Source organism: Williamsia sp. 1135, assembly GCF_002095395.1.
Taxonomy (GTDB): domain Bacteria; phylum Actinomycetota; class Actinomycetes; order Mycobacteriales; family Mycobacteriaceae; genus Williamsia.
In genome coordinates, this window is the sequence record NZ_MJEI01000100.1 from 1 (window position 1) to 56,051 (window position 56,051).

Here is a 56,051-nt window from a genome sequence, read left to right on the forward strand (position 1 = left end):
CCCGCCAAGCTCAGCTCGGCGTGTTGAATCAAGGACCGGATCCACCGTTATTCAGACAGTCCCCCCATCACCGGGAGAAGTGCCTAGAGTGCCGGGAGGTGGACAAATCCCGGTTCCGCCGAGTGGCTATGTTCCGGCAGCACCGCCGGATCGTGTCGACTTGGGTAATCCCGCACATCCTCCGGTGGTTGCCGGGGTGCCAGGATGAGACCGCCTGATGAGAATGCAGCCACAGCCGAAAGCGGTTGGGTAGCGCCGACCTGGGTGATTGTTATCGGCGGCAGCTTTCTCTGCGTCGTGCTCGCGCAGCTGAACCGGGCGTTCCTGACCGGGTCGGGCAGATCGAATTGGGTTGTGTCGCTTCTCTTTCTTTCAGCCATTGCAGGGTCGGCGCTGGCAGCGATGACCGTGGTCCAAACGAGAACTACTCGCCGTTCTCTGGTGATCGTGGTGTCTCTGTGTGCCGCCTTCGCTGCGCTTTACCTCGTCTCGGTGTGGATCTATGCCTGAAGGGCGGACTGGCGCGAACCCCGACCGCTGGTACGGCCCGGAAAGCGTGTACGCCGCAGCCGCGATGTTCGTCGCGAGCGTGTCGAGTGTCCTTATCGTGCCGGGATTGGTGATCCTGGCCGGATTTCTCGCCCTGATCAGCGGATTGGTGATGGTGCCGTTAGGAGGGCGGCAACGGCGGATTGCCACGGGATTGCTGGCCGGATTGTTGATCATCCCGCTGACCGTTCTGATGTGGTACCCGGCCGAAGTCATACGCGGCTTTGTGACCTGAACGAGCGCGTCGGCACCGCCGCTGTCTACCGGTCCGCCGAGAACCTGACCGCCGCCCGAATCTGCGCCGCAACAGATCGTCCAGCCCCCAGCGGCCACCGGTGCATCACATATTCAGCGGCCTGGTCGACACTGAGCTGGCGGCTCGAATTGCCGGTGCGGAGCCAGAACTCGGTGGTTGCGTTCTTCGTCGCCGGCTTCAGATAGACCGGCCGCGGCGACGGCGGACAGGTGACCCGGCAAACCTGCCGGTCTCCGTCATCAGTAGGCATTGCCTCGATCGCAACACCGACGATGGCCGCGGTGCTCTGACCCAGCGTCGTGGTCAACAGGTCGCGGAGCCAGAGCTCGAAGCGGTCGGCGTCGGGGTGCCGCAGAGTGTTGAAGTCGGGATCCAAACCCAGCGGCGTGCCGTCGTCGTCGACACCGATGAGCAGGTTGCCGCCGTCGCCGTTGAGGAACGCCGAGACGGTCTTGACGATGACCTGCTCCATCTTGGCGTCGCGCTCGCCTGTGTGGAGGTTGACCCGTGCCGTCGACTTGAACTCCACCTGGGATGACTCGCCCGCAGCCATCAGCGAGGCGACGGTTGCATGTTCCGACTTCTGGAAATGTGCGGCGATGGCGGCGTACGCGGCGACGCTGAGCACCGAGCTGGCGAGCGCGAGCACCACGGTCAGGACGCTCCACACCTTCAGATCCGGATCGATGGCACCGGCGATGAACAAGCCGACCGCGGAGCCGAGGATCGACAGGAACATCCCGGTGGTGGCGTTCAACCTGGCGCGATGTCGCACCAGCCAGCGGGCAACCGAGCTGAATCCCCACGCCAGCACCAGCACGATCACCAACGCGACAGCGGTTGCCCACACAGGGGTGGCGATGTGGAGCGTGGTGTCGATCGGAGCGTTGGACTGTTGCACGGTGGACAGTATCCCTGAGTCGCACCGGAGTGCTGCGAAGACACTCGTACCCCTTGCGATCTTCGTCCGCGCCTGTCACTCTGGGGAACATGACAACAGGAAAGGCGGATTCCGCCACCACCGCGTGAGCGCCGCATTCAGGTCCCCGATTCTCGGGGCCGATGAGTTCTTCGAGTTCGATTCTGATCATCACCGCACCATCGCTGCCGTCCACGCGGAGTGGCTCGCTGCTGCGCTGGCCACCGGACCGAGTGACCGAACCACTGCGGAAGCTGCTGTCTCACAGCTGTATCGACTGGCCGGACACCCAGAACCCGAGTTCGTATGGGTGCCATCACCGCCCGCGGCGTCGGCGCTGATCTCGACCAACGGGCTCTCCGCTGGCGGCCCCTTCTTCACCGGCGATCGTCAATCGGCCCACGCCGGCATCGCGGCGGTCATCAACGCGTCGAAGCGTCGCATGGAAGCTCGTATCAACCCGCCACAGCCAGAACGGCGACGACCAGGGTGGTGGCCACCGCCACCTCTGGAAGAAGAGTCCGGACCGAGAGCGCACGCACGTCAAGAGATCCGGAGTCCGCTGAAGACAACGGTGACTGACGGAATCGCCGTAGGAATCCGCAGGATCACGCCGGCGACCGCCGGCTACGTCACCTGGTACGGACAGCACGAAGCGCCGTGGCTCGCGCACTACGACGGATGTCGCCGGCTCGGCCTCGTCGGATATTCACCCGCGGACGTGAATATCCTTGAGATACACTGCGCGATAGCTGATTCCACGGGTTGGTGGTGGCCGTTCGACACGGTCTGCGTGATGGCCGAACGGCCCATCGCGCTGCACACCGAACCGACTCCAGACGCCCGTTATGGCCAACGCCGACTGCATCACCCGGAGAACCCGGCGATCGAATTCCCGGATGGCCAGAGCGTATACGCCGTGCACGGCACGATCATTCCCGAGTGGGTGATCACCGCCCCGACCGTCGAACGCATCAACCGCGAACGCAACGTCGAGATCCGACGCAGCGCCATCGAGCGCATCGGCTGGGAGGCCTATATTGCCGAGTCCGAACTGAAGCTGATCGATCAGACCGATGATCCAGGCAACGACGCGGGGACCTTGGCGCTGTATGCGACCCCGCCGACTGTACGGCCGCACGGGCGAATTCTGCTCGTCCTTAATGGTTCTCGAGAACGCGACGGCACCCGCCGTCGCTACGGACTCCCGGTGCCCGATGGCACATCCTCAGCCCTCGACGCCGCCGGCTGGACCTACGGCATCACAGGAACCGACTATGCGCGACTCGTGCGACGCACGTGAACCGCATATCCCTCATACCAACACAACCCAAGGTGACCACCATGAACTCCACCATGACCCTGTCCGACCTCACTGCTTACACGGGCCTCGACGTTTTCGACTACTTGGACAAAGAGGTGTCGATCCCGGTGGTCGACGGCCTACAAGCCCAAGGCGATCTCCTCGTCGTCCCCGCAGACCTGCTTCCGATGGTCATGGCATTCACGGATGCACGCCCTGAGCAGGTGCCGCGATCGGGAATTGAGTTGCTGCGCAGCGCAGCCGGAGGCAATCCGCACAGCCTTGTCGCCGAAGAGGGGCACTGCACGTGGACGTCGCATCTCTTCGACCCCCGACGTCTCGCGCTCGGCATCGTCGAGACCGAAGTGATTGCGTACCTGATCCACCCTGAGCACGGCGCCACCGGTTTGGCACCCGGGCGCTACGTGATCGGCCGGCAGCGGGAATTCGACATGAGCATCCCGCAGACGAGGTATCGCGCGATCGCCAACCTCTCCACAACGGGTGCGCGCTACGTCGCAGACTGATCCTCGTCCTGCCCGTACTCCTTGATGATGTCTTCGAGAATGTCTTGGATGCGCTCGGCGTGGGTTGTGGCGGGGGTGACGGTGTCGGGCCAGTCCTCGACTTCGTCCAGCATCCAGTCGACCCACGAGATGATGTGGGTGAAGTGCCCGACCATGTACTTCGCGGACATCGCCAGCACGTGCTGACGCCCGGGGAAGGAGCCGGCGCCGGGGGTCTTGATCAGCCGGGCGTTGGCGACGAACACCTGGCGTTTCATCTCGGCTTGGGCGCGCACGGTGCGCAGGGTGTTGCGGAGGTCGTCGATGGACCCGAGGTCGGCCACGCAGACCCGCAGTAGCCCTTCGAACTCCATGGTCGAGGCCTTGGTCTCGGTAGCCATCCACTCGGTGAGTGCGGCGCGACCCTCGGGCGTGATCGAGTAGATGGTCCTGCTGCGCTGGGTTCCGGTGGGTTCGGTACGGGCCGTCACCAGACCGCGTTCCACCAGCTTCTTGGGAGCGTTGTACCGCTGGCGGTCGGCCCGCGGGACGATCTCGGACATTCCGCGGCCGATCTGCTCGGCCACCTCGTACGCCGACCAGTCCCGCGGCGCCAGAATGCCCAGGATGGCGTACGACATCGTGTTGAGGTCGCCTTGTGGCACAGCAACCTCACTTCCTAAAACTGCGACAACATGAATGCGGCCGACAGTTTAACAACGAGGATGGTGGGTGCCCGACAGGGCGTCGGGCACCCACTCACCACTGGTTGAACAGGTACTATCCGCCGCTGGTGTCTTCGGCGACCTCGTCGACGTCACTCGCGGTGTCTGGGGCCGGAACGTTGTAGACGAACGGGACGAGTGCGTTGGCTACTTTCGCGGCCGCGGCATTTCCGTCGATGGTGGGTGCGAGGTTGGCCCACACCACCATCGTCACGTCGTTGGCCGGGTCGTAACCCATGAACGAGTTGTAGCCGGGCATCTCGCCGATGTGCCCGTACATCGGACCCATCTGGGCGATCCCGTATCCGTAGCCTGCGCCGCCCGGCTTGTCCGGATCAGTCGGCTGCACGCTGTCGATCCGCAGCTTCTGCGTCGCCTCGTTCAGCAGTTCGCCGTCACCCATGGCCTTGACCCAGGTGGCGAGGTCGTTCGCGGTCGCGATGCCCTGGCCGGCCGACCACGTCCACGACGGGTTGTCGTTGGTGGTCACGCGCGGCTTCACGGTGCCGGCCTCGATGGCCGCTATCCGCTCCGGGGACAGTGCCGGCTCGTTGAGTGTCTCGATGTTGCCGCTGTAGGAGTAGCCGCTGGCGTAGGGCGCGGGGATGGACGTGTCGGTGTTGGCGGGGAACGAGCTGCCCGACATGTTCAGCTTGCTGAAAAACCGATCCTGGAAGATCTGGGCGATCGGTTTGCCGTCGAGCTGTTCGGCGATGAGCCCCAGCAACACGGTGTTGGTGTTGGAGTAGTGGTAACCGCCCCCCGGTGGGAAATACGGCGGATTGGCGAACGCGAGCCCCAGCAACTGCTCGGGGGTCCAGACCTTCTGGGGATCGTTGTCGAGGGCCTCGTTGAGGGTGACGGTCTCGGTGTAGTTGTACAGCCCGCTACGCATGTTCAACAGCTGGCCGACGGTGATGTTCTCGCCGTTGGGGACGTCGGGCCGGTACTTGCTGACCGGGTCGTCGACGGAGATCTTGCCTTCCTCGACGAGCTGCATGATGGCGGTGCCGGTCCAGGTCTTGGTATTCGAGCCGATGCGCACCTTCGTGTCGAGGTTGGGTGCGTCTTTCGAGTCACTGGATACGGTGCCGAACGACTTGACGTACTCGCCTTGCGGGGTGCGGATCAGGACCATCATCCCGATCTCACGGTATTCGGTGGCCATGTCGTCGACGAGCTTGTCCATGGCGGCGGTGTCGAAGGGCACGAGCGCGCCGGATGACGAGCCGCCCGAACTCGGTGGTGTGCTGGAGGCCGACGACGAACTGTCCGACGAATCGTCGGAGCACGCGGTGGCGACCAGCGCCGCTGACAGCAGCACGGCCAGTGCCGTCGGTCCGACGCGTCGTGGTCGACGCCGCCGCTCTGCTCGCGGCAGTGCTTCTACTGGTGACATGATCTCGCTCCTCGTGGTGGTGGCGCTGACGGTGCTGCGAGTGTCTGCACAGCTGTCTTCGGTTCTATTGCGGTGCTCGGGTGAAGGTTCCGAGCCCGTCTTTGTCGAGGTACTCGATGGTCAGGGAACTGGCGGGCCCGGCCCCGGTGAACTCGACACCTGTTGGACCTGCGGAGTTTTCGCCGATCGGCTCGAACCAATACGTGTCGCCCTGGTAGTGGGTGAGCGGGTAACTCTGTTGTAGATCCCGGCCGATCTTGATGACCAGGTTGTCGCCCTCGGCGACCACCTCCGCCGGTCCATAGAACGGGCTGGTGTACATCCCGGTGTAGTCGGTGGCCGCTCGGGCGGGTGCGGCATCAGCCGGTGGGTTGGCGTAGTCGACGTCGGAGCGTCCCGATGCGATGATCATCGAGAACTGTTCGGCGATGAACGGCGCCCAATCCACGGTCAGCTCGCCGTTGTTCACGTAGTCGAGGAACTGTGCGGTGATCGTCTCCGCCACCCCGACCGGCGCCGTGTTGGCGAGCACGACGATCCCGAGTTGTTCGCTGGGCAACATTTTGACGTCGGTGCTGGCACCGAGCGCGAACGCGCCCGCGTGGCCGATCTGCACCCGGCCGTGCGCGTCGGTGTCGACGTTGAATCCGATGCCGTAGAAGCTGTCTCGCGCACCGGGGGTGGTGGATGGGTGGGAGAACGAATGGGCTTGGTGGGTGAACTGCAGTTCCTTGGCGTCGACGATCTGCTGCCCGTTGAACATGCCATCGGCCAGTTCCATCTGGACCCACTTGGCCATGTCGTCGACCGACGACATCGCGCCGCCGGCAGGAGCCTGCTCTGCGGGGGTGCTGACCAAATCCGCCGCCCAGGTCTTGGCGTCAGGGTCGAGCTGTTGATGGTTGAACGCGCGGTTGGGGGAGTTGAGCCACTCGTCGTACCGGGAGGTGGTGTTGTCCATCCCGAGCGGTTCGTAGATCGCCTGTTTCGACAGGTCCGCCCAGGACATTCCCGAGGCGTTGGCCGCGGCATTGCCGGCAATCGAGAAGCCGTAGTTGGTGTAGTCGTAGTGGTCGCGGAAGCGGTACAGCGGAACCTGATTGAGCCTGCTGATCGTCTCGGGATACGTATAGCCGAGATCCTCGAGCAGATCGCCGGCGTGGTCGGGCAGGCCGGAGCGATGTGACATCAGATCGGTGTAGGTCGCGTTGGCGGTGACGTACGGGTCGGAGACGGCGAATCCCGGCTCGAACGTCTTCACCGGGTCGTCCCAGTTGATCTTTCCGTCGCCGACGACGGTCGCCACCACGCTCGAGGCCACCGGCTTCGACACCGACGCGAGCTGGAACATGGTGCTGGTGTCGACCTTGCCGGGCTCGTCGACCTTCTTGACGCCGAATCCCTTGGCGTAGAGAACTTCACCCTCGTAGACCACCGCGACCGCAACGCCGGGGGCGCCGGTGTCGGCCATGATCTTCTCGACCTGGCCGTCGAGCTGGTCGACCGCAGCGTCCACTCCGGCTCGGTCGATCTGCGGGGCCGGTACCTGGGGAGGAACCTCGGCGAGTGAGGTCGAGGAGTCGCTGGACGGGGTGCTGCACGCCGACAGAACGAGGGTGAGCGCAGTTCCGAAAGCCAGTGCGGCGTGGGCATATAGCCGTGTTCGTCGGTGGGGAGTGGATGTGTGTGCAGTGACCATGGTGCTCCATCAGGCGGTTCCCGCGGTCTGTCGCGGGGTAGGACAGCGGCGGCCTGCGCTCGGCCGGGCTGTTACTTTGACCATAACCCTTTGTATTGCAAAATGCAGTATGCAATTTGCAGCTACTTTGGTAACTTAGTCTGGCTACGATGTCCGCTTTGGTGACCACCGCCGCGGCGCTGCGTCGACCGACAACGAGAAATTGGTGCGTCATGCCAGGACGAGATCGACCACAGCGTGCAATCAGGGCGGCGCTCGCGATCGCGACGGTGTCGGGCTTGCTGCTCACCGCCGCTTGCTCGGGCGACTCGTCGGACACGTCTGAACCGACGGGCACCCAGGGGCAGGCGATACCGGCCGATGCGGCCACGATCATGGACACCGACCCGTACACGGCGGCACGGTGGTCGTACCTGGTGGTCGACCCGGAGACCGACGAGGTCATCTACAGCAACCAGGCCGACACGTTCATGTTCTTGGCGTCGCAGACCAAACACTTCACTGTCGGAACGGTGTTCAACGATCTCGGCGTCGACCGGAAGATCACCACCCCCGTCTACGCGACGACGGCGCCGGTGAACGGGACCCTGACCGGCGACCTGGTGCTCGTCGGATCCGGCGACCTGGCGCTCGGCGGTCGCAACGCCGATCAGGGCAAGTTCGACTTCGCCACCGACGGCATCGATCACGTCTACGCCGACGCCCTCCCCGGCGCGGTGCTGGCGCCGGGTAACCCGCTGGCCGGTCTAGACGCCATGGCCGAACAGGTTGCGGCAGCGGGAGTTACCCGCGTCGATGGTGACGTGCTCGTCGACCCGCGGCTGTGGGAAACCTACGACACCGTCGAAGGTCTGGTGCCGTCGATCTTCGTCAACGACAACCTCGTCGACATCCAGGCCCAACCCGGCGAGCCCGGACAGCCGGCCACGATCCAGATGCTGCCGGGCAACGGCCTGTTCACCATCGACAATCAGGTGACCACCGGCGCCTCCGACAGCGACTCGACTCTCAAGGTTGCTGCCGACGACGCCAACCCCACGCTGCTGCACGTGACCGGGTCGGTCCCGGCGGGCAAGACCTCGCTGACCGTCTACCGCATCACCGACGCCTCGAGCTGGGCACGCCAGCTGTTCGTCGAAGCGTTGCAGCGCAAGGGCATCACGGTCAGCTCCACGTCGACGTCGAACAACGAAGCTGCGCTGCCGGCCAAGGACAGCTACCAGGAGGGCCAGCGGCTGGCGTCCCTCGAGTCGGCGCCGCTCGGTGAATCGGGCGGCATGATCCTGGCGACCAGCTACAACACCGGTGCCAACACCTTCGTGTGCCTGCTGGCGGTGGAGGCCGGTTCTGATCAGTGCGCAGACGGACTGCCGGCGATCCGTGACCTGTCGGCGAAGGCGGGCGTTCCGGCATCGGACTTCGTGATCATGGACGGGCAGGGCGGCGACCCGTCGTCGGCGACTCCCGCTGCCGTGATCACCTGGCTGGAGTGGGTCAGCGAGCAGCCATGGGCCGACACGTTCTGGAGCGGCCAGCCCATCCTCGGTGAACGTGGATCGCTGTCGGGTGTCGGTGTCGACAGCCCGGCCAAGGGCAAGGTGATCGGTAAGACGTCAACCTCCGCCGACGTCGAGCCAGGGACCGAACGGCTCGTCGTCACGACGCAGGGTCTGTCCGGCTACCTCGATGTCGGTGACGGAAAGCGACTGCTGTTCGTCGTCGCCACCAGCAACGCGGTCTTCCCTGACCTGCCGCGCGGGGTGTTCCAGGTCGGCGACGACGTCGGCATGGTCGCCGCGGCGTTCCAGCAGGCGCAGCAGAAGTAACCGTCTCTGCAAACCCACCCGTTCCGGTCAAACCCACGGGTCTGCGGGTCGTGGGTTTGACCAGAACGGGTGGGTTTGTGGTCGATGGTGCGCGCCGGACGGCTGACTCAGTGCGCGGCTTCGGTCTTCTTCTTGCGCTTCGGGATCACGTGCATGATCGCCACGATGATGGCACCCAGGATCAAGCCGACGACCGCTGAGGCGGTGGTGCCGAGAATCCAGGAGAGCACTCCGCCGAACCAGCCGTGGACGAGTTCCTTGCCCCAGTGTTCGAGGTGGTGGAGTTGATCGGCGGGCCAGTGGAAGCCGGCCTCACCGAGGTTGACGAGCAGGATGTGCCCGCCCACCCAGAGCATGGCCGCGATGCCGACGATGGTGAGCACATTCATCAGTTTGGGCATCGCCGAGACGAGACCGCGGCCGACTTTCTGGCTGAGCGTCGACTTCCTCTTCGCCAGCGCCAGGCCGATATCGTCCATCTTCACGATCAGAGCCACGACGCCGTACACCAACGCGGTGATGAGGAACGCGACGGCGATGAGCACCAGCAGGCGGGTGACGAAGGGTTCTTCCTCGACCGAGGACAGCGAGATGATCATGATCTCGGCCGAGAGGATCAGGTCGGTGCGGATGGCCCCGCTGACCATGGTCTTCTCGAACGCCGGTCCGCGCTCGGTGGGTTCTTCGGCAGCAGCGTGGCCACCGCCGAGCGCTTCGTAGACCTTCTCGGCGCCCTCGTAGCAGAGGAACGCGCCACCGACGATCAGCAGGTACGGCAGAGCTCCCGGCAGGAACTGGCTCAGCAACATGGCCACCGGCAGGATGATCAGCAGCTTGTTGCGAATCGATCCGACCGCGATCTTCCAGATGATCGGCAGTTCCCGGTCGGGGGAGAAACCGTGGACGTAGCGAGGGGTGACCGCGGCGTCGTCGACGACCACACCCGTCGCCTTCACGCTCGCCTTGCCCGCAGCGGCGGCGACGTCGTCGAGGGTTGCCGCAGCAGCCCGCGTGATCGCGGCGACGTCATCAAGCAGTGCTACGAGACCACCAGCCATTGCAGACGCTCCTCAGATCGACGGGTTTGTGTTCAGAACAGTATGTCGTGGTTGTCCGGATGGCGAGGCTTGGCGTCCCGGGCCAGGTACGGCCAAATGCTCCACTTCCAGGGATGCGCTCCGGTTCCAGGGTTCTGGAAGTGGAGCATCTCTCTGGAAGTGGAGCAGATTTGGCCTCCCGCGTCAGATTGTCGTCACGACTCGTCGGGCGTCGCCGATTCTGTTGTCGGCACCGTCGTTGTCACCACTGTTGTGGTGGACGTCGGAGCATCCTCGACGGGCTCGTCGGCGCGTGTCGTCGACGTCGCGGGGACCTTGACCTTGGTGGTGCTGGTCGTGGTCGAGGTGACCGGCGCGCTGCGTTTGTTGATCTCTGCAGGAGCCGATGCCGTTGTCGGAGCGTCGTTGTCGGTCGTGGGCTGCTCGTCCGAGCCGGTCAGGCCGCCGACCAGATCGCCGACCTGGCGGATATCGCCGGGCAGGGTCACCGTGGACGCGTAGTTCCGCAACGTGTGCGCGATGTCGAAAGGCTTGTCCAGCGTGAGGGTTCCGAGGCCGAACGGGTTGTCGACGTGGATCAAGCTGACCTTGGGCAGCAGACCGCGGTCGGCATCGTCGACGATTCGCTCGATTTCTGGCAGCCCCAGGTAGTTCGGCCGCTCCTGTCCGTTGACGGTGACGGCGGGGAACAGCACCATCCGGTGGCCCAGCCACTCGATGGTCACCGGATTGCGTAGCCCGTAATCGCTGGTCAGGTATGCAGCGGTGACGGTCTTGGTGACCTGCTCCATCACCGGGTCGCCGTTCTCGTCGACCACCGGCACGCCGTCCTCGCCGATGACCTGCCGTTCCTCGGCCACCGTCGTCACGTCCTGGGTGAACCGAACGAAGTCCTTGGCGAACTTCAGGCGACCCTCTTCAGAGGTGAGGTTCTCCATCAGCGAGTCCATGAACGGAGTCGATTCGGAGCTGCCGGTGAGCTGCTTGAGAAGAGCGTCGTTGCCGAGGACCAGTGAGGTGACGTCGGTCAGTGCGTACTGCGTCTGCCGACTCTCACCGACGACGGGTGCCCGCAGGTCCTGGTAGGTGTCGAACGTGCCGAGGACATTGCTGCACGACCCGAGCCCCTCCGCGGTCGCCTGCGCGACGAGGCCGAAGCAGCTGACCTCCTTGAGTGCAGGCAGTTGCACGCCTTCGATGGTGTCGATCAGCTCGCCGGCATCCTCACCGGCCAAGCCCAGCAGGCCGGACTTTTCCAGGTTGGTGAAGTCGAGTTCTTTACCGAACCAGGTGAGCTTGACCTGATCGGTGTCCATGTTCAGCGCGTTGGCCATTCCGAGGTAGGAGTACGACGTCGAGCTCCGTCCGTCGCTCGCGCCGGCAGTGGCGATGCTCAGGTCGTTTCCGGTCTCGGCCTTGGCGTTTCCGCCCGTCATGGCGAGCGCGAAATGGATGCCGGAGCCCGCGATGGTTGCACTGCCTTCCGGCTCGGCTGCGCCGGGGAGCGTGATCGGCTTGGCGTAGTCGTACTTGGTACCGGTCAGGTACTCGGCGACCTTGAGGGCTTCGGTGCGCTTCTTGAGGTTGACGTCGTAGGTGCGGTTGCGCCAGCTTCCGAAGAGGCACGTGTTACCGATGACGACGCCGCTGCTGCACTCGCGCACGGTCTGCATGTCGACCGCGAGCGAAGCATCAGCTTGGACCTGCGCGTACGTCTTGTATTTGCCCAGGCTGAGCGGGTTGACCGCGCCGCCCCAGGGGTCGATTGCGGCGGCACTCACGATCTCGATGAGGTTGCGGTCGCCGAACAGTGGGAGGGCCACTGTCATCGACTCGGCGGCGGTGCCGACCTCGATTGAACCGGGCAACACGACGGCGACGCCGGTGCCGGTGGACTGGCTGCAGTCGACGACAGCTTTCGGTGGTGCCGCCGGATCGGTGACCGGCGTCGAGCCCTCAGGGCCCACGCACTGGGTGATGTACTGCTGCAGGATCTCGTTGTCGAGGAGCTCGGTGATCTGCCCGATGTCCAAGTCTTCCAGCGGGTTGGCCGCCGCCTGGGTTCCGCTCCCGACTCCGAACAGCCCGACGCCGAGCAAGACGGTCGCGGCCATGGCGCCGGCCGCTGTCCTGGTGCGCCGCATCCCGCGGGGGTTGTTGCTGTCCTGTCGCTCATCCCGCGCGCGACGTCGCCTGCTACCGATCACTGGGTCGTACTCCTCAATCCTGTTGGGTATCGAAGAGTTGATCGCGACGGTCAAGACTTTAGTTACACAACGTACAAAACAGACATAGTGTGATGGTGGTCACTCCCCCCCGAAGTCAAAGGTCGAAGGTGCTCCAGGCGATAAGGGCTCTGCCGGATTCGCAATCGGGGATCACGTAAAGGTGGCGGGCATTGCCGCCCTCGCCGGCGTGGTCGCTGGCTGCATAGCCGGTGAGGATGGTGCCGACCTCTTCGACGCAATCGTGTTCGACCGGTTCGCAACCCGACGACGGGCCGAAAGTTGTCGGATCCAGCGTTTTGACCATATGAGTGGCGGTATAGCTGCGCCACTGCGCATTCGGCGGCAAGAACGTCAGGGTCGAACACCCGCCTTGGATGCGGATCCGGTCGTACGACGCCGAAATCTCCGTCGCCTCATCCGGTACTCCGGCCATGGACTCTTGTGCGGCATCGCGAACAGTCCTTGGCAGGTCGTGGTGCTCCCAAGTGGCGACGAAACCGAGAGCGATCGCAGCGACCACCAGAAGTCCGGCCGGGATGAGGAAGAATTTCCGTGTGTAGAACGGGCGGTCGGATGCGTCGGGCGGTGATGCTGTCATTCTGCTGTGCCCCTCGCCGCTTCGTTGCTGTCCAGTGTTGGACGCGTGAGGCATGCCGCCGGTTCCGTCAGGCCTGGGCGCTGACCAGCCAGCACGCGGCGGTGTAGCGCACATCCGGTCCGTCGGTGAAGGAGGTGAGCGCCTCCGACAGCCTGTCGAGCACGTGGGCTCGAGTCGCGTCGTCCACCGCGGGCAGCTGAACACCCACCCGGCCGAACGTCGTGATGTAACGCAGCATGTCGTCGGTGGGCAGGCTCAACTCGACGTCGATCGGTTCGATGGTGATGTCGCGCCAGCCTGCCGCGTGGAGGATCGGGGAGACGAGGTCGGGGTCGGCGAACGCGAATTGACCGGGTGTCGTCGGAACGCTGGGCGGCCGCGGCGGCAGCTCTGGCAAGAGTTCTGCAGTCGCGCTCTCGGCGGACACCATGATGTCGCCGTCTTCGGGGTTGCGCCACACGATCATTCGTAGGGTTGCGCCGCCGCTGGAGGCTTGATGTAGGTTGCGGAACGCAGTGTCCGGGTCGCCGAAGAACATCACCCCGAAACGCGAGAGGATGGTGTCGAATGGGGCGCCCGCGAACTGGTGGGTCTGCACGTCAGCGACGAGGAACTGCGCGGACGCCCCTTCGGCGGAGGCGCGCTCCCGGGCGACAGCGATCATGGGGTCGGAGATGTCGACCCCTACCGCCTGGCCGGTGATGGCTCGGCTCGCCGCCAAAGTTGTGCTCCCCGTGCCACATCCGACGTCGAGAAGGCGGCTGCCCGAGATCCCGTCGACCAGGAGGTCCTCAAAGGGCCGGTACAACCGATCGAGTAGGTCTTGGTGGTCGATCCACGACCGCCCGGACGGGCCGTTCCAGCGCGCGGCTTGCTCGGCAGCGATCTGCTCATGCTGACCCATGGCCACCTCCTGCGTCGAATCTGCTCCACTTTCGGGAATCTGCTCCGCTTCCAGTGCGCTAGAAGTGGAGCGGATTCCTGGAAGTGGAGCAGATCGTGGCTGAGCAGACCTACGACTTCGTCAGGTCCGCCGGCTCGTCCTCGACCGGCCGGTTCGCGATCTGTTGTGTCTTCTTGTACAGCCAGGCGATCACGAGAACGAAGAGGATGACACCGAGGTACTCGGACGTCTGCAGGAAGTTGTCGCCGACGACGGCCAGCGGACTGTCATCGCCTGTCGCCGCGACGATGCCGGCGAACAACACCCCGAACAAACTCTCACCGACGATCAAACCGGTGGCCAGCAGGATGCCCATCCGCTTCTTGCGTTCGACGTCGCCACCAGAGCGATCGGCCCATTTGTTGTAGAAGACACCGAGGATGGCGCCGATCGGGATGACCAGCGTCAGTGAGATCGGTAGGTACATACCCATTCCCACGGCCAGCGGAGGGAGCCGGAATCTGCTCGTCGACCGCGTCAGCACTTCGTCGACGATGATGATGCCGACGCCGATGAGAGCGCCGACACCGATGAGGTTCCAGTCGAGGTCGCCGCCGAACACGCCTTTCGCCAGCGACGAGATCAACGCCGCCTGCGGTGCGGCCAGTGCGTCGTCGGTGGCTCCGGGGGCACCGACGAACCCGAACGCCGTCTGCATCAGCTGCAGGATGGGCGGGATCACGGCCGACCCGAAGATGACACCGATGATCAACGCCACCTGCTGTTTCCACGGCGTCGCACCCACGAGTTGACCGGTCTTGAGGTCCTGCAGGTTGTCGTTGGAGATGGTCGCGACGCCGAAGATCACCGCGGACACGAACAACGTAAAGGCAATGAGCGCAGTGTTTTGCGCGTCGGTGGCGTCGCCGTACACCATCTTGATGAGCAAGGCGGCGATGAGCACCACCAGGATGCCGACACCGGAGATCGGGCTGTTGGACGAGCCGATGAGGCCGGCCATGTAACCGCAGACGGCCGCGACGACGAGTCCGATCACGAACACCAAGATGATGCTGACGGCGATGATGCCGGTGGCTGTGCCGTGAAGTGCGGTGTTGTGCACGAAGTCCCAGAGCAGCAGCCCGATCGGGACGAGTGCGACGATGATCACCAGGCCGACGTACTGGATCGGGATGTCCTGCTCGGTGATGTCGACGGATTTGCCGTCCTTGCGCGACCGCGCCGACACCATCGCGTTCTTGATGCCCTTGATGATGGGGCCGATGATCTTCAGCAGCGTCCAGATCGCGGCGACGGCGATAGCGCCGGCGCCGACGAAGCGCACGTCCGCGGAGAAGATGCTGCTGACGCCGTCGAGGAGGTCTTCTCCGGCGGGGAGGGCGCCGTTGGTCTGGATGGGCAGGATGATGCCGAACGAGATGATCAGGCCGACCAGCATGGCGATGCCGACGGTGAGGCCGACCAGGTGTCCGACGCCGATCAGAGCCAGCGACAGGCTGGCACCCCACATCGTTCCGCCCGCGCCGATCTTGATCGCCCCGGCGAGTGAGTTGCTGATGACCTTGAGTGCCGCCAGCAGCGAGTAGGCCGCGGCGACGACAGAGCCGATCAGGATGATCCGCAGGCCGCCCTTGTTCTCGTTGGCGCCGGTGGTGGTGTCGCCGACGCGCAAGACCTCGGCGGCCGCGACGCCTTCGGGGTAGGGCAGATCAGATCCCGTGACCAGCGCCCGGCGCAGGGGGATCGAGTACATGACGCCGAGGATGCCGCCGATGGCGCAGACGGCCACCGTGATCCAATACGGGAATCCGGTCCACCAGCCGACCATGATGAGGCCTGGCAGCACGAAGATGATGGCCGAGAGGGTGCCTGCCGCAGACGCAATGGTCTGGACGATGTTGTTCTCGACGATCGAGTGATTCTTGAAATACCGCAGAATGCTCATCGAGATGACCGCGGCAGGAATGGCCGTGGCGAACGTCAGACCGACTTTGAGGCCGAGATACACATTCGCGGCGGTGAACACCAGGGTGATCAGACCGCCGAGGATGACCCCGCGCAGGGTCAGCTCCCGTAGACCGGGTGCCCTCTTGTCCACCTTGACCGAACCGTCTGTGGTCATTGCGATTACCCCTCACCCCGAACGGGACCGATACGAGTGCCGTCGGGATCCGGCGGTTGTTGACTTCGATTACTTTAGGACCCACCCGTCACACCGCGCATCAATTCGACCCGCTGGCCGTGTCGACGCAGGTGAAATCGGACATTTCCGTGTGAGAAGCCAACTTACGGCGGCATCAATGCGGATTGTGGGTGCTGCTCAAGATCGCGACGACCACTCCGGCGATGACCAACACCGTGACTACCGCAGCCATGATCACCGCCAATCGACGTCGGTGCTTGGCCGCAGCGTTGATGCCGACTCCGATACCGATCAGGATCGCTGCGGAATACAGCGAGATCCCGAGGGTCAGTGCCTCCGGTGAGATGTCCAGGCCGGCGGCGAGGGGTGGAGCTGTGCTCATGGAATCAGTAGATCATTGGGGTGCCCTCCGCTGAAGGGCCGCTACTGGGTGTCGCGTGATGCAGCGCGAATCGCGTGTGGAAGCCCGGCGTAGTCGACTTCAGAAGGCTTGACCCGACGTCGCAGACTGTTGAGAGTGATTGTCTTTTGCTCGCCGAGCGCGACGTTGATGTCAGTGGTCGGGGCGACGAGAAAGAGCCACTGGGCCAAGTCGAGCGGATTGGCATGTCGACGTTCGGTGGTGTTGAAGACGCAGAAGACATAAACGTCTGCTTCCCGGCGGCGCGCCTCCGAATACGAGTTGGTCTCCGCGAACCACGCGGTGGCTGGGCTGACCCCGAACGAGATTGCGGACGGCGATTTTTGTTGCCAGGACTGTAGATATCCCGCCGACTTCACCTCGATTCGTAGCCCGTCCGGCGTGACAAGGTCGAAGGCGTCCCATTCGCGCCGGACATCGTCCACGCAGCCCAACGCCAGACCGACGATGAACTCCGCCAACACCCCACGGGTGGCATTGCTGAGCAGGTCCGAGGTCGACCATTCCCAGAAATCCTGGATCGTGCCGGGGGAGGGTCGTCCTCGCTGGATGAACGGGCTGTCGGGCTGTCTTCTACGAGGTGGCTCGTAGGTACCGCTGAAAGAGTCGTCGGTGGCGCTCACCGGACCGAGCTTAAGTTCCCTGGCCGAGGATTTGCACGGATTGTCGGTACGGTGCAAATCACGGGCCTTCTATGCGCTTCAGACTACCCAGGGCAGTTGTCTCCGCCGGAATCGAAAGGGGTCCAGTCGATGGCAAAACAGGTGATGCGCGGATGCAGGGGTGGAGTTCATTCACTCGCCGATGAAGTGGTCGCTGTATCTGGGAAGGTCACGTTCTACGACGGAAGGGTTGTTCGGTCCGAGTGTGCAAGGCTCATCGAGCAGAACGGCGCGACGTTCACCGCCGACTTCTCTTCGTACGTCACCCTGCTGGTACAAGGTGACCTGTCCAACCAGCGGGTCACCGATCCGGACAACGAGTTCAGCAAGAAGCTACGCGACGCGTACGAACGGCGGCTTCAGGGCGAGCACGTCCACGTAGTCAGCGACCGCGGCTTCGAAGACTTGGTCAATGGATTCTCGGCTGACTGTTTGTCGTTGTCGAAGTCTGAGCTGGGGGGAGTCTTCTCGCCACCCGAACGCGGTGACGACATACTCGGCCGCCGCCTCAAACCTCGAAAGCCTTCGACGCATGATCCGGTGGCACTGACCGCTGACCTCGCGGCTCTCGACAGAGGGACTGCCGCGCACATTGACACGTTGCGGCTCCTCGCGACCTTTTTGCTTGACTATGACGTCCAGACTCACGATCCGATGCCTGGCGCGCCGCTGTTCGATGCCGGCTGGATTTGGTGCCGCGACATCTACATCGCGGAAGTGAAGAGTCTCGGCGCGGGCGTGGCCGCGGAGACGCAGCAGATCCGGCTGGGTCTGGGACAACTTCTCGATTATTCGTACCAATTAGATAAGGCCGTCCAGCCGGTACTAGTACTCGAGCGGCCTCCCTCCGACTCGCGCTGGCAACATGTTTGCGAGTCCGTCGGAGTAATCCTTACGTATCCGCCCTTGTTCTCGGGGATATGAAGCCTTGGCCCGTGGAGCATGAGGGCTGTTCAAGATATGAGCACCTGATTTGGCACTATTTCGTGCCCGTCTCATGGCACGATCGACGTGTGAAGCGCGTGGCCGTTGCAATAATTATGGTCGGGATGTTTGCGGTGGGATGCTCGGGCGGAGACGCTAATGACTCGCCTCAGCCCTCCGCGTCCACGACCACAATCACGGTGACACCGCAGGCGTCCTCGGCTTCTGCTGCTCCCACGAACGTGCCGCCATCGTTGACACCTACGACCGTTGCTGAGAAAGAGATCTCGTGGTGTGGGATCACGGCCGAGTACGAGCCGGGCACCACGTTCTATACGGACGGCTCGAATGGGTGGACGCAATATTGCGAGGACGAGTTCTACGCCGCAAACCCGCCTCAGATATCGGTTGAACCTCCGGTGCAGTGTGAAGATGGGGCTGTCGTCAACGAAGGAGGCGGGAATTACTCCACCTGCCAGAACGGCAGCTGGACCTACGTCGCTCCGACTTTCGACCCGGACTCCGGCGACGGTTATGGTCCCAATCAACCGCTACCGCCGCTATGCGTGCGATTCCCAGACCAATACACCTGTTGAACTGGGCGATTGGCGTTCGACCCAGGTGTAGGTCTGCCGTGAGTACGACCTTTGCGTAGGGTCGTTGCCATGTTTTGGACATCGAACGATCTGGCAGGGGCCTTTCGCGCCGTGGCCGGACACGTGGCCATGACCATCGCGTACTTCGGCTTGACCTTTCTATTCGACCCGAACGAAAGCGTCGGGCACCGGCTGTGGAGCACCACAGTCTGGATCGTCCTCATGCTCGGACTGCTGGAACTGATGCCGCGCGTGTGGCGACGGTCGCGGGGCCACCGACTCGAGCGCTGACCCGGGACTTCGGGTGCTGTCCTTCGTTTGAGCGACCAGCAGTCGCGAGGTTTCTGGATATCGTGTGACGTTATGCAGCCATCACAGGACCCCTGGCAGCCCTATCAGGGCCCGGACCCTTACGGCGCGACACCGCCGCCGCCGGCGAACTGGCAGCAGGGCTACGGATATCCGCCGCAGTATCCGGTGCAATACCCGGTGGCCCGTCCGACCAACGGGCTGGCGATCGGTGCACTCGTCGCGAGTTTGGTGTTCGCGCCGCTGGGGATCGTGCTCGGGCATGTCGCGCTGAGCCAGATCAAGAAGAACGGTGACGAGGGTCGCGGGTTGGCCATCGCCGGACTGATCATCGGCTATGTGCTGACGGTCCTCGGCATCATCACCTGGATCATCATCATCGCGTTCATCAATGCGGTCAACGACTACGAGTACGACGACGAGTACGACTACTACTCGTCGCTCGGGTCGACCTCGGTGTCGGTACCGGCCGCCTCCGTCTCCAATTTCTGACACCCCTGGGAAATTTTAGTCAGAGTTGCTAAACTGGTCTGCATGCCCAGTGCGAAAGCCCCGCGGCCCAACGCCACGTTCATTCAGACTGCCCGGCGCGCGCAGTTGATCGAGTGCGCGATCGAGGTCATTGCCGAGGTGGGCGTCGAGAAGGCGAGTTTTGTCGCTATTGCTGAGCGTGCCGGGATCAGCAGGGGTGTGATCTCCTACCATTTCGACTCCCGCGCAGCTCTTTTGGACAGCATCGTCGCCGAGGTGTACCAATTGGGCGCCACGGCCATGGCCGACAGTGTGGTCGACGCACCGTCTCCGCGGGAAGCGCTGGCGGCGTTCATCACCGGGAGCGTGCAGTTCTACGCGGCCTGCCCACGCCAGATGGCAGCACTGTCAGCGATTTTCGCGTCGGGACACGTTTCTGAGGCGCCTGCACGCGATAGCCGGGTCGAGCACGCGGCCGAGATGCTGGAAGTCGACGCCATCTTGGCTGATGGTCAGGCCCGCGGCGACTTCCGTGACTTCGACACCCGCATCATGACGATGACCATTCGAGCCGCACTCGACTCGGCGTTGCAGCGTATCCGCGCCGGAGACGACCCCCAGCAATTGAGCTCGGAATTGGCGATCACCTTCGACATCGCAACCCGGGCGGGAGGCCCAGAATGATCACTCGCAGAACGCTCACCCCACTCACACTGCTGGTGGCGGTGCTGGCGTTGATCGTGGCGGGGTGCAGCACCTCGCAGGTCGACGACACCGACGCCCCGCTCGAGGTGGACACCACGTCTGGAACACTTCAGGGACGGAACTCCGAGACAACCCGCGAGTTCAAGGGCGTCCGCTACGCGCAACCGCCGACGGGCGACCGCAGATGGACTTTGCCGCAACCTGTTTCAACTCCAGACGAGCAGGTGGACGCAACGAAGGCCGGGTCTCGGTGCGCCCAGCAGGCCGTCCAACCCGGCGCTGCATCGTCGACCGAGGAAGACTGCCTGTTCCTCAATGTCACCACACCACGCGTGCAATCCGATGAGCCACTGCCGGTGCTGGTCTGGTGGCATGGCGGCGGCTTCACCCACGACGCGGGCTCGGACTACGACGCTGCCAGAATCGCTGCCGAGGGGAACGTCATCGTCGTGACGGTGAATTATCGGCTCGGCATGTTCGGTTACCTCGGTCTGCCGGGCCTGGAGGGATCGGGAAACTTCGGCTTCGCCGACCAAATCGCTTCCCTGCGTTGGGTCAACGACAACGCCGCAGCGTTCGGCGGCGACCCCGACAACGTGACTGTCTTCGGTCAGTCCGCCGGCGGAATGTCCACGTGCGCTGTGCTCAGCTCACCTGCGGCAGCTGGGCTCGTCGACAAAGCCGCGATCATGTCGGGAGCGTGTGGGCTGCGATGGCCGAACGGCGTCCTGTTTCCGGGTGTCCCGGAGCAGACCCCGTACACTCCGCTGGCTGACAGCGAGAAGAACGGCACCGACGTCGCGGCCGGATTGGGTTGCGTCGGTGCAGATCAGATCGATTGTCTGCGGCGGCTTCCCGCTGATCGGCTGGTGCCACTGGGGGAGAACTTCTCGAATGTGCTTGCCTATGGGACCGATCTGTTGCCCACAGACCCGGAGAAGGCAGCCCACGACGGTGAAACGACGGCGATTCCGGTGATGATCGGGTCGACCCGTGATGAGCAGCGATCATTCGTCGGTGCGGCGATGCTGGTCGATCCTGCGTCGGTCACCGCCGAGTCGTACCCGATGTTGCTTTCCGATGCGTTCGGTCCTGCCGCGCCGCGAATCGCCGAACGATATCCATTGCAGGACTACCCCTCTGCAGGCATCGCCTGGTCCACGGTGACCACCGATGCCGCCTGGTCCTGTCCTACCGCCCGTACCGCGCGAGAGTTGGCGAAAACCGCGCCGGTGTACACCTACGAGTTCGCCGATCCGACCGCCCCGAACGTCAACGGGATCACTCTGTCCGACCTTCCGCAGGAGGCCGCGCACGCCACCGACCTGCCGTACCTGTTCAATCTGAATGGCCAGGACCTGCTCCGCACACCTGCGCAGCACCAGTTGGCGAGCACGATGATCAACTACCTCGCCGGCTTCGCCCGGACCGGCACGCCGTCGAGTGATGGTTCGCCGGCGTGGCAGCAGATCACCGACACCGACACACCGGTGATGCGATTCGAAGAGAGCGGGGCACGCGTCACCGGCGCAGGCAGCGAGCACCACTGTGATCTGTGGGACGCGCTCCCGATGCCGGCGTAGGCGGAGCCGTTCGACAACCGTCCGTGACGGCCATGGTGGCTATCGTGGATGACATGAACCCACCAGCGAACGACCCCGGACAGCCTGGTCAGGGTTCGCGGCGCCCGGAGTCCGGGCCGATGAGCGGGCTGACGCTCTCTGCGATGGTCGCGAGCATCATCTTCGGGCCGCTGGGGATCGTTCTCGGACACTTAGCTCTGCGGCAGATCAAGAAGACCGATGGTGAAGGGCGTGGCGTGGCACTGGCCGCGACGGTGATCGGTTACATCATGACCGCCGCCGGCATTCTCAGTATCGTGGTCGCACTGACGTTCTGGAACTCGCTGGACGACTATGACACCCCGACGTCGACTGGGACGAATCCACCGTCGGAGTCCTTTGTCGGTGCCCCGCGCTAGTCTCCGTTCTGAGTTGCCCATGGGGAGTGGGCGGCCAACTTCATAGGGGGAAACATGTCAGCAGGGGTGGACGTCCGGGTGGATGCGCTGGGGAGCGCGTTGCGATCGGACTTGGGGGATCATGCACTGTGGTTCAGGCCGCGTCGCTATCCGAATTCGTTGGCGCTGAGCATCATCGATGCGATTTTCTCGACCGGCGCGCGGTACGCGACTGTCGAGAACATCCTCGACAGGTACATTGCCTACCGGGACGGGCAAGGTGGTGACGCCACCGGCGATGGCGCACCTGAACTGCTTGCCACGTTCGCGGAGGTGGGGAGTTCGGGGGCGTGGGCGCACGACATCGGCAATCGCCGACCCACGTCGACCACGCCCGGTGCGCCACTGAAGGCGGAAGCTGTCATAGACGCCGCGACCAGACTGCTCGCGGCGGGTATCGCGACATCGGAAGACCTTCGGACTGCAGCAGATTCGGACGCGCTCCATGTGGTGTGGTCCGTGTGGCGGGAAGTGCCCGGTCAGCGGTCGGGCTTCACGTGGGCCTATCTCCAGCTGTTGGTCGGCATTTCGGCGTTGCAGGTGGACGGCGTCGTCGCGGCGTACCTCGCACGAGTGCTTGATGTTTCAGTGGACGACGTCGACGCGGGTCTGGTGTCGGAGTTGATCGCGGAAGTAGCGCGCAGTAACGAGTGGGACGAGCGTGACATTCCGATGGCGATCTGGCGAGCCGAGCAACGGGCGAGGAGTAGCGGTAGTCGCTGAACCAGGAGTTCATCTCCACCCGAGATGGTGACTGGCCGGGCCTTCGCTGGACGTTCCTCGAGGTGCCCGGCCGGTGTCTCGGCTGTGCCGGTGCCAGTCGTACGAAGATATGAACCTTCAAATCTAATGGGCATCAACATCATTCCTGGTCCACAATGTCGAGGTGCTCAAGGCGTCCAAGAAACCCGATTCGGCGAGAAGACTGTTCGTCACCATGATCGCCGTCGGCGGTGTGGCCGTCACAGCGGCGTGTGGGGGCGCGGCCGCTGAGAACCCCGCAGTGTCGGGTTCCGGCGAGGTACCGGCAGCCCCGGCGGCTCCGGTCCCGCAGGAGATCGTGCTCACGTTCGTCGGCGACAACATCCTCGGCACCGACACCAACTTCGGGGCGGCGACGAGTCTGCCCACGCTGTGGGCCGAGAGTGGCAGCGATCCCAACTACTTCTTCCAGAACACCAAGAGTCTGTTCGCCTCCGACGATCTGACGGTCGCGAACCTCGAGGTCGCCTTCACGACGGCGTCGGACAAGATCGACAAGGGGCCGGGGGAGGTCTATCACTTCAAAGGTGATCCGGCCTTGGTGGGCACGCTCACCGCCGGTGACATCGAAGCGGTGACGGTGAGCAACAACCACACCGGCGACTTCGGGCGGCAAGGTTTCGACGACACCATCGCGACGTTGGAGGGCGCCGAAATCGACTACTTCGGTGAGGGTTTCAAGTACCTCACGGAGCTGAAGGGGCTGACGGTCGGCTTCGTCGGCTACCAGGCCTGGACGGACTCGGACGAGCTGCGTGCCGAGATCGCAAGTGACTTTGCCGACCTCCGCGCGCAGGGCGCTGACGCGATCGTCCCCTACTTTCATTGGGGCATCGAATCGACATCCGAACCCTACGACGTGCAAACCGCGCTGGCGCACTTTGCCATCGACTCCGGTGCAGCCATGGTGATCGGCAGCCATCCGCACGTGATCCAGTCCATGGAGGTCTACAACGGAAAGTTGATCGCGTACTCTCTGGCGAACTTCGCGTTCGGTGGGAACAGCAACCCGACAGACAAGCGCACCTTCATCTTGCAGACGCGACTGCACACTCTCGGTGACGCTGTGAACAGCGTCGACTTCCGAGCCATACCCACCCGGATATCGCGCACGGAAAGCTTCAACGACTACGTCCCCACGCCGTACCCGTCGCCCGAAAAGGAAGAGGTTCTGGGCTACCTGAACAGCCTGTCGCCGACCTCCGGTGGTCGCATCTCGGCGGAGTTCGGCCCGGTTGCCGGAGCGTGATCGGTCGATAACACGTTACATCGCAGGATGTTTGATTGTTTGTACTAACGATGACCCCAATACTGGGGTACCGACGGTTTCAGTTGGTGACTGTCCGACTTCGCCGATAGAGTCTTCGTCACTTGGCAGTTGGCAAAACCGCCACGAAAGAAGATCGGACTCGCATGTACACCATGACCCCGGACCCTGTTGTCGATGTTGCACCCTCCCCGGCGCTCAGCGCCCGCGAAATCGAGGTTCTCCGAACTTGGTTCACCTGCGACTCGAAGAACGAAGCCGCCCGGTTGCTGTTCATCACCGCTGCGACGGTCAACACGCACATCGCGCGAATTCGCGACAAGTACGACGCTGTCGGTTGCCCCGGCGCCACGAAATCGGCGCTGCTTGCCCGCGCACTGCAAGACGGGCTCATCACCGTGGAGGAGCTGTAGTCCTTCAGCGGACGGATTCACTCACCTGACTGCAGGTGAAGCAGATTCAGCGAATCAGTGACGTGAGCGGTCGATCTCTCCGCGACCGCCGGTGATGTCGGCGTCGTCCGCGTACCTCGGTGCCCGTGGAACCTGATGAGCATCGGTCACGATGCCACCGATACCCAGCGATGCCTGAAATCCATCTGCGAGAGTAATTCGAAGTCATGGTCGTGGTGAACGACAACCAGGCCGTGTTGGCGAGCCAGGACCGCAGTCAGGAGGTCGATCACGCCTACCGCGCGGTGTCGTTCCTGGCCGGCAAGAACTCCCTGTACGTCGAAGGCGGATTTCCAGTGCTCGTCGTCTGCGGCGAGATACTCGTAGGAGAGACGACGGTTGTCCCGAACCCGTTCGTATTCGTCGGGTGTCCTGGCTGAGTACAACGCCTCGGCGTCAAGACCCGCCCACGTCGCCGCCTGGCCGCTCTCGATCAACGGGGCCACTTGTGATGCGACCTGTGGACTGCGCATGCGCGCGGCCGCGCTGGTGTCGATCATGTACCTGGCGACTACCGCCATACCTGATCCCGGATGCCCTTGTCTGCCATTGGTTCCATCCCGCCATCTGACAGCCATTCGATCTCCCGCGCACGCGCAGACGTTGCGGCCGCATGACGCAATGCGGCGCGGACCGTATCGGAGACGCCGGTGGTCCCCAACTCGAGTTGGGCAGCCGCCAGCAGGTCGTCATCGAGCTCGATCAGGCGTTTGGTCATGGGACTCCATGCGTATATGGGACGAGTCAATGCAGTATATATCGGGTTCGCCGGACCTCGATGAGCATGAGTATTGGACGGATCCGGCTTCGGCTGGGTTCCAAGACGTTCGAACCGCCATGCTTCAGACTGATGCCCATGACGAAGCAAGAACCGCAGGCTCGAACGTCCTTTTTCGGCTGGCAACTGGCCGGCGACACGGACGTGATCGCCCCGCATGAGCGGCTGAGCTGGCCGAAGACCGTAGGTATCGGATTGCAGCACGTGGTGGCCATGTTCGGTGCCACCTTCCTGGTGCCCGTGCTCACGGGGTTCCCGCCGGCGACGACGCTGCTGTTCTCCGGCATCGGCACCATCCTGTTCCTGCTGATCACCCGCAATCAGCTCCCCAGCTACCTCGGGTCGAGCTTTGCGATCATCGCACCGGTGCTGGCCGCGACCGCATCGAACGGCCAGGGGTCGGCGCTGGGCGGCATCGTCCTGGTCGGTGCGCTGCTGATCCTGATCGGTGTGGTGGTCCACTTCGCCGGGACCGGCTGGATTCACGCGCTCATGCCCCCGATCGTCACCGGCACGATTGTGGCGCTGATCGGTCTGAATCTGGCACCGACCGCGAAGACGAACTATGAGCAGGACGCCCTCACCGCGACGGTGGTGCTGGTGCTGCTGATCGCGTCGCTGGTCTTGTTCAAGGGACTGATCGGCCGGCTCGCCATCTTCGTCAGTGTCGTGCTCGGGTACTTCTTCGCGCTGGTGCGCGACAAGGTCGACACCGACCCCATCGGTGCTGCCGACTGGATCGGCTTCCCCGAGTTCCAGTCACCGACCTTTCATCTGTCGGTGCTGCCGATGTTCCTGCCCGTGGTGCTCGTGCTGGTGGTCGAGAACATCGGACATGTCAAGTCCATCAACACCATGACCGGACTGAACTACGACAAGAAGATCGGCCGCGCGCTCGCCGCCGACGGTCTGGCCACCGTGCTGGCCGGTAGCGGCGGCGGTTCTGCCACAACCACATACGCCGAGAACATCGGCGTCATGGCCGCCACGAAGGTCTACTCCACAGCCGCATACTGGGTCGCCGGTGTGGCGGCGATCCTGCTGGGTCTCTCACCCAAGGTCGGTGCCGTGATCGCGTCGGTGCCGCCGGGTGTGCTCGGCGGTGTGACGACCGCCCTCTACGGCTTGGTCGGCATCCTGGGTGTGCACATCTGGGTGACCAACAAGGTCGACTTCTCCAAGCCGGTCAACCAGTTCACCGCCGCGATCGCGCTGGTGATCGGCATCGCCGACTTCTCCTGGACAGTCGGCGATCTGAGCTTCGGCGGTATTGCTCTCGGCGCCATCGCAGCGTTGCTGATCTACCACGTCATGCGAGTGGTCGGTGGCTGGCGGGGGACGGTGGTCGTCGACAAAGCAGATGTGGACTCACCGCACTGACTTGGTGACCTGACTGATGTTGAACTGCCAACGCTCCACGATGTGGAAGCCCAGCCTGGCCGGCACCCGGTAGGCGTACGTCTTCCCGAAAGGGATGCCCGGGGCGATTTCTGGCCCGACGTCGCGGGCGCCGAGTGCGGGGTCCCGCTCCGCGATCGTCCAGATGATCGAACACGCGTTGATCTTGTCGCGGATCAGATGCGGAGCGATGTTGTCGTCCCATAGCCGTCCCTGATCGCGGCCGGTCCTGCCGAGGCCGACATCGACCAGTTGGTCGTAAGCATCCGGACGTGCCGACAGCAGCGGTCGAATAGGTCCTGGCTCCCAGGAGACGTTGTCGTCGAGGAGCAGGCAGTCACCGGGAGAGGACTGTGCGGCAATGGTGTCGGCGACCTGGCTGTAGTCCATCTTGAACTTCGCGTAGTCGCCGCGTTGGGTGATCCAGTTGGGAATGGCAGCGAGGGCGAAGACCAGCAGCAGCGCGGCAATCGGCGCCGGCTTCCGGGCGACCGTCACGACGCTGACGCCCACCAACAGTGCCGCCGCGGGAGCGGTGAACGAGAGGTACCGGTCGACGTAGATCGGTTGAGAGACGATCGAGTACACCAGCAGACCGACGGTGGGGACGAGCATCCACACCACCGAGATCACGGCGGTCTCGGCCTGCCCTTCGAACGACACCACCTCCCGTCGCCGCAGATACAGGAACGCCGCGACCGCGACGACGACGTACGCGAGAACCCCGAACAGAACCGAAAAGTCGAAGTATTGCGTGAGCAGCACGTTCCCGAACGTCCGGCGGTCGAGAGGGTCGATCCAACTGAGTTGCCCTGACTGGGCTCGCATGAACACCAGATACGGGGCGAGCACGACGATCGCGGCGGTGGTGGAGATTGCCCATGATCGCAGGACGAGTCGAGGGGCACCGAGCATGACCAGAGCGCACAGGTGCACGCCGATCAGCATCAGCAGGTGGATGTTGATCAAGACGGCGAACACCACGACGACCGCGTACAGCGCCCACAGCCACCGGGAGGCTCGTCGCGCGGCCACCACGAGGATGACGGTCACCCAGACCGACGCGAGGGTCGCCAATGCGTAGGGTCGAGCTTCGATCCCCGCCGACGTGATCCGCGGCAACACCGCAAAGACCACTCCCGCGCTGAGCGCCACGGAACGCGTGGACAACAGTCGCCCCAGCGTCACCACGCCTGCGGCCGCGACTCCGACCGCGAGGCTGCTGGGTATCCGCGCCGACAGTTCCGTGTCCGGGAAGATGTCGAACCACCCGTGCATGAGCAGGTAGTAGAACGTGTGCGCGGAGTCGGTGGAGGACACGAGGTCGAACAGTTCGGGCAACGGCCTGGTCGACGCCGAGACGGTCGCCGCCTCGTCGTACCAGAAAGACGGATTCGCGGATCCGACGATGCTGACGACAACTGCCAACACGGCGATGAAGATCGCGTCGATCACCGGCGGGCGACGGAGCAGAAAGCCCCGTGCGGTCGGCGACGCGGTGTCGGTCGTCAGGGCGCTTCTCCATCCGGAAGTCGTGGCGAGTGCTCGCCATCGTCTCACGGGCGCCCGTGTATCGATCAGCTTGTGCTGCTGTGGCCCCGAACGGTCATGACGGGGCCATGGCGGTGCGGACGGCAGCCCTGACATCAGGGTCGGAGTTCCCCCAATCCGCGAGCGGCGCCGGCGCGCACCTTGCAAGCGGAATCGCCGATCGCTGTGATGAAATAGGGGCATCGACAGGGCTCCGCCGAGGGCGGACATGACCCCGAGTGCGCCGGCCCGCACGAGTGGATCACGCTCCCGGGCGAGTACCCGGACGGCTTCTGCGTCCGTGATGGGCCATTTCGACAGGTGGCGACCACGCCAGGGAAGTCCCGTTGCGCCGTTTGACCTGCCCAGTGCTGTGGCGAAAGTGCCGATGCGCCACTGTATCGCCGCCGGCGATGATCAAGATCAATGCGGTGTCTGGGTATGCGTCGAGGGCGTCGAGAGGGCGTCGAGAAAGGGGTATGGGCTCAGAACGTGTAGTCGCGCTCGGCGTTCACTACGTAAAATCGCTCCCGCTCGTGCTACGCGGCGCTGCCGATGATCGATCCGAGCGTTTCCCGCAGTCACCTGCCATGTGTTCGTTGGAAGGGGTGCTCCCGAAAGCGATGCAGTCTCGAGCGCATCGGCAGCGGTGATCGCGGTGCGCCGGTCGCCGGATGCCGGATGCCCAGACTGGGTTGCGTCCGCGGTTGTCCCTTCCGGAGAGCGTTGCCGACCCTGGCGACGCTGAAGACGTATCGGTTGAACAGGACCTCGATAAAGGTTTCCTTCATTCGCCACGAGCTGCTTCGCCCTTCATTTCCGAGGAGTTCACGATACCGTTACCTGAATGATCGGCCCACCCGTTTGGAGCGCCGAAAAGGTGACCGTCTACTACAATTGACGCTGATCCTTGGGCCCAAACCTGTTGTCCAACTGTGGGTCACGAGTGCTTCGGGCGGCGGGGGAGCCGGAACCGCACGGCAAACTGATCTACATGATCTATTGCTTCTACTTTCGTCAACATCACCAATTCTCGGAAGCGAAGGGTTGCGCTTCACCTTGGCTCTGATAATCTCCCTTGCGATCCCTGACGAACCTGACAATCGCAACGAAACCAACACAGCATCACACCGAACGATGTTTTAACGCACGAGACCAAATTACCCGGGGGGGACGCTTTGGGCGTGAACAATTCGATCTATTTCAGGCTGTGACGATCGCCAATGATCTGTTTTGCACAAATCCCGCCGCAGTGTGGCCACATCACACAGCGGCGGGTCAGACCCGCGGCCATCGCGGGATAGTCTGCGCACCAGCTCACGATCGAGCGGATTTATCGCCGGCAATCGCTGCCACAATCGGCGCCACTTCATGAGAGCCCAGTGCTTCCGCAGTGCGCGCCAATCAGCTTGCCGATGTCACCAGTAAGCCATCGGTACATCGCAGGGCCTGGGGGACAATGCTTTTCCAGGTAACTCGGAATGACAACACAACGTCAGAAGGAGTTGCAGAAAATTGAGAAGGAACAGAATCGCCATCACGGCGGCGACCTGCGCAACGGCGCTCGGCCTCGCATTCGGTGGCGCACAGTTGGTCAGCGCGGAACCCTCGTCGCCGAGCGGAATTGAGTCCGCGAAGTACACCGGAGAAGAGATTTATCGCGGCGTGTTCTTCGGGCAGGGGCCGGTGGCAGTTGAACTCGCGAAGAAGTCGAGTTTCTCTCATCTCGCCGCCTCGCTGGACAAGAGCAACACCCCAGTGGTGGACGCCGGAGCCACGACCGTGATCGACCAGATCAAAGCAGCTCAGCCGAATTTCTTCAATGAGTTTGGCAGTGCGCTGAATTCGGGTAGTCCACGTCAGGTTCAGGCCGCACTCGAGGACGGGTCGACGGCACTCGAGGAGGTCGACGGAGCGTCTGTCGATCGCACCGATCGGGCTCAGGACTGCGGTGTGACCGTTGCTGTTGCGGGCGCGGTCGTCCACGTCGGCGCCCTGGTGACGGCAGCGGCAGGTGCGGTCACGGTGACGGTCGCTGTTGGTGCCAACGTCGTATACGCCCAGAACTGGTTCTGGGGTGGCGACAGTGCAGGCACGGACACCCTGAGCCAGGAGCAGGCCACCGCCGAATTGACCGACGCGCTGGCCTAGGCGACCGGAACAGCACATGACCCAGTCAGAACTACAGTCCGGCGATGATGTCGTGAAGTCCCACGACGTGCTGCCTGACCCCGCGACGCCGAGTGTTGACGTTCCGATTGTGAAGGTAGTCCTCGTCGGACTGATCGTCGCCATCGTCGGACTGTACGTTCTGTTCCAGACATTGCCGAAAAGCGCTGTGACGTTGCCATTTCAAGACAGTGCACCGGCCAAGGCTTCGGTCAATGTTTTTCCGCAAGGTTGGGCGTTCTTCACCAAGTCGCCGAGAGATGAGGTGATTCAGGTCTTTCGGCGCGACGGTGACGACCTAGAACTCGCCTCGCGAACGCCGATCAGCGCGCCGCACAATGCTTTCGGACTGGATCGACTGCCGCGTAAGCAGGGCACCGAGTTCGCTGGTCTGATCGGCAGCGCGCCCACGGACCAACAATGGAACAACTGTGAACTCGACCTCGATGCCTGCCTGAGCCCCACGTGGCCGAAGGTTCCGGTGGACAATCCCTCGCCGGGGCCCACGTACTGCGGCGACATCTACATCGTCGGGTACAGCGCGACGCCGTGGGCCTGGCGCGACTTCGGCGACCCGCCGCGAGTACCCGAACGATCCCTGAGATTAGAGGTCTCATGCTGAAGCCGGCTCCATCGCGGTCACCGCGAACTGTGACGATCCCGGCCGCACCCTGGACCGATGTAGTCGGCCTGGCGCGGAGCCTGGTGGCGATCAGTGGCATGCTGACCTTGTTGTTCAGTTCGCCGGACAGCCTCTTCACCTACCGTGCGGACACCGGGCTCGCACCCGGGTGCTCAGCGGCCGGCAAATGGTTCGCCTTCTGTCTCACCGACCGCGATGACCTGCGAATCACCCAGATCGTCTGTGCCCTGGTACTCCTGGTCGCGGCGACCGGCTGGCGGCCGCGATTCACCTGCATCCCGCAGTGGTACGTCCACTTCAGCATGTGGTTTCAGATGTCGGCACCTGATGGCGGCGATCAACTCGCGGCGGTGCTCACACTCCTGCTGATCCCCATCGCACTCACCGATTCGCGGCGCTGGCACTGGTCGTCCGCGCAGAGTCCGGTCGTCGACGGACCGAACAACGCACAATCAAAGAACACGTCGGCTGTGCAATGGCGGATCGTGATAGCCGTGGTCTTCCTCGTGGTGATCAAGGTCCAGGGATCCGTGCTGTACCTGCAGGCCAGCCTGGCGAAACTCACGCACGATGAGTGGGCCAACGGCACCTCGTACTACTACTGGGCGTCTGATCCCGTGTTCGGCATGTCCGGGTGGCTGCACGGGATGGTGTTCTCGTGGCTCGACTCGCCGGTGGTCGTCACCGCCGTCACCTGGGGCCCGGTGCTCTTGGAGTTCCTGCTCGCTGTCAGTTGCCTGATGGCCCCCCGCTATCGGGCGGTTCTTCTTCCACTGGCGTTGCTGTTCCACGCTGCTATCGCGATTTCGATGGGGCTGTGGAGCTTCTGCCTCGTCATGTGGGCCTTGGACTTTCTGCTGCTCTACCCGATTGCGTCCTCGCTGCGACTGTTCCTACCAACTCGAATCCGACTGCCTTCCCGGTCCCAAAATGAGAAAGCTGCACCGCAATGAATCGAATTGCTCACCTGGACAACGTGGACGGGCACACCGCGACGTGGGTCAGATCGTGCCTCATCGCGCTCGCGAGCTGTGCGATTGCCCTGCTCGGCGTCGTCATGCCGTCCACAGCGAGGGCAGACCCGCCTCCTGCCGAGGTCGGGGCCGGCACGATCTACTACACCGCTCGCGGGATCACCTGCTACGTCACGTCAGCCGGGCACACCGACGGCAAGGCCGTCGCCCTGACCGCGGGACATTGCGGAAATATCGGCGATCAGATTGCACTCACGCCGGGTGGAACTCCGATCGGGCGATTTGTGGCCAGAGTGCCGCCGTACGACGTTGCGGTGATCGTCCTCGACGAGTCGGTCGCCCGTCCCTCGGCGGGCGCAGCCGGATCTGAAGTGCACGGGATCGCCGCACCTCCGACATTCCCTGGGGTGGTGTGTAAATCAAGCAGACTTGTGGGCCGCGAATGTGGCGTTGTCTGGGGAAATCTGGCGGACGCGCCTGGTGAGGTCGCCAATCAGACGTGTTCGGTCTCCGGCGACTCCGGCGCGCCCGTCGTTGATCTGCAGGGGCGGTTGGTCGCGATGAACAATGGACACCTGGTTGCTCCCGAAACGTTCCCTATCGACCTAGGATGCACGAATCCAGCTTCGCCAGTGCATGTTCCGGCATATGCAACATCGATCACCGAGGTCTTCGCGGCGATGCACAAGGCCGGAGTCGACTACCGGCCGGTCCCGTGAACCGCACGGCGGCCCTGGTCGCCAGCGGTGGACACAAACCCCGATCAGTAGTACTACTAGACTTATGAAAGTTGAGTTGAACTCGGATTCCCCCGAGGAGCTCTACCTGCAAATCGCGAGTTCCATTCGCGGCACGATTGCCAGCGGGGATGCGCAGCCGGGAGCGGTATTGCCACCGGCCAAGGCGCTTGCACAAGCAATCGGCGTGAATCGCCTGACGGTGCTTCGTGCTTACCACGTGCTTCGCGATGAGGGTCTGGTGTCGTTGAGGCGGGGGCTCGGGGCGACCGTGACGACTGATCGTGTGACATCGTCTGCGCGACTCCGGTTGATTGTGGAAGGCGCTCTGAGAGAAGCGAAGAGAGCTGGTCTGGACGACGAACAGCTCTTCGACTTGATGAGATCGATCAGATCTGAAGAATCCAAAGGAGGTGAGTGATGACCAGGTCAGCCGTGTGGCGGCTCCTGCTTGTACCGGCTGCGTTCACTGTCGCCGGATTTCTCGTGTCTATTGTTCTGGCCTTTTCCTTGCCGAGTCCGGTTGCTGTGCAATGGAGCTCGGCGGGCGAGGTGACGAATAAGGTGCCGGTCTGGGTGGTTCCCATCATGTTGGTTGCCATTGCGGCGATCCCGGTGGTCGTCACGGGACTGATTGCGCTCAGTCGCGATGCCGGCAAGGTCACGGGCGCGCTGGTCCTTGCTTTCGGAATCGGCGCCAACGTCTTCATCTGCATTTCTGTGATAGCCATCCTTGCCCCCCAGTTGGGTGCTGACAGTGCGTCGGCGAGCAGCGGGCCGTCGACTTTCTGGCTCATCGTCGCGGGAGTAGCGGCGCTAGTGGTGGGCGCGGTAGTCGGCGTCGTTGCTTCACAGCCCCGTTCGCCCGCTCCCCGCAGTGCCTAGCCGCGGGGAGAGCAGACCATCTCCCACACAGAGTTCGTTCAACTGGTAGTACGAAGAAGGAGAGAGACATGTCAGATGCACGTGATGAGACCTCAGTATTCGTCAAACGACTGTCGAACACCGGCGTCAACGTCGCACTTCTCGCCGCGGGGGTGATCCTCGTCCTTGTTGCTGTGGTCGTGGGGAACTGGATTCCTGCCTTGATCGGAGCCCTTCTGGTACTGACGATTCCACTGCTCATCTGGACAGTCCGGATCGATTCCACGGGCGTCCATGCGTCGTCTCTCGTGCGGTTCCCATCCTTGAACGTCTCTGCTGACGAGATCGATTCCGCCGAGAGCTTCGAAATCGCTTCTGTTGCCAAATACGGCGGCATAGGTTTGCGTCACCGACCAGGTTCATCAGGTCTGATACTCGGCACCGGTCCGGCGTTGCGCGTGGTCAAGCAGAATGGCAAGGACGTGGTGATCTCGATGTCCAACCCTGAGCAGGCAGTCGGAGCGGTCCCGGTCAGGGGCTGATCGGAATCACCGTCGGGTGGCTCACAATGTGTACACGCGCTCGGCGTTCGCTGCGTAGAACCGCTTCTGTTCGTGCTCCGCGGCAGTACCGATGATCGATCCGAGCGATTCTCGCAGCTGCGCGTAGTCACCTGCCATGTGTTCGATGGGAATGTTGCTCCCAAAAGCGACGCGGTCCCAGCCGAACACGTCGATGGCCTTCTCGATCCAGGGGCGCAGCGCCACCTCGGACAGGTCGCGCGTTGTCATGCCGAGTCCGGAGATCTTGCACAGCGCACTCGTCTCGGCGGCATAGGAGCTGATTGCAGATTCCCACGCCGACCGCGAGAACGGGTCTGTTCCGGCGGGCCACCCGGTGTGTTCGATAACCACGTCGAGCTCGGGATAACGTCGCAGGATCTCGACCCAGTCGGCGGCCGTGTCGGGTTGCGAGGACACCTCGAAGATGAAGTTGTGTGCCTGCAGCCACGACAGCACGGTCTTGGCGGCCTCGGAGCCGGGTTCGAGGCCGTATAGGACCCGGACACCGCGAAACCGTGATGAGGCCGCCTGGCGCTCGAGGTCGGTCATGAGCTTGCCTGCGTCCAGGATGGGGTCCACGGACCCGATGATGACCAGGTCGAGGTCGTTCTCACCGGCGTAGGCGTCGATCCAGTCGGTCTCGTCGAGGTAGCTTCCGGGTTTGGTGACCGCGGAGACATGAACGAACTTGGTGACCCCGAAATCACCTGCTGCCGTGCGGTAGTCGCCGATCACGAAGTCCCGGTACAGATCTGTGTCGACACTGGTCGCGAATCGTCGGCAGCACGGAGCGGATGCAGTTGAAGGTGCCCGTGAGGTTGGTGTCGATCGTCCGCGAGCCGTCTGTAGTCGAGGAGGCGCCGTAGTGTCCGAGGTTCGCCATGCCGTGGCGAGATTGACTTCGAGCACGGTGCGAGCAAATGGGGCATCATCGGCCTCATCACACGTCCACCTGTGGGAAGTCACGAAATGCGTCGACGATGTGTGCGGGCATGGGTGCGGGTTCGAGCCACGGAATCCCGAGTGGACGGACCGTTCTCGATGGCGACGGTCTTGATTCGGGATCACGGCCAACGTCGTCTGTCCATCACCATCGGAGTATTGACAGTCGTGGGACGCCACGCCGCGATTCGCCGCATTGAGTCGCTGCGCCCAGCGCCGGACGAAATGGCGATGATGCGGCCGTATCCCGCCGACGACATCATGTCGCGCCAGACCTCGTCGCTGATCTCGGCGACTGTGGAGAACCCGCAGATGCCTGCGTTGGCAATCAGGATCTCGACGCCGCCGAGGTCGACGATCGTGCGTTGCACGAGGTCGTCGACGGCCTCGCTGTCGCGGACATCGACCACGGTCGCGGTGGCGACGCCGCCCTCGCTGCGGATCAAGTCGACAGTGGCGTCGAGGTCTTCTTCGGTCGGCATCTCGTAGGGGACGGTGCGGATCTGATCTGCGATGTCGGCGACCACGACGTGGGCGCCTGCTGCGGCGAGAGCGCGGGCATGCGCGCGTCCCTGACCTCGGGCGCCGCCGGTGACGATGGCGACCCGTCCGTCCAGTTCACGTGCCACTGTCGGTCCTCTCCATGCACTGATCAGCCCAGCTCTCGTCAACGTAACAAGACTCCGAGGGCAGGTTGCCCGAATCTGCAATCTGCGCCCCGCAGCCTCAGGGTCGCTAAGTTGTGTCCAGGAGAAACCGGCGAACCGGCTCTGGGGGAGCAACCGTATGGCCAAGGTGATCGCGACCGTCAGCCTCAAGGGCGGGGTGGGCAAGACGACGGTGGCCGCTGCGTTGGCGGAGTTCTTGGCTGCGGAGTTCGGTCAGCGGATCCTGCTTGTCGACCTGGACTCCCAGATCAATCTGACCACCATGATGATCGGTGAACGGCGGTGGCTCGAGCTGAATGAGGCGGGCTCCACCTTGGCAGCGCTGTTCAACGACGCCGTCGACGGCACCTCGAACTTCGACATCGAGCGAGCGATCCAGCGGTCGGTGTCGTCAGTGGAGAAGGTGACCACTGTCGATCTGTTGCCGTCTTCGCTCGACCTCATCGAAGTGCAGGAGGAGCTGAGCGCCCTGCGCGTGGGAGCCGACGACACCCTGGCCGCGGTGAACATCCTCGGTACCGCGATCAAACCGGTCGCTGACTCCTACGACTTCATACTCGTCGACTGCCCGCCCAATGTCGGCCCGATCACCCTGAACGGCTTGGCCATGGCCGATGGTTACATCATCCCGACCATCCCGGATGTGTTGTCGACCTACGGGATCCCGCAGATCCAGCGTCGGGTCTGTGAGTTCAGCGACGAGATCGGCAGGCACATCGTCGAATTGGGGGTGGTGATCACGAAGTTTCGGTTGAACTCGACCGTGCACCAGACCACGGTCATGAAGCTCCGGCGCGATCGGACCATCCAGAATGTGCTGCCGGACTACCTACCGGAGTCGAACTCGATTGCGGGAGCTGCGGAGTTCCAACCGCACGCGACCTTGAAGGCGAAATACGGCACGCATGGGCAGTTCGACCGGTTCCGTGGGTTGGCGAGAACAGTGATGGTCGAGGCCGGAGACAAATTGCCGTGACCTGTGCAGACGTTTCACTCGTCGATTAGTCCGTCAAGGATGGAACCCGCCGAAATTGGTCAAGGACGAGTGGCTGTCTGAAACCCCGACACTCTAAGATCTTCGCAGGCTCAAGGCGACGACCAACGGCCAGATCAAATTCGCTGTCACGCAGATTCGTTCGGAAATGCCCAACAGGCCCCCGCCCTGGGTCTCGAACAGCACCCAGCCGAGCACGCTGAGCAACACACCTGCCGCAGTGAGCGAGGCCGTCGGGCGAAGCGCGCGCGGTGCGGCCCCAGTTCGGGGCAGTGCGGTCAACGGCCACAACGCATACAACCCCAGGTTGCCGGCAGCTACGACTAGGTGCGCGCCTTCATTCTGGTCGACGGGTAAGAGCGCAACCAGGACACCGCACATCCCGGCGGCGACGAGAGTGACCCGTGCCGCCGCGCGTACACCCGCCAGGCCGAAACCTGTGACCATCGACAACGCACCGCTCAACCCGATGCCCAGCGTCATCACCCACCCGCCAGGCTCGATCGTCGCGAGGTCGCTGATGGTCTGCCGAACTGCGTCGTAGCTGCCGGGCGCCATGATGCCGGCGATGATGGTCGTGGCTACCAGAACAACCGGTGCCGCCGCGGCAGACAACAGCGCGGACGTCCGCACTGAAGCTGTCCTTGCCATGGCGGCTCCTCAGTCGTTGTGCACGCGTCTGACGCTGATCACCAACGTACGGAAGGTTGTCACCAGCGCACGGGACCACCCGCGTCGACGAAGGTTCCCGAGGTAGCGGTGTCCGGCAACAGTGCAGCCCGCACCACCACCTCGGCGGCTTCGGCGGCGGTCAGCGGTGCCTGCGTTTTGTTGCCCGGAGTGAGATCGGTCTGGACGTACCCCGGGCACACCGACGTCACCTTGATCGGGGAGTCGGCAAGCAGCTTCGACAGACCGATCGTGATGCTGTTGAGCGCAGCTTTCGACGCCTGATACGCAGGCACGATCATCGAGAAGTACTGCGACTGAGGGTCTTCCTGTTCGCGCAGCGAACCGACCGTACTGGAGACGTTCACGATGCGTCCCGCGTCGCTGCGCCGGAGCAGCGGCAGCATCGCCTCGATGACGTAGAGCGCACCCAAGGTGTTGGTCGCGAACGTCTGCGCAGCAGCTGAGGGGTGGATGAACTCGACTTCGCCGGCAGCGGTGGCCTCCGGCAGGATGCCCGCGTTGTTCACCAGCACGTCGAGATGGCCGTACCGGGCTCGGAGGTCATCGGCGGCGCACCGGGCGCTCTCGAACGAGCTGACGTCCAGAACCCGTCCGTCCGCATCGATCCCACTGGCCTGCAGCTCGGCGACGGCCGACGCCACTCTGCCCGGTGTCCGCCCGCTGACGATGACCGTGTGGCCGGATCGCCCGAGCGCGGAGGCGACTGCAAGTCCAAGGCCACCTGTGGACCCGGTGATCAACACTGTTCTCGACATGATTCTCTCCAAAGTTCTGCGCCAACTCTTTTGGCACTTCGACGACTGTCTTTCTCATCCTCTGTCCGCAGGGCGTTGCGTCGCTGGCGGGAATCGGACGTGGCGTTGAGGGCGAGAGTCGGGGACACTGGCGACATGGCTTCCGGAGGCGAGAAGAAACCGAGCAGTGCCGCTCTGACGGACAAGATCCGCGAGCTGCTCAACGCACGGTCGGCGGACTCGAGTATCTGCCCGTCCGACGTCGCCCGCGCGATGAGTCCCGACGACTGGCGGCCATTGATGGGTCCGGTGCGCGAGGCGGCCGGTGCGATGGTCGATGCCGGTGAAGTCGAGATCACCCAGAAGGGTGAGGTCGTCGACCTGGGTACCGTGCGAGGACCGATCCGGATTCGCTGGCCACGCTGACCGCGGAATCTGCTCCACTCCAGCAATCTGCTCCGGTTTCAGGGCGCTGGAAGTGGAGCGGATTGCTAGAAGTGGAGCAGATTGCGCTGTGGGGTCAGGGTTTTGGCTTCTGGGCGGCAAGCATGCGCTCGCGGAGACTGTCGTAGATCGGCGGCGCGCCCGCGAGCTGCGCGACCAGGACGGCGGCTGCGGTCGCCGCGATCATCGGCACCGTGACGGACGTGGTGGCGGTCATCTCGATGACGATGACGACCCCGGTGATGGGTGCCCGGACGACGGCACCGAAGAACGCCGCCATCCCGACGAGCGCCATCCCGATCGTCAGCGTCGAATCAATACCCGGGACAAAGACATCCGCGATGCCGACGAACAACACGCCCCAGAGCGCGCCGACCGCCAGCAGCGGTGCGAACAGTCCGCCGGGCGTCGCCGAGGCGTACGACAGCGGGCCGGCGATCAGACGCACTGCGAGATACCCGGCGATCACCGGGAGTGCAACCGTCCCGCCGCCGATCAGCTTCTGCGCCAGGGTGTCGCCGCCGCCGGCAGTCAGCGGATCGACCGCCAACAGCGCCCCGATGACAGCCCCGATCGCGGCGGCTTTCACGAACGCGGGGACGTGGCGCACTCGGCCGACGAGGTCGAGCAGCCCCATGATCACGCGGTTGTAGAAGATTCCCAGAACACCGGTCAGCAGACCGAAGACGACGAAGACGGGCAGCAGCACGATCGAGGGGGAGTCGACCGGTCCGACGAGGAAGTCCGGTCGATCGCCCATGATGATGCGTGAGCATCCGACACCCACCGCAACGGCGAGCAACGTCGGGATGACGGTCCGGAGCCGAACGGACTTGGTCACCTCCTCGAAGACGAACAGGGCGCCACCGACGGGCGCGTTGAAGGCGACGGCCAACCCGGCACCGGCCACGGAGGTCTGCATCAGGCGCATGTCGTCGTCATTGAGGTGAGCGCGGCGGCCGGCCTCGGCGCCGATGGTGGCTCCCATGTGGACCGTCGGTCCCTCGCGGCCCAGGATCATTCCGGAGCCGATCGAGAGCAATCCACCGATGAACTTCGCGGGCAGCACCCGTAGCGGCGGCGGACCCGCTTCACCTCGGGAGACGGCCTCGACGTGCTGGATGCCGCTACCCGTGGCGAGTGGGATCTGCCGGACGATCAGAGCGGCCAGTGCCGCGCCGGTCGCGGTGATGGCGATGGGGATGAGCCAACCGGGTCCGGGTAGGTCATGGGCCCACCGGAGCATCTCGACACGCCATTCGTCGGCTTCGCGAAGGCACCATCGAAAGGCGCCGCCGATGAAGCCGATGGCGACCCCTGCAACGATGGCCAAGCCGCACAGGGTCGTGATTCCGCGCATCGATTCGAGGGCCTGACCTGACCCTTCTGAAGGCTCCGCCATCATTTCTCCCCAAGCGGCCGACGAACACCCGCATCACCCGATGCGCGGTACCTGTAGTTGTATCAAGTGATGCACCTGAGTCATCGATGAGCAGAAGGGCAAACCTATGACGTCGCCGTACCCGGTGCCGCAACCGGAACCGCCGCCCCGGGGTCCTTCGCGCGTGGTGATAGGCCTGTTGATCGCGCTCGCCGTGGTCGTGACGGTCGGCCTGGCGGTCGTCGCCATCGGGATCGTCATGGAAAACGACGGGACCGCGAACCGCGGCAAGTCCACGGTCACGGTGGTCCAGACCCCTGCATCGACTCCGCAGAGCCCCTCGGTCGCCCCGAGCCAGTCGTCCAGCACCCTGGCGACCACGACGACGAAACCCACTCGCTCCTCGGCCGGTCTGTTCGACAACGCGCCGCTCTCGCCGGGCCTGTGTCAGACAAACGGACTGTGCCGGTTGTCGAGTCCGACGGGCAATTTCATGTGTTACATCGACGCCGCGCGTGCCACGTGCACGGCGCCGCGGGGCGAAAAGCTCCTCAATGGACAAACCGTTAACGCGATCTCGGTTGACGAAGCGGGGAACACCGAGCTCGCGACGCTGTCTGCGGGATCGGAGAAACTCCTCGACAGACCCGAGATCGGCAAGCACGTCTTCCCGTACGGAAATCAGGTGACCGCGTTCGGATTCACCTGTGCCGTGGGCGAATCTACGGGTGTCAGTTGTCGGCAGGACAGCAGCGGTAAGGGATTCAGTGTGACGAGGCAAGACTATTTCTTCTTCTGATCCGCACGTACTGGATGATCCGGTAGCGGCCTCCCTCAACGGCTTTCACGCGCACCTTGCCGAGAAGGCAGGCCGGGTGCAGCGTTACCCGGTTGATGTCTCGCCCTTCATGGCTGTGCCGGCGGATCCGACATCGCAGGATTGGGCGAACGCGCTGGCGCTGATCGGGGCGGGGCACGCGATCGTCTTCGCACCCTCGCCACTGACCCCGTCGATCCCCGCTGTGTCGCAGAGTCTGGGGCTGGTCCAGATGGTCGCGCGTGATGTCACAGGTGCCCTCGACCCCGACGTGGAGCAACTGACGTATGCGGACGTCCCCGAGATCCTCGCGCTCACAGCGCTGACGAAACCCGGCCCGTTCCTCGACCGCACGATCGAACTCGGCAACTACTACGGTCTGCGCGCCGAAGGACAACTGGTCGCGATGGCCGGGGAACGGATGCGGGCGCCGGGCTGGACCGAGATCAGTGCCATCTGCACCGCGCCCGAGCATCGTGGCAAAGGGTTGTCGGTGCGGCTGATTCGCACGCTCGTACATCACATCAACGACAGAGGCGAGCAGGTTTTCCTGCACGCTGTCGAGACGAACCCGGCCATCGGTCTCTACGAGTCACTGGGGTTCGAGGTGAGACGTCGCCTCGTCGGGACATCCCTCTCAGCGCCGACCTGACACCGGCGACGGGTGGGCTTGCGCGGACACTGGCCGACTGCTCACGATCGACCGACTGATGGCAAAGTCGTGGGGTGACGACTTTCGACCAAACAGGTACATACGTGGTGATCGGCGCGACCGGCGCGCAGGGCGGCGCAGTCGCAGCGGCATTGTTGAGCCGGGACCTGCCTGTTCGGGCTGTGGTGCGGCGGCCGGATTCAGCAGGTGCGCTGCGATTGGCCGGCCGTGGCGCTGAGCTCGCCGTGGCCGATCTCGATGATGCGCAGTCACTGGCCGCCGCGTTCGCGGGCGCCGCCGGCGTCTTCGCCCTGACGACCCCGTTCGAACGCGGTCCGGAGGAAGAGGTGACGCAGGGACGGTCGATCATCGAGGCCGCGTCGAGCGCGGGCGTCGGACACCTGGTGTTCTCGTCCGTCGCCAGTGCCGACCAGCACACCGGGGTCCCGCACTTCGAGAGCAAGGTGGTCGTAGAGGCTGCATTGGCCTCGTCCGGGATTGCGCACACGATCGTCGGACCGACGTACTTCTACGACAACCTGCTCGGCGGTATCGACCAGGTCCAGCAGGGTGTGCTCGACTTGCCCCTGCCCCCGGATGTCCGCCTGCAGCAGTTGTCGCGTCGCGATCTGGGGGAGTTCGTCGCGACCGCGTTCGCCGATCCGCAGCGTTTCCTCGGTGTGCGCATCGACATCGCCTCCGACAGCCCGACGCCGACGCAGATGGCCGCGTCCCTGAGTCGTCGGCTGGGGCGAGAGGTGCGGCTGCACAGCGGTGATCCGGCTCAGATCGAGTCTCCGGACATGCGGGCGATGTTCGGTTTTCTCGCGGCCACCGGGTACTCCGCCGACCTGTCCGGCCTGCGGGAGAACTATCCCGAAGTGGGCTGGCAGTCCTTCGACGCCTGGGTCGATCAAGCGCTGTGAGCTCTGGGTGAATGCGTATCGGGGCACTTGGACGAAGGCCGCGCGCGGCTCGATCTAGAGTCGTGGGATGACGTTGCGAAGTTCCTGGGCCGAAGACAGTCGGCTACCCGGGAATCAGGTGGCGCCGGTGCTGCGCTCGCTCGTGGCCGATCCGTCTTCGCTGGACGATGGGCAGTGGGCCATCCTGCTGGGTGCTCAGGGCGCCGAGCTGGACGAACTCTGCGCCATCGCAGATTCTGCACGTCGCGATGTGGTTGGCGACGAGCTGACGTTCGTGGCCAACCGCAACCTGGAAACCGGTGCGGTGATCGGGTCGGGCGCAGAGGCGTCGCTCGAGGATCTCGTCGCTGAGGCCTGGACGTTGGGTGCGACCGAGATCTGTATGCAGGGTCCGGTACCGCAGACCGAGTCGGCAGATGCCTACCTCGGGTTGATCAGGAGAATCCGAGCCGTCGCCCCCGCTCTGCACGTGCATGCCTACCGGGTGCCCGAGGTCCGAGACGCGGCGAGCAGGCTCGGCGTCACGCCCCGCGGATTCCTGGAGGCAGCACGCGACGCCGGTGTCGGGACGGTGCCGGGTACCGCCGCGCAGGTGCTCGACGACGAAGTGCGAGAAGTCTTGTCCCCGGGTGGACTGTCGGTGGCGGAATGGGTCGAGACCATCACCACCGCGCATGACGTCGGTCTCCGATCGACCGCGACGATGCTCTACGGCCATGTCGAAAGTCCCGCGCAGCAGATCGCGCACCTGCAACTACTCGTCGACATCCAACGGCAGACCGGTGGTTTCACCGAACTGATCCTGATGCCGCTGCTCCCCGTGAACGCGCCGCCGCAGCTGCGGGCCCAGGCGGTGCGAGGACCCTCGTTGGACGAGACGCGGGCCCTGCATGCGGTGGCTCGGCTGCTGACCGTCGGCGCCATCGATCACTTGCAGGCCGCGTGGACCAAACTCGATGACGTCGCGCTGGACGCCGTGCTCCGCGGCGGCGCCGACGACGTCGGAGGCGTCCTGATCGACGGCAGCCTGAGGCCGGACGCCGGTCCCGAGAGTGGGCGGCAACTGGTGCCCGCGCATGTAGGTGAGCTGGCCGCGGCGCTGGGTCGGACAACACGTCAGCGCACCACTCTGTACGAGACCGCCCCCGACGAGCGACAGACCGTGCTCCAGAAAGTGTTCGCGTGAGCGGGCCGTTGCCCGAGTACGTCGACGTCGCGATCGTCGGCGCCGGGTTCGCCGGACTGGGTATGGCCATCCGTACCGCCAGGCGCGGAAGCGAGAGCTTTGTGGTTCTCGAACGTGGCGACTCCGTCGGCGGCACCTGGCGTGACAACAGGTATCCCGGCGTCTCCTGTGACGTGCCCGCGCATGTGTACTCGTACTCGTTCCGGCCACCAGGGGATTGGGATTCTCTGTTCGCCGAAGGCGCCGCGATCCACGACTATCTCGAGCAGGCAGCCACCGACGAGGGAATTCGTCCCCACCTGCACCTGAACGTCGACGTCACCGAGACCCGCTGGTTGCCCGACGAACTCTGCTGGTCGGTCTCGAGCACCGCCGGCGAGTTGCGCGCGCGGGTGCTGGTCGTCGCTGTCGGGCGCCTGGCGAACCCCATGGTGCCAGAGTTCGACGGCGCCCAGTCGTTCCCGGGCAAGGTCTTTCACACCGCCCAATGGGACAGCCAGGCGCCGATCGACGGCGCCCGCGTCGGGGTGGTGGGGACCGGTGCCTCAGCGGTCCAGCTGGTCCCCGAACTCGCCCGGCGAGCAGGGGAGTTGGTGGTCTTCTCGCGTTCGGCGCCCTACGTCGTCCCACGCGGTGATCGGGAATACAGCCCAGCCGAGCGAGAACATCTGCGCGTCAAAGCTAATGCGGATCAGTTGCGGGCCGAGCTGTTCGAAGAAGCCGACAAGGCGTTCGCTCAGAGACGCGGTCTGCACCCTGCCATCGACGAGATCCGCGACCGCGCGCTCGGTCATCTCCACTCGCAGGTGAGCGACCCCGGTCTGCGCGCCGACCTCACTCCGCACTACGAAATCGGTTGCAAACGAATACTGCTCAGCGACGAGTTCTTCCCGACCATGACCAGACCGCACGTCACGCTCGAGCCGTCGGCGCTGGCGAAGTTCGATGGATCGCGGGCCGTCGCCGCCAGCGGGAACTCGTATGAACTGGACACGGTCGTGTTGGCAACGGGATTCGAGGCCGCGCGCCCGGAGTTCGCCACCAGGATCGTGGGTGTCGGCGGGGAGCGTCTGTTGGAGCACTGGCAGGCGGGCATGGTGTCGTACGCGTCGACCGCCGTCAGTGGCTATCCGAACATGTTCGTACTGGACGGACCAAACGCCGCGCTCGGCCACAACTCGGCGATCTTCATGATCGAGACGCAGATCGACTACGTGCTCGGTGCGATGGATCACCTGACCGCGGGTGGTCCGATCGCCCTCGAGGTGATGGCAGCGGCCGAACAGGCCTACACCCGCGAGATCGACGAGCGTAGTGCCTCGACGGTCTGGCTAAGCGGGTGCAGCAGTTGGTATCTCGATCCGCTCAGCCGCCGGCTCACACTGCTGTGGCCGGGTACCGGTCAGTCGTTCCGCGACCGCAACGGGACGTTCGACCCCTACCACTACGAACGCGTCTGGGCTCCGGACTGGGTGGACCTGCCGGTCAGCTGAGCCAACGGCGGTATCGGCTGTCACGTTTCGACGAGCTGTCTCGTCTCCCTGGTAGCGGCGCACCCGGCGTCGGCACAGGGAGGAGCACACAGTGGCACGGATTCCGGCAGTAACTCCAGGTCAGGCCGGCTTCATGGTCAGGGGAACCTATCGATATGCCGCGCGCAGATTCGGTTCGGTGCCTGAACCGATGGCGGTGTACGCGCATCACCCCGGCTTGTTGATGGCGTTCGGGGTCAGCGAGACCGCGGTCGAGAAGGCGTCGACGGCGTTGCCCGCGAACATCCGGGAAATCGCGGTGTACCGGGTGGCGTGGACCGTCGGTTGCTCGTGGTGCGTCGACTTCGGGGCCATGTTGCAGCGTCTTGATGATCTCGATGTGGATCGACTCGAGCACATCGCCGACTACGCGACCTCGCCGCTCTACAGCGACGACGAACGCGCCGTGATCGCCTACGCGGATGCGATGACCGCGACGCCGATGACTGTGTCGGACGAGCAGGTCGCTGACCTGCAGCGGCGGTTCGGCAACAAAGGTGTCATCGAGCTCACCTATCAGATCGGGCTGGAGAACCAGCGCGCCCGCGTCAACGCGGCACTGGGCATCACCGATCAGGGCTTCTCGACCGACTCCTGTCGGGTGCCGTGGGCTGATGAGGTGGACTCGACGAGCTGATCAGGCTGTATCGCAGCGAGTTTGGCCGGATCAGCGATGTCTTAGATGGCTGCCACGCGACCGTCTTTGACGACGTAGCTGATGGCGCGGGGAGGTGAGGCCCGGCGGTCACCGAGGGCCTCGCACCCGCTGCTGTACGACCCGAGTTCGCCGTTGATCCGGACCGGGATCTGATCGGTCAGGGTGTCGGCACCGTCGTACCGCCGCACCAGACCGAACAGGAAGCGCGCGACACCGACAGCGCCGCGGATCGGTTTGACGGCGGTCGGCGCAGTGCGGTTCGCGTCGCCGACGATCATCGCCTCGGGATCAAGGGCTGCGACAACAGCATCCATGTCACCGGACAGCAACGCCGCGACGAGGTGGCCGATGGCCTCGGCTTGTTCGGAGTCCGGTACCGGGGCCGGTGCGGCCGCGACGATCCGCCGGGCACGGGATGCGAGCTGTCGAGCGGCGGGCACTTCGATGCCCAAGATCTCCGCGACCTCGGCGAACGGCACAGCGAACCCGTCATGCATGACAAAGGCCACTCTCATTGCCGGGCTGAGGGTTTCCAGAACAACCATTGCCGCATACCGGCTGTCTTCGGTGGTGATCACGGACTGCAAGGGGTCGCCGGACTCGAGGGTGAACGGCGTCACGATCGGCTCCGGAAGCCACTGGCCCACATAGCGCTCGCGACGTGCGGCGGCAGACTTCAGCCGATCCAGGCAGATCCGGCCAACGACCGTCGACAGCCATGCGCCCAGGTCGTCAATTTTTTCGTTATCGCTGTCGGACAATCGAATCCATGACTCCTGCACCGCGTCCTCGGCGTCGGCGAGACTGCCGGTGATGCGATAGGCCACCGCCAGCAGCCGTCCGCGTTGATCTTCGAATCGATCCGCGAGCGAAACCATGCTGTCGATGGTAGTTCCGTACGCCCCTGAGGGCGAGGCCCGTGGCCCCGCCCTCAGGCGCAAACGGCTACTTGTTGCCGAAGTAGCTGACGTCGTCGTTGCCGATGAGGTCGGGAACGGTCCAGCCGTCGAGGTCGTACTCGGCCAGGCACTGTTCGGCGAGACCCTTCATCTGATCCACGCCGCCACGATTCTGAGCTGCGAACAGCAGTTCGGCCTTGACGTTCTCGTGGTTGCCCGAGTAGTTCCGTTCGTACAGCTCGTGGCGTCCTCCGAATTCCGAGCCGATCGAATCCCACAGCGCTTTCATCACTTTGACGCGATCAACTGCGGTGATACCGTCCGAGCCGCGGACGTACTTGTCGAGGTAGGGCCGAACGTCAGGGCTGTTGAAGTCGGCGGAACTCGAGGGCAGATAGATCAAACCCGAGGCGACATCCTGTTCGATGATCTCCTTGATGCGTGGGTAGCCCTGCATCATGAACATCCGGTAGGTGAGGCCGTATTCGAGCCTGGGGATGACGGTGTCGCCGATCCACGGTTCGGGGTTGTGGGCCATCGCGTCGGTGAGGGTCCAGAACAGGTTGCGCCAGCCGATGACCTCACCGACTCTGGTCTGCACGCCACGGAAGCCGCCGGATCCGGTGGCGTCGAGGGCCTTCATCAGCAAGCCCGCGATGAAGTCGAGTTTGACGGCCAGGCGGGTGCAACCCTGGAAGGTGAAGCGCGGCAGAAACCCCGACTGTGGGAAGAACGCGTTGATCTTCTCGACGTCGCCGTACATGAAGACGTTTTCCCACGGAACCAGCACTTTGTCGAAGATGAAGATGGTGTCGTTCTCGTCCATCCGACTCGACAGCGGGTAGTCGAAGGGCGAGCCCATCACCGCGGCGTTCTGCGTGTACGACGACCGGCAGATCAGTTTCACGCCTGGCGCATCCATCGGCACGGTGCAGATCAGCGCGAACTGCTTCTTCTTGATGGGCAGGCCGTAGTGTGCGATGAAGTTGTAGTTGGTGATTGCGGACCCGGTCGCGACGACCTTGGCGCCGGAGACGATGAGGCCTGCGTCGGTTTCCTTCTCCACCTTCATGAACACGTCGCCGACCTCGTCGGGCGGCAACTGACGGTCGACCGGCGGATTGATGATCGCGTGGTTCCAATACAGGACCTTCTCCTGCGACTCGCGGTACCACCGCTCGGCGTTGGCCTGGAAGGGTGAATACAGCTCTTTGTTCGCGTGCAGGGTGCCGAGGAAGCTGGCCTTGTAGTCGGGTGAACGTCCCATCCAGCCATAGGTCTTGCGGGCCCAGGTCGCAATGGCGTCGCGCTCTTTGATGAGGTCGGCCGAACTGGTCGAGGCCTTGAAGAACGGCATGGTCACGCCGCCGTTGCCGGTGTCGGTGGGAACGGTCACCTTGTCGACGTCGGGGCCGGTGTGCATGGAGTCGTACAAACGTGCGGTCATCCGGATGGGGTTGCGGAATGCCACATGGGTGGTGACGTCTTTGACGCGTTCGCCGTGGAGCCAGATCTCGCGATCGTCACGCAGCGACTCGATGTACTCATCACCCGTCATCGGACGCGGCGCAAAGTTCTTGGTGTTGTTGGCCGGGTGGTCGGCGGCCGGGTTCACCTGCATGGGATCGACCTGCAGCGGCGCGCTCTCGCGGTCTTCGACGGTGGTCATGATGTCTCCTTTATCGAGGGGTTGGGCTCAGGTGAGCCGAATTGAGATGTAGGGGAACGAAGCTGGTGTCGGCGTCGAACCATCCGCGATGTGGGTCGTCCATCGAACCCAGCCATGCCGAGCTGGCCGATGTCGGTCCGAGGTCGTGAAAAGCGCTGCGGTAGTACAGCAGCGGCTTCTTGTCGGTGGTTTCGGCATCGACGATCTCGCCGATGAAGATGAGATGATCACCGCCGTCGTACTCTGCCCAGGACGTGCAGGACAGCGTGGCGGCCGCCCCGCACAGGACGGGAGCGGTGGGTCCGTCCGCCCAGACCGGACCGGGCTCGCCTGGGCGGCCCGCGAAATGCATCGCGATGTCCACCTGGTCGGCCGCGAGAATGTTCACCGCGAACGGTGCGCCGCTGAGAAACCCGCATGCCTTCGACTTTCGGGTCATGGTGACCTGGCACAAACGCGGTACCATCGAGATCGCGGTGAACGCGGTGACCGTGGCCCCGTGGGGGCAACACCTTCGACATGGAGTGGCCACCCAAATCGGGCACGATGAAGGCTTTTCCGGAGGTCGACCGGGTCGCCTGGTTCGACGTCGAGATCGCGCAGGTCAAACTCAACAAGGCCCAGCGACCGTTCCTCGATCGACTGCCCTGACCCGATGATGTGCCCTTTTGGCGGTGCTGAACAGGGGTTTTGTTCGCCAAAAGGCCACATTATCGGGGGGCGGGACATCACGGTTTGGCTGCGAAGACCGCTCGGTACCAGATGTTGGCGATGGTCTCGATGGCCGTTTCGTCATCGATCCGATCGCCTGCCAACTCGCCGCCGGCCACCATCGACGTCCAGCAGTAGGAATCGAGCATCGAGATCAGCGCTGACGCCAGAGCGTCGTGGTTCAGATCGACCTTGTGGCCGGCCTTTTCGAGTTGCGCGATACCGGAGATGATGCTGCGGAAGCCCACCGCCCGGTTTTCGCGCCAGCGCCGGGCGAACGCTTCGTCGGTCATCGACAAGTGGAAGACGCCAACGAGTTCCGGCAGGTATTTGCGATACGCGGCGAAGTAGGCGGCGACCGCGGTCCGGATGGTGGCGTAGGGATCGGCGGTTTTCGCCTGCACACTGAGGGCGAGAACCTCGGCCGAGAACAGGTCCAGCAACGATTCGAGGAGTTGCTCTTTGCTGTCGTAGTAGTTGTAGAACGATCCCGCCGAGCGTCCCGCGGCCTCGGTGATGTCCGAGATCTTCGCTCGGAAATAGCCTTTGGTCGCGAAGACCTCACGTGCTGCGTCTTGCAGGGCGGCTTCGGTACGCTGCCCCTTGGCCCGCATCGCCATCGACTTGACCTCGTTCATCTCGGGTTCGATCGGCCACGACCTCAGTACCCTCGCGCCGCCGGTGTTGCCAGTTCAACGTCGCAGATGAGGGTGTCGGTACCCTCGCATGGCGAGATGAATCTGAATATAGTATCAGTTTATAATTCGGCGAACCCCTATGGGACGCCGTGCATCACGGAGTTCGCCGCCCTCTGGGCTCACAGCTGCTGGAGCTGACCTACTCGGGTAGCGCCTGCGATACCTTGCGCAGCAACGTGATCAATGCCACCCGCTCCTGTGGGCTCAATGACTCGAGGATCTTGGTGTCGCGGGCGAGTCGGCGGGGAAACTGGGTGTCGACGAGATCGCGGCCGGCTTCGGTCAGCTCGAGCAGCACCACTCGACCGTCCCGGTCCGATCTGCGTCTGCGCACCAGGCCGATCTCCGACAGGCGTTCGGTCAGTTTGGTGATCGAGGCGCCGCTGAGCATCGTCGTCGAGACCACCTCGCTGGCCCGAAGTGGCCGCTGCGCCCTGGCGAGGGCGCCGAGCACGTCGAACTCCGACCGGCCGATGGAATGCGCCTCGAGGTCGCGGTCGAGGGAGTGCGTCAGTGCAGAGGCGATGCGGTTGATGCGGCCGAGGACCTCGACGGGCGTCGTGTCGAGGTCGGGGTAGGCCTCTGCCCACTCGCGTCCGATCCGTTCGACGATGTCGTTCGGCGCGCTGTCTGACGTCACCGGCTCATCGTAACGTCACCGGGATATTTAGTTCACTAGTAAAATAGTGATAAAATACCCCGGTGTCCAATTCCTCGGTGTCCAATTCCTTGGTGTCCACGACCGATGTCCTGTCCCAACAGGCCCGCCGGAGCGGTTCTGCGTTGCGTCATCTCTGCTCGCCGCGCACCTGGTGGAGCGCCGCGGTGACCTTGAACCGCGGCAATACTGCGATCGCGCCCGCGGTTCGCGTGGGTGTTGCGGTCGGTCTCGTCCTCGTCGTGGGTGGTCTCCTCGGTCACCGGGACCTCGCCGGATTCGCCGCACTGGGGTCGCTGACCTCGGCATTTTGCCGGGCGGATCCATATCGGGTGCGGCTGCCGAGGTTGCTGGTCGTCGGTGCTGCAGTGGTGCTCTATGTCGGATTCGGGGCCATCCTGGGGGCGTCAGGATCGTCGATCGTCGTGCAGGTTGTCGCGATGTCACTGGCCGCCGGGTTGGCCGCACTGCTCGTGCCAGCGTTGCGGCTGATGGGGCCGGGAGCGGTGGTGCTGATCTTCGCCGCAGCGGGGGCGGCCGGGTTCGCGACGACGGCTGGCGACGTCGGACGTCTCGTTGTTGCTGCGGTCATCGGGGCGTTTGTGGGGATCGCGGCCTCGCTCGCCCCGTGGGCAAGGGACGCGCTCCGCGGCGACGACCGGCACCGGATCGCCGAACGCGTGAATGTCCTCGCTGATCTGCGGAGGGTCTTCAATCGCCGTCTGCTCATGCGGTCGACGCGAATTGTTGCTGCCTGCGCGATCGCGGCCACCATCGCGGTGGCCGCCGGCCTGCAACACCCGATGTGGGCTGCCATGGGTGCGCTCGCGAGTCTGCAGGGCGTTGATTATCACGCCACCGTGCACCGTGGAGTGCAGCGGCTGCTCGGGAACGTCGGTGGCGCGGTGGTGGCGATCGCGTTGCTGGCGTTGCCGCTGGGCTACTGGGGTGCCGTGGCGCTCATCGTGGTGCTGCAGGTTGCCGCCGAGGTCCTGGCCACCGTCAACTACGCGCTGTGTTCCCTGGCGGTGACCCCGATGGCGCTGCTGCTCACCGGACTCGGCGCCGGCCTGACCGCCGACATCGCGGTCGACCGAGTGGCCGACACCGCGGTCGGGGTGGTGTGCGGTGTGGTGCTGGCAGCTTTGACGGTCGCTCGTCACGAGTTCGCCGGTAGTGGTCCGATCCCCGTGGTCAGCAGCTCTGCGAGTTCGAGGTAGGCCCGTGAGTCGTCGAGTCCTACAGCATCTTTGATGCTGCGCTGCTGGATGCGCACCATGACCGAGGCGGCGACGTCGGCGACGAAAGCGGCGTGGAGGTCGCGGACGTCACCGGCCGCAGCGCCCTCGATGATGAGGTCGCGTACCCGCTCGGCCGCGGCCCGGGTGTTGTGCTCGTACACATCTCGGGCCGGCGGATAGGCGGCAAGGTCGTCCATGAACTGTTCCGATGCCGGGGCCAGGGCGGCCCCGACCGCCGTCAGATACGCCGTGAGCCGGGCGCGGGTTCCATCTGCGGTGGCCACCGCCCCTTCGACTTCGGAAGTCGCCGCCCGAAAGAAGTGCACGGTGACCGCCTGGACGAGATCTCCTTTGCTGCCCGCCAGGGTGTAGAGGGTCGATTTCGAGCAACGCAGCCGGGCGGCGATCTCGTCGAGAGTGAGGTGCGCGAAACCCTCGGACAGGAAGAGCTGGACGAGCGAGTCGAACAATTCGGCCCGGCGCGCAGTGGCATGAACTCCTGGGGCGGTAGTCGGGACCATGGCTCAATAGTACTGCTGGACGTCATCCAGTACTATTATGAGTACTGAAACTCGCGTGCCAGTACTGTCGCGCGGTGATGACCGAGGGAGATCGCGATGTCCGTCAACCGGCTGCTACCCACCGAAGAAGCCCGTGACCTGGTGCAACTGGCGAGCGATGTCGCCGACAAGACGCTGGCGCCCATCGTCGACGAGTACGAGAAGGCCGAGAAGTACCCGGATGAGGCCTTCGCGGTGCTCGGTCAGACCGGGCTGCTGAGCCTCCCGTATCCCGAGGAATGGGGCGGCGGCGGTCAGCCGTATGAGGTGTACCTGCAGGTCCTCGAAGAGCTCGCCGCGCGCTGGGCCGCAGTGGCGGTGGCGGTGAGTGTGCACAGCCTCTCGTGCCATCCGCTGATGATGTTCGGCACCGACGAGCAGAAGCAGCGCTGGCTTCCGGAGATGCTCGGTGGCGAGAAGATCGGTGCGTACAGCCTGTCGGAGCCGCAGGCCGGTTCCGACGCCGCGGCCCTGAACTGCAAAGCCGAGGCCACCGACGGTGGGTACCGGGTGACCGGAGCCAAGGCCTGGATCACCCACGGCGGCGTCGCAGACTTCTACAACCTCTTCGCGCGCACCGGTGAAGGATCCAAAGGCATTTCCTGTTTCCTGGTTCCCGGTGACACCGAAGGCCTGACCTTCGGCAAGCCGGAAGAGAAGATGGGCTTGGCCGCGGTCCCGACGACCTCCGCGCACTACGACGGTGCGTTCATACCCGAGGAGCGTCGTATCGGCGCAGATGGTCAGGGACTGCAGATCGCCTTCAGCGCGCTCGATTCCGGACGCCTGGGCATCGCTGCGGTGGCGGTCGGTATCGCGCAGGCCGCACTCGACGAAGCGGTGGCCTACGCCAAAGAGCGAAAGACGTTCGGCAAGAAGATCATCGATCACCAGGGGCTGGGATTCCTCCTCGCGGACATGGCCGCTGCCGTCGACTCGGCGCGGGCGACATACCTCGACGCCGCGCGACGCCGTGATGCCGGCCTGCCGTACTCCCGCAATGCATCGGTGGCGAAGCTGGTCGCCACCGACGCCGCGATGAAGGTCACCACTGACGCGGTCCAGGTCTTCGGTGGCTACGGCTACACCAAGGACTTCCGGGTCGAGCGGCTCATGCGCGAAGCGAAGATCACCCAGATCTTCGAAGGCACCAACCAGATTCAGCGGCTCGTGATCAGTCGGTCGCTGGCGGGCTGATGGCCCCCGCTCGATAAAATCACCGTGGGCCTTGGTCGTCCGATCGGAATGGCGATGCGTGGCGGCGGCGTTGGCCCAGACATGACTCTTGGAGTGGCTCTCAGTACGCCGGGTGACGGAAACGCGGTGGACGGGGTCGTCGCACTCGCCCGCGAGGCGGTGAGCGCCGGTCTGACCTCCGCTTGGCTCGGGCAGCGCTTCGACTACGACGCGATCACCCTGGCCGGGATCATCGGGCGCGAGGTCCCCGAACTGCAGGTGGGGACGTCGGCCGTCCCGATCTTCGCCAGACATCCGTCGCTGGTGATCGGCCAGGCTCAGACCGTCCAGGCCGCCACGCACGGACGGTTTCAGCTGGGCCTGGCTCTCGGAAGCGCACTGACCGAGCGCGCTTTCGGGGTCCCGTTCTCGCGGCCGGTCGCCCTGTTGCGCGAATTCCTCACCTCCGCGCGCGCCCTGGTCACGACCGGGACCGCGGACCATCACGGCGAATTGCTGACTGTTGCACCACCCTTTCCTGCGGTGGTTCCCGGCGCCGGCACGGACCTGCCCATACTTGTCGCGGCCATGGGGCCGAAGGCGTTAGCGGTGAGCGGCGAGCTCGCCGACGGAATCCTGCCGTTCCTGGCCGGCCCCGCAACACTCGAGCGCCACATCGTTCCTGCGGTCAACGCGGCCGCGGAGGCGGCCGGACGCTCGCCGGTGCGGGTCATCGCATTCGTTGCGGCAGTGGTGACCGACGACGTCGAGGCGGGGCGCGAGGCGGCGCACGCCTCGATGGGGTTGTACAACACCATCCCCTCGTACCGGCGGGTGATCGAACTCGAAGGAGCACGCGAAGCCGCCGACCTCGCGCTCGTCGGGTCCGCGGCGCACGTTCGTGCCGGTGTCAAGCGCTATTTCGACGCGGGTGCCACCGAGGTGGTGTTGACGCAGAAAGACCTTCTCGGGGTCGGCGTACAGCGCGAAACCTGGAATGCTCTGGGCGACTTACGCTGACGCTGAAAGCGGCGGAGTGATCCAGCGCACGCCAAAGTGTCCTCTATGAGTAAGGTTAGGCATGCCATACTTCGTCGGTGAAACAAACAAATGAGTCGCGGCTCACGCCAATTGTGTTGACTGCCTTTCGAATTGTCGTCGGATTTCTGGTCTTCTGTCATGGCTCGTCCACTCTCATCGGTTGGCCGGTCGCGCCCTACGGTGGACAGACCAGCACCTTCTGGGAGTGGCCCGGCGGCATCGCAGGCGCGATCCAGCTCGTGTGCGGCGCGTTGCTGATGGTGGGCCTGGGCACCAGGGCGGCGGCCTTCCTGTCCTCGGGATCCATGGCGGTGGCGTACTTCTGGAAGCATCAGCCGGATGGGCTGCTTCCCATCGACAACGACGGAGACTCCCTGGTGCTGTTCTGCTGGGCACTCTTCCTGTTGGTCTTCACCGGGCCGGGACTGCTTGCACTCGACAACCTGTTGTCACGCACACGTTCTCGGCAGCCCGAGTCGTCCACGTCGCAGGTCGGGGAAGGCGTGCCGGCCTGATCGGGGTCAGGGTTGTAGACCCACCAGATCACGTCGGTAGACCAGGGCGGCCGCGCCGGTGAGCGGCGCGGTCTCCGGTAGTCCGGCATCTATGACATGCACTCGCGCAACGTACTCGAGAGGGTGGCTGCCGACGACCTGCGCGATCATCGGGACCAGATCTGATGCTACCTGGGAGAATCCGCCGCCGATGGCAACCACGTCGGTCTCGACCAACGCGCAGGCGCTGCAGATCGCCTGCCCGACGGCCTCTGACACCCGGACGACCGCGCGGCGTGCGATCGGATCACCGTTCCGATAGGACCGGGCGAGGTCTTCGCCGGTGTGCCCGGTCCACCCCTGCTCATTCGCCCAGGCCACGGTATGTGGGCCGGAGGCAACGGATTCGAGGGTGGTTCGGCTGCCGATGCTGAGTTCGCCCGTGAAGCCGGATACCTGGATCTGACCGATGTGCCCGGAATTGCCTGCGAGGACCCGGCCGCCGGAGATGAAACCGCCGCCGATGCCGGTGGAGATCACCATCCCCAGTAAGTTGCTGGTCCCGGCTGCGTTACCCAGCCAGTGGGCAGCCAGCACGATGGCCACGCCGTCGCGATGGAACTGAACAGGTATGTCGCCGAGGGTGTCTCGGACATGCTCCGTGATCAATGTTCGCAACGGATAGTCGCGCCACTGCGGGATGTTGATGGGGGAGAGTGTTCCCGCCCGTTCATCGACCGGCCCGGCCGCCGCGATCCCGGCACCGACGATCGACGCACTCGCGGGGGCGTGGTTCAGTGCGTGGTCGACCACCTGGAGGACAGCGGCGTCCAGGTCGGCGGGCGAGGAGTCACCGCCCGTCGGCGCCCGGTTTCGCGAAGTGGCAAGCACCATTCCGTCCGGGTCGACCAGCGCGGCT

General features: G+C 64.1%; 59 protein-coding genes and 1 pseudogene (1 of these 60 running past the window's edge). 34 read left to right on the forward strand and 26 right to left on the reverse strand.

Annotated elements, in window-relative coordinates:
* The first annotated feature begins 204 nt into the window (after window positions 1-204).
* Entirely contained in the window at window positions 205-510 is a 306-nt protein-coding gene (locus BFL43_RS18725; RefSeq protein WP_143695404.1) for a hypothetical protein, read from the forward strand.
* Window positions 503-784: a hypothetical protein gene (locus tag BFL43_RS18730; protein ID WP_084894003.1), complete on the forward strand. Its 282-nt coding sequence runs from the start codon at window positions 503-505 to the stop codon at window positions 782-784. The genes BFL43_RS18725 and BFL43_RS18730 overlap by 8 nt, the downstream gene beginning before the upstream one ends.
* A gap of 25 nt (window positions 785-809) precedes the next feature.
* Here BFL43_RS18730 and BFL43_RS18735 read toward each other — a convergent pair whose 3' ends face one another.
* A complete protein-coding gene (locus BFL43_RS18735; RefSeq protein WP_206186710.1) occupies window positions 810-1,706 on the reverse strand; it encodes an RNA-binding domain-containing protein in 897 nt (298 codons plus the stop codon).
* A gap of 124 nt (window positions 1,707-1,830) precedes the next feature.
* Here BFL43_RS18735 and BFL43_RS18740 point away from each other — a divergent pair, with 124 nt between their 5' ends.
* Both BFL43_RS18740 and BFL43_RS18745 read left to right on the forward strand, forming a co-directional pair.
* Window positions 1,831-3,027, forward strand: coding sequence for a DUF6745 domain-containing protein (locus BFL43_RS18740; protein ID WP_084894141.1), 1,197 nt, complete (start codon window positions 1,831-1,833; stop codon window positions 3,025-3,027).
* A gap of 41 nt (window positions 3,028-3,068) precedes the next feature.
* On the forward strand, window positions 3,069-3,554 hold the full coding sequence (locus tag BFL43_RS18745; protein WP_084894142.1) for a hypothetical protein: 486 nt from the start codon (window positions 3,069-3,071) through the stop codon (window positions 3,552-3,554).
* Here BFL43_RS18745 and BFL43_RS18750 read toward each other — a convergent pair.
* From BFL43_RS18750 to BFL43_RS18760, 3 genes are all read right to left on the reverse strand, one after another.
* Window positions 3,539-4,198, reverse strand: a complete 660-nt coding sequence (locus BFL43_RS18750) for a PadR family transcriptional regulator (protein ID WP_084894004.1) — start codon at window positions 4,196-4,198, stop codon at window positions 3,539-3,541. The genes BFL43_RS18745 and BFL43_RS18750 overlap by 16 nt on opposite strands.
* 115 nt (window positions 4,199-4,313) lie before the next feature.
* A complete protein-coding gene (locus BFL43_RS18755; protein WP_084894005.1) occupies window positions 4,314-5,657 on the reverse strand; it encodes a serine hydrolase domain-containing protein in 1,344 nt (447 codons plus the stop codon).
* Between the two features lie 64 nt (window positions 5,658-5,721).
* Window positions 5,722-7,356: a serine hydrolase gene (locus tag BFL43_RS18760; protein ID WP_084894006.1), complete on the reverse strand. Its 1,635-nt coding sequence runs from the start codon at window positions 7,354-7,356 to the stop codon at window positions 5,722-5,724.
* A 149-nt stretch (window positions 7,357-7,505) separates the two neighbouring features.
* Between BFL43_RS18760 and BFL43_RS18765 the strand changes: the two genes are divergently transcribed.
* A complete protein-coding gene (locus BFL43_RS18765; protein WP_240498351.1) occupies window positions 7,506-9,182 on the forward strand; it encodes a D-alanyl-D-alanine carboxypeptidase in 1,677 nt (558 codons plus the stop codon).
* A gap of 107 nt (window positions 9,183-9,289) precedes the next feature.
* Here the strand turns inward: BFL43_RS18765 and BFL43_RS18770 are convergent, their stop codons facing one another.
* The 7 genes from BFL43_RS18770 to BFL43_RS18800 all read right to left on the reverse strand — a co-directional run bounded on the left by BFL43_RS18770 (window position 9,290) and on the right by BFL43_RS18800 (window position 17,157).
* Window positions 9,290-10,240: a DUF808 domain-containing protein gene (locus BFL43_RS18770; RefSeq protein WP_084894008.1), complete on the reverse strand. Its 951-nt coding sequence runs from the start codon at window positions 10,238-10,240 to the stop codon at window positions 9,290-9,292.
* Window positions 10,241-10,434: 194 nt separating this feature from the next.
* Entirely contained in the window at window positions 10,435-12,447 is a 2,013-nt protein-coding gene (locus BFL43_RS18775; RefSeq protein ID WP_084894009.1) for a hypothetical protein, read from the reverse strand.
* A gap of 115 nt (window positions 12,448-12,562) precedes the next feature.
* Window positions 12,563-13,066 carry a hypothetical protein gene (locus BFL43_RS18780; protein WP_084894010.1) on the reverse strand — a complete coding sequence of 168 codons (504 nt, stop codon included), beginning with the start codon at window positions 13,064-13,066 and terminating at the stop codon, window positions 12,563-12,565.
* 67 nt (window positions 13,067-13,133) lie between these two features.
* Window positions 13,134-13,970 carry a class I SAM-dependent methyltransferase gene (locus BFL43_RS18785; RefSeq protein WP_084894011.1) on the reverse strand — a complete coding sequence of 279 codons (837 nt, stop codon included), beginning with the start codon at window positions 13,968-13,970 and terminating at the stop codon, window positions 13,134-13,136.
* A 109-nt stretch (window positions 13,971-14,079) separates the two neighbouring features.
* A complete protein-coding gene (locus tag BFL43_RS18790; RefSeq protein ID WP_084894012.1) occupies window positions 14,080-16,092 on the reverse strand; it encodes an oligopeptide transporter, OPT family in 2,013 nt (670 codons plus the stop codon).
* A 175-nt stretch (window positions 16,093-16,267) separates the two neighbouring features.
* Window positions 16,268-16,495 carry a hypothetical protein gene (locus tag BFL43_RS18795; protein ID WP_084894013.1) on the reverse strand — a complete coding sequence of 76 codons (228 nt, stop codon included), beginning with the start codon at window positions 16,493-16,495 and terminating at the stop codon, window positions 16,268-16,270.
* A gap of 41 nt (window positions 16,496-16,536) precedes the next feature.
* Entirely contained in the window at window positions 16,537-17,157 is a 621-nt protein-coding gene (locus BFL43_RS18800) for a hypothetical protein (RefSeq protein ID WP_084894014.1), read from the reverse strand.
* A 129-nt stretch (window positions 17,158-17,286) separates the two neighbouring features.
* Between BFL43_RS18800 and BFL43_RS18805 the strand changes: the two genes are divergently transcribed.
* The 9 genes from BFL43_RS18805 (at window position 17,287) to BFL43_RS18845 (ending at window position 24,663) form a co-directional block, all read left to right on the forward strand.
* Window positions 17,287-18,120 carry a hypothetical protein gene (locus tag BFL43_RS18805; RefSeq protein ID WP_143695405.1) on the forward strand — a complete coding sequence of 278 codons (834 nt, stop codon included), beginning with the start codon at window positions 17,287-17,289 and terminating at the stop codon, window positions 18,118-18,120.
* Between the two features lie 665 nt (window positions 18,121-18,785).
* Window positions 18,786-19,007, forward strand: a complete 222-nt coding sequence (locus tag BFL43_RS18810; RefSeq protein ID WP_084894016.1) for a hypothetical protein — start codon at window positions 18,786-18,788, stop codon at window positions 19,005-19,007.
* Between the two features lie 72 nt (window positions 19,008-19,079).
* Window positions 19,080-19,517 (forward strand): DUF4190 domain-containing protein, encoded by a 438-nt coding sequence (locus BFL43_RS18815; protein ID WP_084894017.1) that lies wholly within the window; start codon window positions 19,080-19,082, stop codon window positions 19,515-19,517.
* 42 nt (window positions 19,518-19,559) lie between these two features.
* On the forward strand, window positions 19,560-20,180 hold the full coding sequence (locus BFL43_RS18820; RefSeq protein ID WP_084894018.1) for a TetR/AcrR family transcriptional regulator: 621 nt from the start codon (window positions 19,560-19,562) through the stop codon (window positions 20,178-20,180).
* Window positions 20,177-21,784 carry a carboxylesterase family protein gene (locus tag BFL43_RS18825; protein ID WP_084894019.1) on the forward strand — a complete coding sequence of 536 codons (1,608 nt, stop codon included), beginning with the start codon at window positions 20,177-20,179 and terminating at the stop codon, window positions 21,782-21,784. The genes BFL43_RS18820 and BFL43_RS18825 overlap by 4 nt, the downstream gene beginning before the upstream one ends.
* A gap of 53 nt (window positions 21,785-21,837) precedes the next feature.
* Window positions 21,838-22,182 carry a DUF4190 domain-containing protein gene (locus tag BFL43_RS18830; protein ID WP_168176676.1) on the forward strand — a complete coding sequence of 115 codons (345 nt, stop codon included), beginning with the start codon at window positions 21,838-21,840 and terminating at the stop codon, window positions 22,180-22,182.
* Between the two features lie 54 nt (window positions 22,183-22,236).
* On the forward strand, window positions 22,237-22,944 hold the full coding sequence (locus BFL43_RS18835) for a heme peroxidase (RefSeq protein ID WP_143695406.1): 708 nt from the start codon (window positions 22,237-22,239) through the stop codon (window positions 22,942-22,944).
* 163 nt (window positions 22,945-23,107) lie between these two features.
* Window positions 23,108-24,232 (forward strand): CapA family protein, encoded by a 1,125-nt coding sequence (locus tag BFL43_RS18840; protein WP_240498352.1) that lies wholly within the window; start codon window positions 23,108-23,110, stop codon window positions 24,230-24,232.
* 173 nt (window positions 24,233-24,405) lie between these two features.
* Window positions 24,406-24,663 (forward strand): LuxR C-terminal-related transcriptional regulator, encoded by a 258-nt coding sequence (locus BFL43_RS18845; RefSeq protein WP_346425981.1) that lies wholly within the window; start codon window positions 24,406-24,408, stop codon window positions 24,661-24,663.
* 146 nt (window positions 24,664-24,809) lie between these two features.
* Here the strand turns inward: BFL43_RS18845 and BFL43_RS18850 are convergent, their stop codons facing one another.
* Together BFL43_RS18850 and BFL43_RS18855 are read right to left on the reverse strand one after the other, a co-directional pair.
* Complete coding sequence (locus BFL43_RS18850) at window positions 24,810-25,223, reverse strand: PIN domain-containing protein (protein ID WP_084894023.1); 414 nt, start codon at window positions 25,221-25,223, stop codon at window positions 24,810-24,812.
* A complete protein-coding gene (locus BFL43_RS18855) occupies window positions 25,214-25,420 on the reverse strand; it encodes a DUF2191 domain-containing protein (RefSeq protein WP_084894024.1) in 207 nt (68 codons plus the stop codon). The genes BFL43_RS18850 and BFL43_RS18855 overlap by 10 nt, the downstream gene beginning before the upstream one ends.
* A gap of 138 nt (window positions 25,421-25,558) precedes the next feature.
* Between BFL43_RS18855 and BFL43_RS18860 the strand changes: the two genes are divergently transcribed.
* Entirely contained in the window at window positions 25,559-26,860 is a 1,302-nt protein-coding gene (locus tag BFL43_RS18860; RefSeq protein WP_084894025.1) for a solute carrier family 23 protein, read from the forward strand.
* On the opposite strand, the gene BFL43_RS18865 is transcribed toward BFL43_RS18860, so the two are convergent.
* Entirely contained in the window at window positions 26,849-28,438 is a 1,590-nt protein-coding gene (locus BFL43_RS18865) for a glycosyltransferase family 39 protein (RefSeq protein ID WP_168176677.1), read from the reverse strand. The genes BFL43_RS18860 and BFL43_RS18865 overlap by 12 nt on opposite strands.
* A gap of 1,485 nt (window positions 28,439-29,923) precedes the next feature.
* Between BFL43_RS18865 and BFL43_RS18870 the strand changes: the two genes are divergently transcribed.
* From BFL43_RS18870 to BFL43_RS18900, 6 genes are all read left to right on the forward strand, one after another.
* Complete coding sequence (locus BFL43_RS18870; RefSeq protein WP_084894027.1) at window positions 29,924-30,559, forward strand: sporulation delaying protein family toxin; 636 nt, start codon at window positions 29,924-29,926, stop codon at window positions 30,557-30,559.
* A 16-nt stretch (window positions 30,560-30,575) separates the two neighbouring features.
* Complete coding sequence (locus tag BFL43_RS18875; RefSeq protein ID WP_084894028.1) at window positions 30,576-31,199, forward strand: SdpA family antimicrobial peptide system protein; 624 nt, start codon at window positions 30,576-30,578, stop codon at window positions 31,197-31,199.
* Complete coding sequence (locus BFL43_RS18880) at window positions 31,193-32,173, forward strand: sporulation-delaying protein SdpB family protein (protein ID WP_084894029.1); 981 nt, start codon at window positions 31,193-31,195, stop codon at window positions 32,171-32,173. Before BFL43_RS18875 ends, BFL43_RS18880 begins: the two co-directional genes overlap by 7 nt.
* Entirely contained in the window at window positions 32,170-32,913 is a 744-nt protein-coding gene (locus BFL43_RS18885) for a trypsin-like peptidase domain-containing protein (protein WP_143695408.1), read from the forward strand. Before BFL43_RS18880 ends, BFL43_RS18885 begins: the two co-directional genes overlap by 4 nt.
* Window positions 32,914-33,351: 438 nt before the next feature.
* Window positions 33,352-33,816, forward strand: coding sequence for a hypothetical protein (locus tag BFL43_RS18895; RefSeq protein WP_084894032.1), 465 nt, complete (start codon window positions 33,352-33,354; stop codon window positions 33,814-33,816).
* A 68-nt stretch (window positions 33,817-33,884) separates the two neighbouring features.
* Window positions 33,885-34,337: a hypothetical protein gene (locus BFL43_RS18900; RefSeq protein ID WP_084894033.1), complete on the forward strand. Its 453-nt coding sequence runs from the start codon at window positions 33,885-33,887 to the stop codon at window positions 34,335-34,337.
* Between the two features lie 21 nt (window positions 34,338-34,358).
* On the opposite strand, the gene BFL43_RS29050 is transcribed toward BFL43_RS18900, so the two are convergent.
* Complete coding sequence (locus BFL43_RS29050; RefSeq protein ID WP_168176678.1) at window positions 34,359-35,093, reverse strand: amidohydrolase family protein; 735 nt, start codon at window positions 35,091-35,093, stop codon at window positions 34,359-34,361.
* A 329-nt stretch (window positions 35,094-35,422) separates the two neighbouring features.
* Window positions 35,423-35,929, reverse strand: a complete 507-nt coding sequence (locus tag BFL43_RS18910) for an SDR family NAD(P)-dependent oxidoreductase (RefSeq protein WP_143695410.1) — start codon at window positions 35,927-35,929, stop codon at window positions 35,423-35,425.
* Window positions 35,930-36,086: 157 nt separating this feature from the next.
* Here BFL43_RS18910 and BFL43_RS18915 point away from each other — a divergent pair, with 157 nt between their 5' ends.
* Entirely contained in the window at window positions 36,087-36,944 is an 858-nt protein-coding gene (locus BFL43_RS18915; RefSeq protein ID WP_084894036.1) for a ParA family protein, read from the forward strand.
* 93 nt (window positions 36,945-37,037) lie between these two features.
* Here the strand turns inward: BFL43_RS18915 and BFL43_RS18920 are convergent, their stop codons facing one another.
* Window positions 37,038-37,613: a DUF998 domain-containing protein gene (locus tag BFL43_RS18920; protein WP_084894037.1), complete on the reverse strand. Its 576-nt coding sequence runs from the start codon at window positions 37,611-37,613 to the stop codon at window positions 37,038-37,040.
* Window positions 37,614-37,672: 59 nt separating this feature from the next.
* Entirely contained in the window at window positions 37,673-38,410 is a 738-nt protein-coding gene (locus BFL43_RS18925; protein ID WP_084894144.1) for an SDR family NAD(P)-dependent oxidoreductase, read from the reverse strand.
* A 135-nt stretch (window positions 38,411-38,545) separates the two neighbouring features.
* Between BFL43_RS18925 and BFL43_RS18930 the strand changes: the two genes are divergently transcribed.
* Entirely contained in the window at window positions 38,546-38,815 is a 270-nt protein-coding gene (locus BFL43_RS18930; RefSeq protein ID WP_084894038.1) for a DUF3253 domain-containing protein, read from the forward strand.
* 94 nt (window positions 38,816-38,909) lie between these two features.
* Here BFL43_RS18930 and BFL43_RS18935 read toward each other — a convergent pair whose 3' ends face one another.
* The gene (locus tag BFL43_RS18935; protein ID WP_084894145.1) at window positions 38,910-40,235 is read right to left on the reverse strand and encodes a ClC family H(+)/Cl(-) exchange transporter; all 1,326 of its coding nucleotides are present in this window, start codon (window positions 40,233-40,235) and stop codon (window positions 38,910-38,912) included.
* 106 nt (window positions 40,236-40,341) lie between these two features.
* Here BFL43_RS18935 and BFL43_RS18940 point away from each other — a divergent pair, with 106 nt between their 5' ends.
* From BFL43_RS18940 to BFL43_RS18965, 6 genes are all read left to right on the forward strand, one after another.
* The gene (locus BFL43_RS18940; RefSeq protein ID WP_084894039.1) at window positions 40,342-41,013 is read left to right on the forward strand and encodes a hypothetical protein; all 672 of its coding nucleotides are present in this window, start codon (window positions 40,342-40,344) and stop codon (window positions 41,011-41,013) included.
* Between the two features lie 76 nt (window positions 41,014-41,089).
* On the forward strand, window positions 41,090-41,683 hold the full coding sequence (locus tag BFL43_RS18945; protein WP_240498353.1) for a GNAT family N-acetyltransferase: 594 nt from the start codon (window positions 41,090-41,092) through the stop codon (window positions 41,681-41,683).
* A 74-nt stretch (window positions 41,684-41,757) separates the two neighbouring features.
* The gene (locus BFL43_RS18950) at window positions 41,758-42,609 is read left to right on the forward strand and encodes an NmrA family NAD(P)-binding protein (protein WP_084894041.1); all 852 of its coding nucleotides are present in this window, start codon (window positions 41,758-41,760) and stop codon (window positions 42,607-42,609) included.
* Window positions 42,610-42,676: 67 nt separating this feature from the next.
* Entirely contained in the window at window positions 42,677-43,795 is a 1,119-nt protein-coding gene (locus BFL43_RS18955; RefSeq protein ID WP_084894042.1) for an FO synthase, read from the forward strand.
* On the forward strand, window positions 43,792-45,288 hold the full coding sequence (locus BFL43_RS18960; RefSeq protein WP_084894043.1) for an NAD(P)/FAD-dependent oxidoreductase: 1,497 nt from the start codon (window positions 43,792-43,794) through the stop codon (window positions 45,286-45,288). Before BFL43_RS18955 ends, BFL43_RS18960 begins: the two co-directional genes overlap by 4 nt.
* A gap of 91 nt (window positions 45,289-45,379) precedes the next feature.
* Window positions 45,380-45,964: a carboxymuconolactone decarboxylase family protein gene (locus tag BFL43_RS18965; RefSeq protein WP_084894044.1), complete on the forward strand. Its 585-nt coding sequence runs from the start codon at window positions 45,380-45,382 to the stop codon at window positions 45,962-45,964.
* Between the two features lie 41 nt (window positions 45,965-46,005).
* Here the strand turns inward: BFL43_RS18965 and sigJ are convergent, their stop codons facing one another.
* The 3 genes and pseudogenes from sigJ to BFL43_RS18980 all read right to left on the reverse strand — a co-directional run.
* Window positions 46,006-46,863, reverse strand: coding sequence for an RNA polymerase sigma factor SigJ (gene sigJ / locus BFL43_RS18970; RefSeq protein WP_084894045.1), 858 nt, complete (start codon window positions 46,861-46,863; stop codon window positions 46,006-46,008).
* Window positions 46,864-46,930: 67 nt separating this feature from the next.
* Window positions 46,931-48,553 carry a 4-hydroxyphenylacetate 3-hydroxylase N-terminal domain-containing protein gene (locus BFL43_RS18975; protein ID WP_084894046.1) on the reverse strand — a complete coding sequence of 541 codons (1,623 nt, stop codon included), beginning with the start codon at window positions 48,551-48,553 and terminating at the stop codon, window positions 46,931-46,933.
* Window positions 48,554-48,563: 10 nt separating this feature from the next.
* Window positions 48,564-49,058, reverse strand: a pseudogene (locus tag BFL43_RS18980) (flavin reductase family protein); the annotation flags it as partial.
* Window positions 49,059-49,072: 14 nt separating this feature from the next.
* Here BFL43_RS18980 and BFL43_RS29565 point away from each other — a divergent pair.
* A complete protein-coding gene (locus BFL43_RS29565) occupies window positions 49,073-49,204 on the forward strand; it encodes a hypothetical protein (protein ID WP_346425982.1) in 132 nt (43 codons plus the stop codon).
* Window positions 49,205-49,281: 77 nt separating this feature from the next.
* Here the strand turns inward: BFL43_RS29565 and BFL43_RS18990 are convergent, their stop codons facing one another.
* Both BFL43_RS18990 and BFL43_RS18995 read right to left on the reverse strand, forming a co-directional pair.
* Complete coding sequence (locus BFL43_RS18990) at window positions 49,282-49,902, reverse strand: TetR/AcrR family transcriptional regulator (RefSeq protein WP_240498354.1); 621 nt, start codon at window positions 49,900-49,902, stop codon at window positions 49,282-49,284.
* 199 nt (window positions 49,903-50,101) lie between these two features.
* The gene (locus BFL43_RS18995; protein WP_084894048.1) at window positions 50,102-50,602 is read right to left on the reverse strand and encodes a MarR family winged helix-turn-helix transcriptional regulator; all 501 of its coding nucleotides are present in this window, start codon (window positions 50,600-50,602) and stop codon (window positions 50,102-50,104) included.
* 62 nt (window positions 50,603-50,664) lie between these two features.
* Between BFL43_RS18995 and BFL43_RS19000 the strand changes: the two genes are divergently transcribed.
* Complete coding sequence (locus tag BFL43_RS19000; protein ID WP_240498355.1) at window positions 50,665-51,840, forward strand: FUSC family protein; 1,176 nt, start codon at window positions 50,665-50,667, stop codon at window positions 51,838-51,840.
* Here BFL43_RS19000 and BFL43_RS19005 read toward each other — a convergent pair.
* On the reverse strand, window positions 51,780-52,382 hold the full coding sequence (locus BFL43_RS19005) for a TetR/AcrR family transcriptional regulator (RefSeq protein ID WP_084894049.1): 603 nt from the start codon (window positions 52,380-52,382) through the stop codon (window positions 51,780-51,782). The two genes, BFL43_RS19000 and BFL43_RS19005, sit on opposite strands and share 61 nt — an antisense overlap.
* A 96-nt stretch (window positions 52,383-52,478) precedes the next feature.
* On the opposite strand from BFL43_RS19005, the gene BFL43_RS19010 reads away from it, so the two are divergent.
* The 3 genes from BFL43_RS19010 to BFL43_RS19020 all read left to right on the forward strand — a co-directional run bounded on the left by BFL43_RS19010 (window position 52,479) and on the right by BFL43_RS19020 (window position 55,153).
* On the forward strand, window positions 52,479-53,618 hold the full coding sequence (locus tag BFL43_RS19010) for an acyl-CoA dehydrogenase family protein (RefSeq protein ID WP_084894050.1): 1,140 nt from the start codon (window positions 52,479-52,481) through the stop codon (window positions 53,616-53,618).
* 81 nt (window positions 53,619-53,699) lie between these two features.
* On the forward strand, window positions 53,700-54,617 hold the full coding sequence (locus BFL43_RS19015) for a TIGR03564 family F420-dependent LLM class oxidoreductase (protein ID WP_084894051.1): 918 nt from the start codon (window positions 53,700-53,702) through the stop codon (window positions 54,615-54,617).
* Between the two features lie 77 nt (window positions 54,618-54,694).
* Window positions 54,695-55,153: a DoxX family protein gene (locus tag BFL43_RS19020; RefSeq protein ID WP_143695411.1), complete on the forward strand. Its 459-nt coding sequence runs from the start codon at window positions 54,695-54,697 to the stop codon at window positions 55,151-55,153.
* 6 nt (window positions 55,154-55,159) lie between these two features.
* Here the strand turns inward: BFL43_RS19020 and BFL43_RS19025 are convergent, their stop codons facing one another.
* On the reverse strand, window positions 55,160-56,051 hold the 3' portion of the coding sequence (locus BFL43_RS19025) for an ROK family protein (protein WP_084894052.1). Its footprint extends 50 nt past the window's final position; only the last 892 of its 942 coding nucleotides appear in the window; its start codon lies beyond the right edge, outside the window — the gene reads right to left on this strand; the stop codon is at window positions 55,160-55,162.

Bases quoted from the DNA above. Each gene is read 5' to 3' on its own strand.
- BFL43_RS18725 (WP_143695404.1), top strand. From the start codon at position 205: ATGAGACCGCCTGATGAGAATGCAGCCACAGCCGAAAGCGGTTGGGTA.
- BFL43_RS18730 (WP_084894003.1), top strand. From the start codon at position 503: ATGCCTGAAGGGCGGACTGGCGCGAACCCCGACCGCTGGTACGGCCCG.
- BFL43_RS18745 (WP_084894142.1), top strand. From the start codon at position 3,069: ATGAACTCCACCATGACCCTGTCCGACCTCACTGCTTACACGGGCCTC.
- BFL43_RS18755 (WP_084894005.1), bottom strand. From the start codon at position 5,657: ATGTCACCAGTAGAAGCACTGCCGCGAGCAGAGCGGCGGCGTCGACCA.
- BFL43_RS18760 (WP_084894006.1), bottom strand. From the start codon at position 7,356: ATGGTCACTGCACACACATCCACTCCCCACCGACGAACACGGCTATAT.
- BFL43_RS18765 (WP_240498351.1), top strand. From the start codon at position 7,506: ATGTCCGCTTTGGTGACCACCGCCGCGGCGCTGCGTCGACCGACAACG.
- BFL43_RS18770 (WP_084894008.1), bottom strand. From the start codon at position 10,240: ATGGCTGGTGGTCTCGTAGCACTGCTTGATGACGTCGCCGCGATCACG.
- BFL43_RS18780 (WP_084894010.1), bottom strand. From the start codon at position 13,066: ATGACAGCATCACCGCCCGACGCATCCGACCGCCCGTTCTACACACGG.
- BFL43_RS18785 (WP_084894011.1), bottom strand. From the start codon at position 13,970: ATGGGTCAGCATGAGCAGATCGCTGCCGAGCAAGCCGCGCGCTGGAAC.
- BFL43_RS18790 (WP_084894012.1), bottom strand. From the start codon at position 16,092: ATGACCACAGACGGTTCGGTCAAGGTGGACAAGAGGGCACCCGGTCTA.
- BFL43_RS18795 (WP_084894013.1), bottom strand. From the start codon at position 16,495: ATGAGCACAGCTCCACCCCTCGCCGCCGGCCTGGACATCTCACCGGAG.
- BFL43_RS18805 (WP_143695405.1), top strand. From the start codon at position 17,287: ATGGCAAAACAGGTGATGCGCGGATGCAGGGGTGGAGTTCATTCACTC.
- BFL43_RS18810 (WP_084894016.1), top strand. From the start codon at position 18,786: ATGTTTTGGACATCGAACGATCTGGCAGGGGCCTTTCGCGCCGTGGCC.
- BFL43_RS18815 (WP_084894017.1), top strand. From the start codon at position 19,080: ATGCAGCCATCACAGGACCCCTGGCAGCCCTATCAGGGCCCGGACCCT.
- BFL43_RS18820 (WP_084894018.1), top strand. From the start codon at position 19,560: ATGCCCAGTGCGAAAGCCCCGCGGCCCAACGCCACGTTCATTCAGACT.
- BFL43_RS18825 (WP_084894019.1), top strand. From the start codon at position 20,177: ATGATCACTCGCAGAACGCTCACCCCACTCACACTGCTGGTGGCGGTG.
- BFL43_RS18830 (WP_168176676.1), top strand. From the start codon at position 21,838: ATGAACCCACCAGCGAACGACCCCGGACAGCCTGGTCAGGGTTCGCGG.
- BFL43_RS18835 (WP_143695406.1), top strand. From the start codon at position 22,237: ATGTCAGCAGGGGTGGACGTCCGGGTGGATGCGCTGGGGAGCGCGTTG.
- BFL43_RS18845 (WP_346425981.1), top strand. From the start codon at position 24,406: ATGACCCCGGACCCTGTTGTCGATGTTGCACCCTCCCCGGCGCTCAGC.
- BFL43_RS18850 (WP_084894023.1), bottom strand. From the start codon at position 25,223: ATGGCGGTAGTCGCCAGGTACATGATCGACACCAGCGCGGCCGCGCGC.
- BFL43_RS18855 (WP_084894024.1), bottom strand. From the start codon at position 25,420: ATGACCAAACGCCTGATCGAGCTCGATGACGACCTGCTGGCGGCTGCC.
- BFL43_RS18860 (WP_084894025.1), top strand. From the start codon at position 25,559: ATGACGAAGCAAGAACCGCAGGCTCGAACGTCCTTTTTCGGCTGGCAA.
- BFL43_RS18875 (WP_084894028.1), top strand. From the start codon at position 30,576: ATGACCCAGTCAGAACTACAGTCCGGCGATGATGTCGTGAAGTCCCAC.
- BFL43_RS18880 (WP_084894029.1), top strand. From the start codon at position 31,193: ATGCTGAAGCCGGCTCCATCGCGGTCACCGCGAACTGTGACGATCCCG.
- BFL43_RS18885 (WP_143695408.1), top strand. From the start codon at position 32,170: ATGAATCGAATTGCTCACCTGGACAACGTGGACGGGCACACCGCGACG.
- BFL43_RS18895 (WP_084894032.1), top strand. From the start codon at position 33,352: ATGACCAGGTCAGCCGTGTGGCGGCTCCTGCTTGTACCGGCTGCGTTC.
- BFL43_RS18900 (WP_084894033.1), top strand. From the start codon at position 33,885: ATGTCAGATGCACGTGATGAGACCTCAGTATTCGTCAAACGACTGTCG.
- BFL43_RS18915 (WP_084894036.1), top strand. From the start codon at position 36,087: ATGGCCAAGGTGATCGCGACCGTCAGCCTCAAGGGCGGGGTGGGCAAG.
- BFL43_RS18920 (WP_084894037.1), bottom strand. From the start codon at position 37,613: ATGGCAAGGACAGCTTCAGTGCGGACGTCCGCGCTGTTGTCTGCCGCG.
- BFL43_RS18925 (WP_084894144.1), bottom strand. From the start codon at position 38,410: ATGTCGAGAACAGTGTTGATCACCGGGTCCACAGGTGGCCTTGGACTT.
- BFL43_RS18930 (WP_084894038.1), top strand. From the start codon at position 38,546: ATGGCTTCCGGAGGCGAGAAGAAACCGAGCAGTGCCGCTCTGACGGAC.
- BFL43_RS18935 (WP_084894145.1), bottom strand. From the start codon at position 40,235: ATGGCGGAGCCTTCAGAAGGGTCAGGTCAGGCCCTCGAATCGATGCGC.
- BFL43_RS18940 (WP_084894039.1), top strand. From the start codon at position 40,342: ATGACGTCGCCGTACCCGGTGCCGCAACCGGAACCGCCGCCCCGGGGT.
- BFL43_RS18955 (WP_084894042.1), top strand. From the start codon at position 42,677: ATGACGTTGCGAAGTTCCTGGGCCGAAGACAGTCGGCTACCCGGGAAT.
- sigJ (WP_084894045.1), bottom strand. From the start codon at position 46,863: ATGGTTTCGCTCGCGGATCGATTCGAAGATCAACGCGGACGGCTGCTG.
- BFL43_RS18975 (WP_084894046.1), bottom strand. From the start codon at position 48,553: ATGACCACCGTCGAAGACCGCGAGAGCGCGCCGCTGCAGGTCGATCCC.
- BFL43_RS29565 (WP_346425982.1), top strand. From the start codon at position 49,073: ATGGAGTGGCCACCCAAATCGGGCACGATGAAGGCTTTTCCGGAGGTC.
- BFL43_RS18990 (WP_240498354.1), bottom strand. From the start codon at position 49,902: ATGAACGAGGTCAAGTCGATGGCGATGCGGGCCAAGGGGCAGCGTACC.
- BFL43_RS19005 (WP_084894049.1), bottom strand. From the start codon at position 52,382: ATGGTCCCGACTACCGCCCCAGGAGTTCATGCCACTGCGCGCCGGGCC.
- BFL43_RS19010 (WP_084894050.1), top strand. From the start codon at position 52,479: ATGTCCGTCAACCGGCTGCTACCCACCGAAGAAGCCCGTGACCTGGTG.
- BFL43_RS19015 (WP_084894051.1), top strand. From the start codon at position 53,700: ATGACTCTTGGAGTGGCTCTCAGTACGCCGGGTGACGGAAACGCGGTG.